This is a genomic window from Pseudomonas sp. NPDC090592, from assembly GCF_044769185.1.
Lineage (GTDB): Bacteria > Pseudomonadota > Gammaproteobacteria > Pseudomonadales > Pseudomonadaceae > Aquipseudomonas.
Genome location: NZ_JBIVXJ010000016.1, coordinates 55,841 through 113,511, shown reverse-complemented (window position 1 = coordinate 113,511; position 57,671 = coordinate 55,841). Strand labels below are relative to the sequence as shown.

At 57.6% G+C, this 57,671-nt stretch carries 51 protein-coding genes and 2 pseudogenes (1 of these 53 cut by a window edge); 39 read left to right on the top strand and 14 right to left on the bottom strand.

Going from position 1 to position 57,671, the window contains the following annotated elements:
• The 3 genes in view from glyS to ACIQUI_RS16425 are tightly spaced (at most 46 nt apart) and all read left to right on the top strand, a layout consistent with a single transcriptional unit that may run on beyond the window.
• On the top strand, positions 1 to 2,018 hold the 3' portion of the coding sequence (gene glyS, locus ACIQUI_RS16435; protein WP_403200405.1) for a glycine--tRNA ligase subunit beta. The gene continues 34 nt to the left of window position 1, outside the view; the window shows 2,018 of its 2,052 coding nt (coding positions 35-2,052); the start codon falls outside the window, past its left edge; the stop codon is at positions 2,016 to 2,018.
• Between the two features lie 3 nt (positions 2,019 to 2,021).
• Positions 2,022 to 2,549 carry a D-glycero-beta-D-manno-heptose 1,7-bisphosphate 7-phosphatase gene (gene gmhB / locus ACIQUI_RS16430; protein ID WP_391131871.1) on the top strand — a complete coding sequence of 176 codons (528 nt, stop codon included), beginning with the start codon at positions 2,022 to 2,024 and terminating at the stop codon, positions 2,547 to 2,549.
• Positions 2,550 to 2,595: 46 nt separating this feature from the next.
• Positions 2,596 to 3,381: a lysophospholipid acyltransferase family protein gene (locus ACIQUI_RS16425; RefSeq protein WP_403200402.1), complete on the top strand. Its 786-nt coding sequence runs from the start codon at positions 2,596 to 2,598 to the stop codon at positions 3,379 to 3,381.
• Between the two features lie 279 nt (positions 3,382 to 3,660).
• On the opposite strand, the gene ACIQUI_RS16420 is transcribed toward ACIQUI_RS16425, so the two are convergent.
• Both ACIQUI_RS16420 and ACIQUI_RS16415 read right to left on the bottom strand, forming a co-directional pair.
• Positions 3,661 to 5,280, bottom strand: coding sequence for an MFS transporter (locus tag ACIQUI_RS16420; RefSeq protein WP_403200400.1), 1,620 nt, complete (start codon positions 5,278 to 5,280; stop codon positions 3,661 to 3,663).
• A gap of 97 nt (positions 5,281 to 5,377) precedes the next feature.
• Positions 5,378 to 7,024: a GMC family oxidoreductase gene (locus tag ACIQUI_RS16415; RefSeq protein WP_403200398.1), complete on the bottom strand. Its 1,647-nt coding sequence runs from the start codon at positions 7,022 to 7,024 to the stop codon at positions 5,378 to 5,380.
• 220 nt (positions 7,025 to 7,244) lie between these two features.
• Between ACIQUI_RS16415 and ACIQUI_RS16410 the strand changes: the two genes are divergently transcribed.
• Complete coding sequence (locus tag ACIQUI_RS16410; protein ID WP_403200396.1) at positions 7,245 to 8,132, top strand: LysR family transcriptional regulator; 888 nt, start codon at positions 7,245 to 7,247, stop codon at positions 8,130 to 8,132.
• Here the strand turns inward: ACIQUI_RS16410 and ACIQUI_RS16405 are convergent.
• The 3 genes from ACIQUI_RS16405 to ACIQUI_RS16395 are packed head-to-tail and all read right to left on the bottom strand — an operon-like array spanning position 8,121 to position 11,131.
• Entirely contained in the window at positions 8,121 to 8,939 is an 819-nt protein-coding gene (locus ACIQUI_RS16405; RefSeq protein WP_403200393.1) for a sulfite exporter TauE/SafE family protein, read from the bottom strand. The genes ACIQUI_RS16410 and ACIQUI_RS16405 overlap by 12 nt on opposite strands.
• Entirely contained in the window at positions 8,936 to 10,207 is a 1,272-nt protein-coding gene (locus ACIQUI_RS16400) for an FAD/NAD(P)-binding oxidoreductase (RefSeq protein WP_403200390.1), read from the bottom strand. Before ACIQUI_RS16400 ends, ACIQUI_RS16405 begins: the two co-directional genes overlap by 4 nt.
• Positions 10,208 to 10,246: 39 nt before the next feature.
• Positions 10,247 to 11,131, bottom strand: coding sequence for an MBL fold metallo-hydrolase (locus tag ACIQUI_RS16395; RefSeq protein WP_391131856.1), 885 nt, complete (start codon positions 11,129 to 11,131; stop codon positions 10,247 to 10,249).
• Positions 11,132 to 11,353: 222 nt separating this feature from the next.
• Here ACIQUI_RS16395 and ACIQUI_RS16390 point away from each other — a divergent pair, with 222 nt between their 5' ends.
• Both ACIQUI_RS16390 and ACIQUI_RS16385 read left to right on the top strand, forming a co-directional pair.
• Complete coding sequence (locus ACIQUI_RS16390) at positions 11,354 to 12,646, top strand: sigma-54 interaction domain-containing protein (RefSeq protein ID WP_403200388.1); 1,293 nt, start codon at positions 11,354 to 11,356, stop codon at positions 12,644 to 12,646.
• A gap of 245 nt (positions 12,647 to 12,891) precedes the next feature.
• The gene (locus ACIQUI_RS16385; protein WP_391131852.1) at positions 12,892 to 13,299 is read left to right on the top strand and encodes an RcnB family protein; all 408 of its coding nucleotides are present in this window, start codon (positions 12,892 to 12,894) and stop codon (positions 13,297 to 13,299) included.
• Between the two features lie 62 nt (positions 13,300 to 13,361).
• On the opposite strand, the gene gyrB is transcribed toward ACIQUI_RS16385, so the two are convergent.
• The 4 genes from gyrB to dnaA are packed head-to-tail and all read right to left on the bottom strand — an operon-like array spanning position 13,362 to position 19,582.
• On the bottom strand, positions 13,362 to 15,782 hold the full coding sequence (gene gyrB, locus ACIQUI_RS16380; protein ID WP_403200386.1) for a DNA topoisomerase (ATP-hydrolyzing) subunit B: 2,421 nt from the start codon (positions 15,780 to 15,782) through the stop codon (positions 13,362 to 13,364).
• Between the two features lie 4 nt (positions 15,783 to 15,786).
• Positions 15,787 to 16,890: a DNA replication/repair protein RecF gene (gene recF, locus ACIQUI_RS16375; protein WP_403200383.1), complete on the bottom strand. Its 1,104-nt coding sequence runs from the start codon at positions 16,888 to 16,890 to the stop codon at positions 15,787 to 15,789.
• Positions 16,891 to 16,905: 15 nt separating this feature from the next.
• A complete protein-coding gene (dnaN, locus tag ACIQUI_RS16370; protein WP_016497344.1) occupies positions 16,906 to 18,009 on the bottom strand; it encodes a DNA polymerase III subunit beta in 1,104 nt (367 codons plus the stop codon).
• 40 nt (positions 18,010 to 18,049) lie between these two features.
• On the bottom strand, positions 18,050 to 19,582 hold the full coding sequence (dnaA, locus tag ACIQUI_RS16365) for a chromosomal replication initiator protein DnaA (RefSeq protein WP_391131841.1): 1,533 nt from the start codon (positions 19,580 to 19,582) through the stop codon (positions 18,050 to 18,052).
• A 595-nt stretch (positions 19,583 to 20,177) separates the two neighbouring features.
• Here dnaA and rpmH point away from each other — a divergent pair.
• The 25 genes from rpmH (at position 20,178) to ACIQUI_RS16240 (ending at position 46,922) form a co-directional block, all read left to right on the top strand.
• Complete coding sequence (gene rpmH / locus ACIQUI_RS16360) at positions 20,178 to 20,312, top strand: 50S ribosomal protein L34 (RefSeq protein WP_003253163.1); 135 nt, start codon at positions 20,178 to 20,180, stop codon at positions 20,310 to 20,312.
• Between the two features lie 13 nt (positions 20,313 to 20,325).
• Positions 20,326 to 20,730 (top strand): ribonuclease P protein component, encoded by a 405-nt coding sequence (gene rnpA, locus ACIQUI_RS16355; protein ID WP_284357050.1) that lies wholly within the window; start codon positions 20,326 to 20,328, stop codon positions 20,728 to 20,730.
• Positions 20,723 to 20,968, top strand: coding sequence for a membrane protein insertion efficiency factor YidD (gene yidD / locus ACIQUI_RS16350; RefSeq protein WP_075046823.1), 246 nt, complete (start codon positions 20,723 to 20,725; stop codon positions 20,966 to 20,968). Before rnpA ends, yidD begins: the two co-directional genes overlap by 8 nt.
• A 2-nt stretch (positions 20,969 to 20,970) precedes the next feature.
• Entirely contained in the window at positions 20,971 to 22,653 is a 1,683-nt protein-coding gene (yidC, locus tag ACIQUI_RS16345; RefSeq protein ID WP_403200378.1) for a membrane protein insertase YidC, read from the top strand.
• Positions 22,654 to 22,741: 88 nt separating this feature from the next.
• Positions 22,742 to 24,112: a tRNA uridine-5-carboxymethylaminomethyl(34) synthesis GTPase MnmE gene (gene mnmE / locus ACIQUI_RS16340; protein ID WP_403200376.1), complete on the top strand. Its 1,371-nt coding sequence runs from the start codon at positions 22,742 to 22,744 to the stop codon at positions 24,110 to 24,112.
• 623 nt (positions 24,113 to 24,735) lie between these two features.
• Positions 24,736 to 26,628: a tRNA uridine-5-carboxymethylaminomethyl(34) synthesis enzyme MnmG gene (mnmG, locus tag ACIQUI_RS16335; protein WP_403200373.1), complete on the top strand. Its 1,893-nt coding sequence runs from the start codon at positions 24,736 to 24,738 to the stop codon at positions 26,626 to 26,628.
• A complete protein-coding gene (gene rsmG, locus ACIQUI_RS16330; protein WP_403200370.1) occupies positions 26,625 to 27,275 on the top strand; it encodes a 16S rRNA (guanine(527)-N(7))-methyltransferase RsmG in 651 nt (216 codons plus the stop codon). The genes mnmG and rsmG overlap by 4 nt, the downstream gene beginning before the upstream one ends.
• An 18-nt stretch (positions 27,276 to 27,293) precedes the next feature.
• Positions 27,294 to 28,085 (top strand): ParA family protein, encoded by a 792-nt coding sequence (locus ACIQUI_RS16325; RefSeq protein WP_012274913.1) that lies wholly within the window; start codon positions 27,294 to 27,296, stop codon positions 28,083 to 28,085.
• 9 nt (positions 28,086 to 28,094) lie between these two features.
• Positions 28,095 to 28,967 (top strand): ParB/RepB/Spo0J family partition protein, encoded by an 873-nt coding sequence (locus tag ACIQUI_RS16320; RefSeq protein ID WP_403200368.1) that lies wholly within the window; start codon positions 28,095 to 28,097, stop codon positions 28,965 to 28,967.
• Positions 28,968 to 29,116: 149 nt separating this feature from the next.
• On the top strand, positions 29,117 to 29,524 hold the full coding sequence (locus ACIQUI_RS16315; protein WP_011536507.1) for a F0F1 ATP synthase subunit I: 408 nt from the start codon (positions 29,117 to 29,119) through the stop codon (positions 29,522 to 29,524).
• 16 nt (positions 29,525 to 29,540) lie between these two features.
• Entirely contained in the window at positions 29,541 to 30,410 is an 870-nt protein-coding gene (gene atpB, locus ACIQUI_RS16310; RefSeq protein WP_403200365.1) for a F0F1 ATP synthase subunit A, read from the top strand.
• 144 nt (positions 30,411 to 30,554) lie between these two features.
• Positions 30,555 to 30,812, top strand: coding sequence for a F0F1 ATP synthase subunit C (atpE, locus tag ACIQUI_RS16305; protein ID WP_003097235.1), 258 nt, complete (start codon positions 30,555 to 30,557; stop codon positions 30,810 to 30,812).
• Between the two features lie 59 nt (positions 30,813 to 30,871).
• Positions 30,872 to 31,342 carry a F0F1 ATP synthase subunit B gene (locus tag ACIQUI_RS16300; RefSeq protein WP_403200362.1) on the top strand — a complete coding sequence of 157 codons (471 nt, stop codon included), beginning with the start codon at positions 30,872 to 30,874 and terminating at the stop codon, positions 31,340 to 31,342.
• Between the two features lie 12 nt (positions 31,343 to 31,354).
• A complete protein-coding gene (locus ACIQUI_RS16295) occupies positions 31,355 to 31,891 on the top strand; it encodes a F0F1 ATP synthase subunit delta (protein ID WP_003253191.1) in 537 nt (178 codons plus the stop codon).
• Positions 31,892 to 31,912: 21 nt separating this feature from the next.
• Positions 31,913 to 33,457, top strand: a complete 1,545-nt coding sequence (atpA, locus tag ACIQUI_RS16290; protein ID WP_016712768.1) for a F0F1 ATP synthase subunit alpha — start codon at positions 31,913 to 31,915, stop codon at positions 33,455 to 33,457.
• Between the two features lie 48 nt (positions 33,458 to 33,505).
• Entirely contained in the window at positions 33,506 to 34,366 is an 861-nt protein-coding gene (atpG, locus tag ACIQUI_RS16285; RefSeq protein WP_003253195.1) for a F0F1 ATP synthase subunit gamma, read from the top strand.
• Between the two features lie 27 nt (positions 34,367 to 34,393).
• Entirely contained in the window at positions 34,394 to 35,770 is a 1,377-nt protein-coding gene (gene atpD, locus ACIQUI_RS16280) for a F0F1 ATP synthase subunit beta (protein ID WP_016489910.1), read from the top strand.
• 43 nt (positions 35,771 to 35,813) lie between these two features.
• The gene (locus ACIQUI_RS16275; RefSeq protein WP_016489909.1) at positions 35,814 to 36,233 is read left to right on the top strand and encodes a F0F1 ATP synthase subunit epsilon; all 420 of its coding nucleotides are present in this window, start codon (positions 35,814 to 35,816) and stop codon (positions 36,231 to 36,233) included.
• A gap of 121 nt (positions 36,234 to 36,354) precedes the next feature.
• Positions 36,355 to 37,722: a bifunctional UDP-N-acetylglucosamine diphosphorylase/glucosamine-1-phosphate N-acetyltransferase GlmU gene (gene glmU / locus ACIQUI_RS16270; RefSeq protein WP_403200358.1), complete on the top strand. Its 1,368-nt coding sequence runs from the start codon at positions 36,355 to 36,357 to the stop codon at positions 37,720 to 37,722.
• Positions 37,723 to 38,028: 306 nt separating this feature from the next.
• On the top strand, positions 38,029 to 38,805 hold the full coding sequence (locus ACIQUI_RS16265) for a DeoR/GlpR family DNA-binding transcription regulator (protein WP_403200355.1): 777 nt from the start codon (positions 38,029 to 38,031) through the stop codon (positions 38,803 to 38,805).
• Positions 38,806 to 38,808: 3 nt separating this feature from the next.
• Positions 38,809 to 40,644 (top strand): glutamine--fructose-6-phosphate transaminase (isomerizing), encoded by a 1,836-nt coding sequence (gene glmS / locus ACIQUI_RS16260; protein ID WP_403200353.1) that lies wholly within the window; start codon positions 38,809 to 38,811, stop codon positions 40,642 to 40,644.
• Positions 40,645 to 40,913: 269 nt separating this feature from the next.
• Positions 40,914 to 41,813: a TnsA endonuclease N-terminal domain-containing protein gene (locus ACIQUI_RS16255; RefSeq protein WP_403200350.1), complete on the top strand. Its 900-nt coding sequence runs from the start codon at positions 40,914 to 40,916 to the stop codon at positions 41,811 to 41,813.
• Positions 41,806 to 43,974, top strand: coding sequence for a transposase (locus ACIQUI_RS16250; RefSeq protein WP_403200348.1), 2,169 nt, complete (start codon positions 41,806 to 41,808; stop codon positions 43,972 to 43,974). Before ACIQUI_RS16255 ends, ACIQUI_RS16250 begins: the two co-directional genes overlap by 8 nt.
• Positions 43,971 to 45,419: an ATP-binding protein gene (locus ACIQUI_RS16245; protein ID WP_403200345.1), complete on the top strand. Its 1,449-nt coding sequence runs from the start codon at positions 43,971 to 43,973 to the stop codon at positions 45,417 to 45,419. The genes ACIQUI_RS16250 and ACIQUI_RS16245 overlap by 4 nt, the downstream gene beginning before the upstream one ends.
• Before the next feature lie 24 nt (positions 45,420 to 45,443).
• Positions 45,444 to 46,922, top strand: a complete 1,479-nt coding sequence (locus ACIQUI_RS16240) for a TnsD family Tn7-like transposition protein (protein ID WP_403200342.1) — start codon at positions 45,444 to 45,446, stop codon at positions 46,920 to 46,922.
• Here the strand turns inward: ACIQUI_RS16240 and ACIQUI_RS16235 are convergent.
• Together ACIQUI_RS16235 and ACIQUI_RS16230 are read right to left on the bottom strand one after the other, a co-directional pair.
• Positions 46,894 to 47,265, bottom strand: coding sequence for a hypothetical protein (locus tag ACIQUI_RS16235; RefSeq protein WP_403200474.1), 372 nt, complete (start codon positions 47,263 to 47,265; stop codon positions 46,894 to 46,896). The genes ACIQUI_RS16240 and ACIQUI_RS16235 overlap by 29 nt on opposite strands.
• Positions 47,266 to 47,400: 135 nt before the next feature.
• Positions 47,401 to 47,817 (bottom strand): annotated as a pseudogene (locus ACIQUI_RS16230) (TniQ family protein); the annotation flags it as partial.
• Positions 47,818 to 48,342: 525 nt separating this feature from the next.
• On the opposite strand from ACIQUI_RS16230, the gene ACIQUI_RS16225 reads away from it, so the two are divergent.
• From ACIQUI_RS16225 to ACIQUI_RS16205, 5 genes are all read left to right on the top strand, one after another.
• Positions 48,343 to 48,858, top strand: coding sequence for an antitoxin Xre/MbcA/ParS toxin-binding domain-containing protein (locus ACIQUI_RS16225; RefSeq protein ID WP_403200340.1), 516 nt, complete (start codon positions 48,343 to 48,345; stop codon positions 48,856 to 48,858).
• A 540-nt stretch (positions 48,859 to 49,398) separates the two neighbouring features.
• On the top strand, positions 49,399 to 51,105 hold the full coding sequence (locus ACIQUI_RS16220; RefSeq protein ID WP_403200337.1) for a reverse transcriptase domain-containing protein: 1,707 nt from the start codon (positions 49,399 to 49,401) through the stop codon (positions 51,103 to 51,105).
• A gap of 146 nt (positions 51,106 to 51,251) precedes the next feature.
• On the top strand, positions 51,252 to 51,635 hold the full coding sequence (locus tag ACIQUI_RS16215; RefSeq protein ID WP_403200334.1) for a hypothetical protein: 384 nt from the start codon (positions 51,252 to 51,254) through the stop codon (positions 51,633 to 51,635).
• A 668-nt stretch (positions 51,636 to 52,303) separates the two neighbouring features.
• Positions 52,304 to 52,558 (top strand): hypothetical protein, encoded by a 255-nt coding sequence (locus ACIQUI_RS16210; RefSeq protein WP_403200331.1) that lies wholly within the window; start codon positions 52,304 to 52,306, stop codon positions 52,556 to 52,558.
• 206 nt (positions 52,559 to 52,764) lie between these two features.
• Positions 52,765 to 53,115, top strand: coding sequence for an abortive infection family protein (locus tag ACIQUI_RS16205; RefSeq protein WP_403200466.1), 351 nt, complete (start codon positions 52,765 to 52,767; stop codon positions 53,113 to 53,115).
• A gap of 9 nt (positions 53,116 to 53,124) precedes the next feature.
• Here ACIQUI_RS16205 and ACIQUI_RS16200 read toward each other — a convergent pair.
• Both ACIQUI_RS16200 and ACIQUI_RS16195 read right to left on the bottom strand, forming a co-directional pair.
• A pseudogene (locus ACIQUI_RS16200) lies at positions 53,125 to 53,382 on the bottom strand (DUF1761 domain-containing protein); the annotation flags it as partial.
• A gap of 370 nt (positions 53,383 to 53,752) precedes the next feature.
• A complete protein-coding gene (locus ACIQUI_RS16195; RefSeq protein WP_403200328.1) occupies positions 53,753 to 54,061 on the bottom strand; it encodes a hypothetical protein in 309 nt (102 codons plus the stop codon).
• A 405-nt stretch (positions 54,062 to 54,466) separates the two neighbouring features.
• Between ACIQUI_RS16195 and ACIQUI_RS16190 the strand changes: the two genes are divergently transcribed.
• The 3 genes from ACIQUI_RS16190 to ACIQUI_RS16180 are packed head-to-tail and all read left to right on the top strand — an operon-like array spanning position 54,467 to position 56,523.
• The gene (locus ACIQUI_RS16190) at positions 54,467 to 55,306 is read left to right on the top strand and encodes a bis-aminopropyl spermidine synthase family protein (protein WP_403200326.1); all 840 of its coding nucleotides are present in this window, start codon (positions 54,467 to 54,469) and stop codon (positions 55,304 to 55,306) included.
• The gene (locus ACIQUI_RS16185; protein WP_403200323.1) at positions 55,299 to 55,871 is read left to right on the top strand and encodes a hypothetical protein; all 573 of its coding nucleotides are present in this window, start codon (positions 55,299 to 55,301) and stop codon (positions 55,869 to 55,871) included. Before ACIQUI_RS16190 ends, ACIQUI_RS16185 begins: the two co-directional genes overlap by 8 nt.
• A gap of 16 nt (positions 55,872 to 55,887) precedes the next feature.
• Positions 55,888 to 56,523, top strand: a complete 636-nt coding sequence (locus ACIQUI_RS16180) for an ATP-binding protein (protein WP_403200319.1) — start codon at positions 55,888 to 55,890, stop codon at positions 56,521 to 56,523.
• On the opposite strand, the gene ACIQUI_RS16175 is transcribed toward ACIQUI_RS16180, so the two are convergent.
• Entirely contained in the window at positions 56,474 to 57,229 is a 756-nt protein-coding gene (locus ACIQUI_RS16175; RefSeq protein ID WP_403200316.1) for a hypothetical protein, read from the bottom strand. The genes ACIQUI_RS16180 and ACIQUI_RS16175 overlap by 50 nt on opposite strands.
• Between the last annotated feature and the right edge of the window lie 442 nt (positions 57,230 to 57,671).

Sequence of the window (57,671 nt, the reverse complement as noted above, 5' to 3'; positions counted from 1 at the left end):
CCGAAGAGCTGCCGCCGAAAGCCCTCGCCAGCCTTGGCGACGCCTTCCTGGCCGGTATCGAGAAAGGCCTGCAAGCCGCTGGCCTGAACTACACCGGCAAGCAGGTGTATGCCGCGCCGCGCCGCCTGGCCGTGCTGATTCGCCAGCTGGACGTGCAGCAGCCTGACCGCAGCATCAACATCGACGGCCCACCCCTGCAGGCTGCTTTCAAAGACGGCGAGCCAACCCAGGCGGCCCTCGGCTTTGCCAAGAAGTGCGGCGTGGAGCTGGCCGAAATCGACCAGAGCGGCCCCAAGCTGCGCTTCTCCCAGCACATTCCGGGCAAGGCCACTGCCGGCCTGCTGCCAACCATCGTCGAAGATTCGCTCAACGACCTGCCGATTCCCAAGCGCATGCGCTGGGCGGCCAGCCGTGAAGAGTTCGTGCGCCCGACCCAATGGCTGGTGATGCTGCTGGGCGACCAGGTGGTCGACTGCACCATCCTGTCGCAACAAGCCGGCCGTGAATCCCGTGGCCACCGCTTCCATCACCCGGAAAATGTCACCATCACCACCCCGGCCAACTATGTCGAAGACTTGCGCAAAGCCTACGTGCTGGCCGACTTCGCCGAGCGCCGCGAGCTGATCAGCAAGCGTACCGCCGAGCTGGCCATGCAGCAGGAAGGCACCGCCATCGTGCCGCCGGCGCTGCTGGACGAAGTGACTGCCCTGGTCGAATGGCCGGTGCCGCTGGTGTGCTCGTTCGAGGAGCGTTTCCTCGAAGTGCCGCAAGAAGCCCTGATTACCACCATGCAGGACAACCAGAAGTACTTCTGCCTGCTGGACAGCGAAGGCAAGCTGCTGCCGCGCTTCATCACCGTGGCCAACGTCGAAAGCCGCGATCCGAAGCAGATCGTGCAAGGCAACGAGAAGGTCGTGCGCCCACGCCTGACCGACGCCGAGTTCTTCTTCAAGCAGGACAAGAAGCAGCCGCTGGAAACCTTCAACGAGCGCCTGAAGAACGTGGTGTTCCAGGCTCAGCTGGGCACTGTGTACGACAAGGCCGAGCGCGTTTCCAAACTGGCCGCCTTCATCGCCCCGCTGATCGGCGGTGACGCCCAGCGCGCCGGCCGTGCCGGCCTGCTGTCCAAGTGCGACCTGGCCACCGAGATGGTCGGCGAGTTCCCTGAAATGCAGGGTGTTGCCGGTTACTACTACGCGCTCAACGACGGTGAGCCGCAAGACGTCGCCCTGGCCCTGAACGAGCAGTACATGCCGCGCGGTGCTGGCGCCGAGCTGCCGCAGACCCTGACGGGTGCTGCCGTGGCCATCGCCGACAAGCTCGATACCCTGGTTGGCATCTTCGGCATCGGCATGCTGCCTACCGGCAGCAAAGACCCGTACGCCCTGCGCCGTGCCGCCCTGGGCGTGCTGCGGATCCTGATCGAGAAGCAGCTGGACCTGAACCTGACCGGTGCGGTCGAGTTCGCGGTCAAGCAGTTCGGTGCCAAGGTCAAGGCTGCCGGTTTGTCCGAGCAGGTACTGGAGTTCATCTTCGACCGCCTGCGTGCGCGTTACGAAGACGAAGGCATCGATGTGGCCACCTACCTGTCGGTGCGTGCCCTGCAGCCGGGCTCTGCCCTGGACTTCGACCAGCGCGTTCAGGCCGTACAGGCGTTCCGCAAGTTGCCGGAAGCCGAAGCCCTGGCTGCGGTGAACAAACGTGTGTCGAACCTGCTGAGCAAAGCCGAAGGCGCCATCGCCGAACAGGTCGAGCCGAAGTACTTCGATAACGCCAACGAGTTCTCCCTGTACTCGGCCATCCAGCAGGCCGACCAGGCCGTGCAACCGATGGCTGCTGCACGCCAGTACAGCGAGTCGCTGGCCCGCCTGGCCGCCTTGCGTGACCCGGTCGATGCCTTCTTCGAGGCAGTGATGGTCAACGCCGAAGACGCCAAGGTACGTGCCAACCGTTATGCCCTGCTCAGCCGCCTGCGCGGCTTGTTCCTGGGTGTGGCTGACATTTCGCTGCTGGGGTAAGCCTTGAAACTGCTGATTCTCGACCGTGACGGGGTGATCAACCATGACTCCGACGCCTACATCAAGACGCTGGAAGAATGGGTACCGATCCCTGGCTCGGTCGAGGCCATCGCGCAGTTGAGCAAAGCGGGCTGGACCGTGGCCGTGGCCACCAACCAGTCCGGCATTGCCCGTGGCTATTACACACTGGCAACCCTCGAGGCCATGCACGCGCGCCTGCGCGCGCTGGTGGCCGAGCAGGGCGGCGAAGTGGGCCATATCGTGTATTGCCCGCATGGGCCGGATGAAGGCTGCGATTGCCGCAAGCCCAAGCCTGGCATGCTGCGGGCGATCGCCGAGCATTACCAGGTTGGCCTTGAGGGCGTCTGGTTCATCGGAGACAGCAAAGGTGACCTGGAGGCCGCTCTGGCCGTCGGTGCACAACCCGTGTTGGTAAAAACCGGCAAGGGCGAGCGGACCCTGGAAAAAGGTGTCCCGGAAACTACACTGATTTTCGACGATCTGGCTGCTATCGCCAGAGAACTAATTTAAACAGTGCGCCTTTTGGCGCATTTTTCTCAGGCGGGCATGCCCCGCAATGGTACAAGCCACTATGTCGATCCTGCAGGCGATCAGAATCTTTCTTTTTTACCTGCTGCTGGGCACCAGTTCGCTGCTGTGGTGCTCGCTGAGCTTCTTCGTCGCGCCATTCCTGTCGTTCCCCAAGCGCTACACGTTCATCAACGTGTACTGGTGCCGCTGCGCGCTGTTCCTGGTGCGTACCATCCTCGGCATCGACTACAAGGTCACTGGCGCCGAGAACGTGCCCAATGAGCCCTGCGTGATCCTGTCCAACCACCAGAGCACCTGGGAAACGTTCTTCCTTTCCCAGTACTTTTCGCCGCTGAGCCAGGTGCTCAAGCGCGAGCTGCTTTACGTGCCGTTCTTTGGTTGGGCCATGGCCATGCTGCGGCCGATCGCGATCAACCGCGACAACCCCAAGGAAGCGCTGCGCCAGGTGGCGAGCAAGGGTGATGAGCTGCTCAAGCAGAAAACCTGGGTACTGATCTTCCCGGAGGGTACCCGCGTGCCGTTCGGCACGGTCGGCAAGTTCTCGCGCGGCGGCACTGCGCTGGCGGTGAATGCGGGGTTGCCGGTGCTGCCGATCGCCCACAACGCCGGCAAATTCTGGCCGAAGACCGGCTGGGGCAAGCGCTCCGGCACCATCGAGGTGGTGATTGGCGAGCCGATGTACGCCAACGGCACCGGGCCACGGGCCATCGCCGAGCTCAACGACCGCGCTCAGGCGTGGAACGAAGCGACCCAGCGGGCCATGGGTTCGCTGCCGCCAGCAGAAGAAAAACCGCAGGAGCAGATGGCCTGAGCATCTGTGGATAACTTGTGAGCAGTTTTTCGATAGAATGCTTGAAGTGATCGCTAAGTAATTGAATTAGCTGTTTATTTCAGCGTGTTACATTTTTCTGAAAAACGTGCATAAGTTTTTTCGGGGCATAAGAAAACCGGCTTTTACAGCCGGTTTTTTTATGGAGTTTTCTGGCCCTATCGCCGGCAAGCCAGCTCCCACAGGTACTGCGCTGGCTTCAGCTTTTGTGGATACCCTGTGGGAGCTGGCTTGCCAGCGATAGGGCCATTGAAGGCAGTATCAGACCTTGTCGAGGTCCACATCCTTGGTTTCTTTCAGGCAGAAGATCCCCACCACCAGGCTGATCCCGGTGACCAGCACCGGATACCACAGCCCGTAGAAGATATCCCCCGTGTAAACCACCAACGCGAACGACACCGTTGGCAGGAAGCCGCCAAACCAGCCATTGCCAATATGGTAGGGCAGGGACATCGAGGTGTAGCGGATGCGGGTCGGGAACAGCTCGACCATCACCGCTGCCAACGGGCCATAGGTCATGGTGGCGATCAGGATCATGGCCACGATCAATACCACCACCATCACCTGGTTGACCTGCGCCGGGTCGGCCTTTGCCGGGTAGCCAGCCTTCTCGATTGCCGTACGCATGGCGGTTTCGTCGAAACCATTGATGGCCTTGTCACCGATGTTCACCACCACATCACTGCCAGCCACGCTCACCGAACTGTACGGCAGGCCCTGCTTGACCAGGAACGTCTTGACCTTGTCACATGGGCTGTCGAAACGTGCCTTGCCCACCGGGTCGAACTGGAAGGTGCAGCCTTGCGGGTCGGCGGTGACCACGATCGGCGCCTGCCGGCTGGCAGCGTCGATCTGCGGGTTGGCGTAATGGCTTAGCGCCTTGAACAGCGGGAAGTACAGCACGGTGGCCAGCAACAGGCCGAGCATCAGGATCGGCTTGCGGCCGATACGGTCAGACAACCAGCCGAAGATCACAAAGAACGGCGCACCGATCACCACACTGATAATCAGCAGTGTGTTGGCCTGGGCCGGGTCCATCTTCAACATCTGGGTCATGAAGAACAACACGTAGAACTGCGCCGTGTAGAAGGTCACGGCTTGCCCGGCGTTGATGCTGAACAGGGCGGTGAGCACCACTTTCAGGTTCGGCCAGGAGGTGAACGACTCACGGATCGGCGACTTGCTGACCTTGCCTTGGGCCTTCATTTTCACGAACGCCGGCGACTCGTGCATGCTCATGCGGATCCAGGTGGAAATGGCCAGCAGTACGATCGACAGCAGGAACGGCAAGCGCCAGCCCCAGGTTTCGAACTGGTCGCCACTGATATAGCGGCTACCCAGCACCACCAGCAGCGACAGCAACAGGCCAAGGGTGGCGGTGGACTGGATGAAACCGGTGTAGAAGCCCCGTTTGCCCTGGGGCGCATGTTCGGCCACATAAGTGGCGGCACCGCCGTACTCACCGCCCAGCGCCAGCCCCTGCAACATGCGCAGGATCACCAGGATGATCGGTGCAGCAATGCCGATACTGGCATAAGTGGGCAACAGCCCCACGGCGAATGTGGACAGGCCCATCAGCACGATGGTGACCAGGAAGGTGTACTTGCGGCCAATCATGTCGCCCAGGCGGCCAAACACCAATGCACCGAACGGCCGCACCAGGAAGCCGGCGGCAAAGGCCATGAGGGCGAAAATGAAGGCGGTGGTGTCGTTCACCCCAGCGAAGAACTGCTTGCTGATGACTGCTGCCAACGCACCATAGAGAAAAAAGTCATACCACTCGAAAACCGTGCCGAGGGATGACGCGAAAATGATCTTGCGTTCTTCACGGCTGCTGGAGCTGCTGGCTGCCGCACCCTGCTCTTGGATGTAATCCGACATCGTTGCTGTCCTCGGCCCGCAGGCCACAGTGATTATTCTTTTTGTTCCACTGTCGGCGGCTTTTGACCGCGAGCCGCCGGTGTTGCACGCACCCGGGTCAGGGGGTCGGTATTGCGTCTTCGTTCAAATAGGTCTGGGTAGCAGCTCCTTTGAGGATCAGTTGCGCCGCCTTCTCGGCGATCATCAGGGTAGGTGAACAGGTATTGCCGGAGGTGATGTTCGGCATGATCGAAGCGTCGGCCACGCGCAGGCCGGGGATACCATGTACGCGCAGCTGGTTATCCACAACGTCCATGGCCCCGTTGCCCATGCGGCAAGTACCGACGGGGTGGAAGATGGTCGTGCCGATCTGGCCGGCTGCTTCAAACAATTGTTCTTCGGTTTGCAGGGCTGGCCCGGGCAGGTACTCCCTGGGCGCGAATGCGGCGAGGGCCGGGGCCTGGACGATACGCCGGGTAAGACGAATGGAATCGGCAGCGACGCGCAGGTCCTGTGGGTCACTGAGGTAATTGGGGTCGATCAGCGGTGTGCTGTTCATGTCGGTACTGCGAATGTCGATACGCCCCCGGCTGGCCGGGCGCAAGTTGCACACCGAGGCGGTGAACGCCGGGAACTGATGCAGCGGCTCGCCGAAACGCTCCAGTGACAGCGGCTGCACGTGGTACTGCACATTGGCGGTGGCATGCTCGGGGCTTGAACGCACGAACGCACCCAGTTGGCTTGGCGCCATTGCCAGCGGGCCGCTGCGGTCATACAGGTAACGCAGGCCCATGCCCATCTTGCCCCACAGGCTGTTGGCCATCTGGTTCAACGTGCGGGTGTTGCGGATCTGGTAGATCAGGCGCAGTTGCAGGTGGTCCTGAAGGTTGCCACCAACCCCCGGCATGTCGTGGCGGACGCCGATACCCAGGCTTTCCAGCAGCTGGCGCGGGCCGATGCCGGAGCGCTGCAGAATACCGGGTGACCCCACGGCGCCAGCGCAAAGGATGATCTCGCGCCGCGCCGCAAACTCATGCCAGGCGCCTTGCCAAAATGCTTTCACGGCCCGCGCCCGGGTGTTGTTGAGCAGTACCTGGTCAACCTGAACGCCGGTCAGCACGGTGAGATTGGGGCGATTCTTTATCGGCCGCAGGAAGGCTTTGGAGGCATTCCAGCGCACGCCACTGCGCTGGTTGACCTGAAAATATCCACAGCCTTGGTTGTCGCCGGTGTTGAAGTCATCCACCTTGCCGATACCGCTTTGCTCGGCAGCATCACGGAACGCATCGAGGATCGGCCAGCTGTAGCGCTGGCGCTCGACCCGCCATTCGCCGTGCCCGCCGTGGTGCTCGCTGGCGCCAGCAAAATGGTTTTCGCTGGCCTTGAACAGCGGCAGTACATCTTTCCATGCCCAACCGTCATTGCCTTGCTCGGCCCAACGGTCATAGTCGGCCGCCTGGCCGCGCATGTAGATCATGCCGTTGATCGAAGAACAGCCACCCAGCACCTTGCCGCGCGGGTAACCCAGTGCGCGACCGCCAAGGCCAGCCTGGGCCTCGGTCTTGAAGCACCAGTCGGTGCGCGGGTTGCCGATGCAGTAGAGATAACCCACGGGAATGTGGATCCAGGGGTAGTTGTCGCGGCCACCCGCTTCCAGCAACAAGACGCGGCAGGACGGATCGGCGGACAAACGATTGGCAAGCAGGCAACCGGCAGGACCGGCACCGACGACCACGTAGTCGAAGACAGAATCGGCTGATGGCATGTGCAACCTCGGGCCTGATTATTATTCTTGTCCCGATCCATCTTAGTGAGTAATTTCGTGGAGGGAACACGAGATTTCGCGCAGCCGCTGTGCGTTTTAGCACAGCGGTAGCCTGTACTGGCCTCTTCGCGGGCACGCCCGCTCCCACAGGGTTTCGCTGTACCTGTGGGAGCGGGCATGCCCGCGAAGAGGCCAGAACGAACTGCCTAAAAGGATCAGCATGTTCGACTGGAACGATCTGCGGTTTTTCCTCGAGTTGCAGCGCAGCGGCCGCCTGCTTACCGCCGCCAAGCGCCTCAATACCACCCACAGCACCGTGGCCCGGCATATCGAGAGCATCGAGCAAAGCCTGGGCACCGCGCTGTTCGTGCAACATGCCCAAGGCTACGAGCTGACCCCCTCGGGCCAGGCCCTGCTCAAACATGCCGAGGCCATGGAGAACGTCGCGCTGCTGGCGCAGGAAGAAATCACCCAGGCCATCACCCCGCTGGGCAAGATTCGCCTGGGGGTGACCGAAGGCATCGGCATCATGTTCTTCACCCCGCGCATGAACGCACTGTTCGAGCGCTACCCCGGCCTTGAAGTGGAACTGGTCGCCGTACCGCGCTTCGTCAGCATCCTCAACCGCGAAGCCGAAATCAGCATCCACCTGGAGCGCCCTAATGCCGACCTGCTGATTACCCGCAAACTCACCGACTATCGCTTGGCCTTGTACGCCAGCCCCGACTACCTGGACCGCGCACCGCCCCTGCGCAACCGCGAGGACCTGGCCCGGCACAGCTGGATCGGCTACGTCGACGACCTGTTGTTCAGCCAGGAGCTGCTGTTTCTCAACAGCTTCTGCCGCGCCCCGAGCGTGGTGTTTCGCAGCACCAGCGTAATTGCCCAACAGGCCGCTGCCCGCGCCGGGCTTGGCATCGCCGTACTGCCCAACTACATGGCCCGCCACGACCCGGCGCTGGTGCGTGTACTGCCTGGCGAAACCATCCAGCGCAGCTACTGGATCTGTACTCGCCGCGAACTGCACAAATCGGTACGCCTACGGGTGGTGTGGGACTACCTGCTGGCGCTTTGCGCGGCGGAACAGGACGAGCTGTTAGCTCAATAGCGCCTTGCCAGCCAATAGCAATGCGGCAACCCAACCAGCCATGGCAAACAGCTGTTGCAAGCGCGGCCCTGCCAGCCTTACTGCCAATGGCCGCGCCAGCAGCAGGCCGATCACTGCGCCGACGGCGAACGGCGCACCGACTTGCCAGTGCATCACACCCGCCAGGCTGGCACTGACCACACTGCCGGTCGACACCAGGGCGATCACTGCCAGCGAGGTGGAAACGATGCTGGCCATGCGCAGGTTGGTATAACGGTTGAGGGCCGGGATGATGACGAATCCTCCACCCACGCCTAACAGGCCAGACAGCAACCCGGACAAAGCACCGGTGAATGCCAGGGCGCGAGCGCAGGGCAGGGTCCAGCGCAAGCGGCCCTGCAAAGGGTTGAGTACACAGGGTTCGATGTAGCGATGAGCGTCATTGGTTTCGCCGCGCAATTCCTTGGCAGCCTTGCGCCAGATGCGCAGGCAGGCATACACCAGCACACCAGCGAACACCAACTGCAAAGGGGTATTCGGCAAGTGGTGAGCCAGCATCAACCCAAAGGGCGAAGCTACTACGCCGATCAACGCAATGAACAGCGCCGCTCGATAACGCACCAGCCCCTGGCGCAAGCCCAGCACCGCACCAACCGCCGCCGCCATGCCTACTGCCAACAGGCCGACCGGTGCAGCCTCGACCATCGACAAGCCCAAACCAAACACCAGCAACGGCACTGCAAGAATGCCACCGCCAGCGCCGGTCAACGCAAGCACCGCACCGATAATCGCGCCCAGCCCGGCGCCCAACAATTGATGTTCGATCACTGCCTACCCTCAGCTACTAGTGGCTGCGGGCGGGCCAGCCACTCGCGGCCCTTCAGCATGCCCTGCCAATACAACGGCGGCAGCGCCTGCGCCTTGAGCAACCAGGCCAGACGCGTCGGCTTGCGACCATCCAGCAACCAATTGGGGAAGCTCGGTGCCAGCTTGCCGCCATAGGTAAATTCGGCCAGCACAATCTTGCCGCGTTCGACTGTCAGCGGGCATGAGCCATAGCCATCGTACTGAGCCAGGGTTGGCAACCTGCCCAGCGCCACCAGCACGTTGTTGGCCACTACCGGTGCCTGCTTGCGAGCAGCCGCAGCGGTCTTGGCATTGCTGGTATTGGCCACGTCACCCAGGGCATGGATATTGGTGTACTTGCGGTGGCGCAGGGTATGCGGGTCGACGTCGACCCAGCCGGTGCTGTCGGCCAATGGGCTTTCGCGAATGAAATCCGGCGCCACCTGTGGCGGTACCACATGCAGCATGTCGAAGGCTTCAGTGCGTGATTCGCTGCTGCCATCAGCCAAGGTGCGCACGAAGGTGGCGCACTTTCCAGGCCCATCCACGGCTACCAGTCGGTGGGAAAAGTTGAGATCCACAGCGTATTTTTCAATGTACTTCATCAGCGCGGGCACGTAGTCCGCCACACCGAACAACACTGCGCCGGCATTGAAAAAGCTGGCTTTCACCGCCCCCAGGTGGCCGTGACGCAGCCAGTGGTCGCACGACAGGTACAGCGCCTTCTGCGGCGCACCCGCACATTTGATCGGCATGGGCGGCTGGCTGAACACGGCTCGGCCTTGCTTGAGCTTCTGCACCAGCTCCCAGGTGTAGGGCGCCAGGTCGTAGCGATAGTTGGAGGTGACGCCGTTACGGCCCAAGGTCTCACTGAGCCCTTCGATGGCAGCCCAGTCCAGTTTGAGCCCAGGGCAGACGACCAGCTGTTCATAGCTGATGGCGGAGCCGTCTTCGAGGACCACCAGTTGGCCCAGCGGGTCGAACACCTGCACCCGCGCCTTGACCCAACGCACACCGCGCGGGATGGTCGAGGCCATGGTGCGGGCAGTACTCGGGGCGTTGAACACGCCGGCGCCGACCATGGTCCAGCCGGGTTGGTAGTAATGCACTTCGGCGGGGTCGATCAAGGCAACGTCGAGTGACGGGTCACGGCTGATCAGGCTGGAAGCAGTGGCGATACCGGCGGCACCGGCACCGACGATGACCACCTTGTGGTGGTCGGTATTGGCAGAGGACAACAAGGCAGGCATGGCGGTAAATCCTGGAAATCTGGTTATGGGGCAGGGCGGTTACAGCTTGTTCAGCGGGATCTTCAAATAGCTCACGCCGTTCTCTTCGGGCGCGGGAAGCTGGCCGCTGCGCATGTTCACCTGTACCGAAGGCAGGATCAGCACGGGCATGTCGAGGGTCTTGTCGCGGGCTTCACGCATGGCGACGAAACTGTCCTCATCGATGCCCTGGCGAATGTGGATGTTGCTGGCGCGCTGCTCGGCCACGGTAGTGACGTACTGCATGTCGCGGCCACCTGGCAGGTAGTCGTGGCACATGAACAGCCGGGTCTGGTCGGGGAACGCCAGCAGACGACGGATCGAACGGTACAGGGTGCGGGCATCGGCACCCGGGAAGTCGCAGCGGGCAGTGCCGTAATCGGGCATGAACAAGGTATCGCCGACGAATACAGCGATCTCACCGGCGTCCTGGATCATGAAGCTCATGCACGCTGGGGTATGCCCTGGGGTGTGCAGTGCACGGGCATGCAGGTTGCCAATATGGAAACCTTCCTCATCTTCAAACAACACGTCGAACTGGCTGCCATCGCGGGCAAAGCCGGGCTCAGCGTTGAACAAGGCCCCGAACACTTTCTGCACCTGGGTGATGTGCGCGCCGATGGCGGTATGGCCGCCCAGCTGTTCTTTCAGGTATGCCGCCGCTGAGAGGTGGTCGGCATGCACATGGGTTTCCAGCACCCACTGCACGTCAGCCCCCAAGGCCTTCACCCGGTCGATCAACTGGTCCGCCGAGGCGGTACAGGTACGCCCTGACTTCGGGTCATAGTCCAGGACGCTGTCGATCAATGCACACTTGCGGGTTTCGCCGTCCATGACCAGATAGCTGATGGTCGAGGTCGCCTTGTCGAAGAAGGCCTCCACGTGAAGGTTGTTGCCGATGATCATCACGTTCTCCAATTTATCTGCCACGCCCTAGTAGAGGCGTAGGCAGTGAATGGAGGTTTATCAAGATGCATGCCAGGCTTTTTCCAAAAGACGGCCCAACAAAGCCTGCCATTTCTGGCGCCTTCCCGGCCGCTTGGCAGAGGTATTGGCAGTCGACTGTCGGCCAATGGCAGTGTTTGGCAGTCCTTGTTACCCTGCGCCGGTCATCCAAACGGTGCCGACATGCCTGAAGCCCAACCCCTCATACTGGCCCTGGTGTCCTACCTTGAGCACGATGCCTTGCCGACCATCGTGCTGGACACCGACTACAACATCCTGGCCGCCAACGCCGCCTACCGCCGCCAGTTCGGTCACCACGAACAAGCGCCGTTGGGCGAGAAGTGCCATAAGGTCTCGCATCACTACGCCGTGCCATGCGACCAGGCCGGTGAGCATTGCCCGATGCGCAAGGCCTGGGACAGCAAGTTGCCGGAGAGGGTCTTGCACATTCATCACACCCCACGCGGCCCCGAGCATGTGGATGTCGAGCTGCGCCCGATCCTGGATGAGCAGGGCAGGGTGGTGGCGTATGTCGAGCGGCTGACCACCATCACCCTCGCTTCGGCGCAGCCTCAGGAACAAGGGCTGGTCGGCCGGGCGCCAGCGTTCAAGGTTGCACTGGCCAGCCTTCAACGTGCGGCACCAGCGCAGATTCCTGTGTTGCTGCAGGGGGAATCGGGAACGGGCAAGGAGCTGTTTGCCCGGGCAGTGCACATGGGTAGCCCGAGGGCCAATGGTCCGCTGGTGGTAGTCGACTGCACCGGCCTGACCGAGTCGTTGTTCGAGAGTGAATTGTTCGGTTACGAGAAGGGCGCGTTCACTGGCGCCAACCAGCGCAAGATCGGCCTGGCTGAGGCCGCGCATGGCGGTACCCTGTTCCTCGATGAAATTGGCGAAGTGCCGCTGGCGATGCAGGTGAAGCTGCTGCGCCTTATCGAGTCTGGTAGCTTCCGCCCGGTGGGCAGCCTGCGCACGGTGCATTCCGATTTTCGCCTGGTATCGGCCACCCACAAACCGCTCAGGCAGATGGTCGCGGAAGGTAGCTTCCGCGAAGACCTCTACTACCGCATCAGCGGTTTCCCGATTCGTCTGCCGGCGTTGCGCGAGCGAGTCGAAGACCTGCCGTTGCTGGCGCAGAGCCTGCTGCAACGCATGACCGGCAAATCAACGACCAGCTTGAGCGACGATGCCTTGCAGCAGCTTGGGTTACATCCGTTTCCGGGGAACATCCGCGAGCTGCGCAATATTCTGGAGCGGGCGCGATTGTTTGCTGATGACGGGGTGATTCGACCGGAGCATTTGCCGGAAGACATTGGGCCAGCGTCAGTAGTGAAGTCGGGCCTACGGCGCAATGACCTAGGGGATTTGGCGCAGGCCCTTGAACAGTTCAAGGGCTCGCGCAGTGAGCTTGCGCTTCATTTAGGCATGAGCGAACGCACGCTATATCGCCGCTTGAAGGCGCTCGGCCTGAACTAGGTACTGCCGACTGGCGCAGTCTTTGTGGGAGCGGGCATGCCCGCGAACACCGGCAAAGCCGGTGCCATCCACCGTGTCGCCTGTTTCGCGGCGGTTCGACGCCTCGACACGCCCGCTCCCACAGTGACCGCGCCAACTTTTAGAACTGAGCAAGGGCCCACCTTTACCCGACCTTTACCTCTGTCCTGACATTAAACCGCCAAATCAGTGGTCTGATTGGTTAACCGTACAGAGGACCGCATCAAATGAAGAAAACCCTAACCGTGATCTGCGCCGCGCTCATGCTCAGCGCACCGCTGGCCAGCTTCGCGCAGCCGGGCCCACCCGACCGGCATGATGGTGGCCCTTCGCACCAAGGCAACCCGCCGCATGGTCAACCGCAACAACAAGGCCGACATGACAACGGCCGCGGTCCCGCTTACCGTGACCCGAACTTCCGCCCACAACAAGGCATGCCGGTACCCCACCAGCAGTGGCAGCGTGGGCATGCTGTTGACCCGCACTACCGTGGTGACCGCTACTGGGTGACCGACTGGAAAGCGCGCCACCTTTACGCGCCACCACGGGATCATCGTTGGTTGTACGTGAATGGCGACTATGTGCTGGTGGCAATTGCCAGTGGTGTGATCGTGAACATTCTCACTGGCTATTAATTTTTCAGGCACTAAAAAGCCCGCATCAGCGGGCTTTTTAGTATCTGTCGATTTATACCTGATCAGAAGTCCAGGTTCGACACCGACAGCGCGTTGCTTTCAATGAACTCACGACGCGGCTCGACTGCATCACCCATCAGGGTGTTGAAAATCTGGTCAGCCGCAATCGCATCCTCGATGGTGACCTTGAGCATACGGCGGACGGTCGGGTCCATGGTGGTTTCCCACAACTGGTCCGGGTTCATCTCACCCAGCCCTTTGTATCGCTGGATGGTATGACGCTTGGTGGTCTCGTTCATCAGCCAGTCCAGGCCTTCCTTGAACTCGGCGATTGCCTTGCGACGCTCACCGCGCTGCACGTAGGCACCTTCACCCAACAGGCTCGACAGCTTGGCACCAATGTTCACCACCGTGCGGTAGTCATTGCTGCCGAAGAAGTCGCGGTTGAAGGTGACGTAGCTGGCCAGGCCGTGAGAGGTGACTTCCACTTCCGGCAGCCATACGTTGCGTTCTTTGTCTTCCCGCAGGCTGGCGTTGTAAACCAGGCCAGACTTCTGGCTGTTGTTCAGGCGTGCCTGGAACTGGGCAAGCCAGGCTTGCATCACAGCGTGGTCACCCAACTGCTCCAGCGTCACCTCTGGCAGGTAGATGAAGTGCTCGGTGATGTCTTCCGGGTACAGGCGCGAAAGGCGCTTGAGGGTTTTCATCACGCTGCGGAACTCGTTCACCAGGCTTTCCAGTTGCACACCGGAAACTGCTGGCGCCGATTCGTCCAGGTGCAGGCTGGCATCCTCCAGGGCCGACTGAGTCATGTACTCTTCCATGGCCTCGTCGTCCTTGATGTACTGCTCCTGCTTGCCTTTCTTCACCTTGTACAGTGGAGGCTGGGCGATGTAGATGTAGCCACGCTCGACCAGCTCTGGCAGCTGACGGAAGAAGAAAGTCAGCAGCAGGGTACGGATGTGCGAACCGTCGACGTCAGCATCGGTCATGATGATGATGTTGTGATAACGCAGCTTGTCGATGTTGTACTCTTCGCGGCCGATACCACAGCCCAGCGCGGTGATCAGCGTGCCGACTTCCTGGGACGAGATCATCTTGTCGAAGCGTGCTTTCTCGACGTTGAGGATTTTACCCTTCAGCGGCAGGATCGCCTGGGTACGGCGGTTACGGCCTTGCTTGGCCGAACCACCGGCGGAGTCACCCTCCACCAGGTACAGTTCGGAAAGGGCAGGGTCCTTCTCCTGGCAGTCAGCCAACTTGCCCGGCAGGCCGGCGATATCCAGCGCACCTTTGCGGCGAGTCATCTCACGGGCTTTACGCGCCGCTTCACGGGCACGGGCTGCGTCGATCATCTTGCCAACGACGGCCTTGGCTTCGTTCGGGTTTTCCAGCAGGAAGTCGGCGAAGTACTTGTTCATCTCCTGTTCCACGGCGGTTTTCACCTCCGAGGAAACCAGCTTGTCCTTGGTCTGCGAGCTGAACTTCGGGTCCGGTACTTTCACCGAGATGATCGCGGTCAGGCCTTCACGGGCGTCGTCACCCGTGGTTGCCACCTTGTTCTTCTTGGCCAGGCCTTCCTGCTCGATGTAGCTGTTCAGGCTACGGGTCAACGAGGAACGGAAGCCAACAAGGTGCGTACCGCCGTCACGCTGCGGAATGTTGTTGGTGAAGCACAGCAGGTTTTCGTTGAAGCTGTCGTTCCATTGCAGGGCGACTTCAACACCCACGCCGTCGTCACGCTGTACGTTGAAGTGGAAGACCTGGGAGTTGACCGGGGTCTTGTTGGTGTTCAGGTACTCGACGAACGCACGCAGGCCGCCTTCGTACTTGAAGAACTCTTCCTTACCGCTGCGCTCATCCTTCAACAGAATGCCAACGCCCGAGTTCAGGAACGACAACTCGCGAATACGCTTGGCCAGGATGTCCCAGCTGAAGTGGATATTCTTGAAGGTCTCAGCCGACGGTTTGAAGTGGATGTGAGTACCGGTGGTTTCGCTCTCACCCACAACTGCCATCGGCGCTTGTGGTACGCCGTGAACGTAGGTCTGTTCCCAGATCTTGCCGCTGCGGCGAACGGTCAGCACCAACTTCTCGGACAGGGCGTTCACAACTGAAACACCCACGCCGTGCAGGCCGCCGGATACCTTATAGGAGTTATCGTCGAACTTACCGCCGGCGTGCAGTACGGTCATGATGACCTCGGCTGCGGAAACGCCTTCTTCTTTATGCACGTCAACTGGAATGCCGCGACCGTTGTCGCGCACACTGATGGATTCGTCAGGGTGGATGATGACGGTGATGTCATCGCAGTGACCGGCGAGGGCTTCGTCGATCGAGTTGTCGACCACCTCGAAGACCATGTGGTGCAGGCCGCTACCATCATCGGTGTCGCCAATGTACATGCCGGGACGCTTGCGTACGGCATCCAAACCTTTCAGCACCTTGATGCTGGAGGAGTCGTACGTTTGATTTTCGCTCATGCCTTCACTCCCGATGGTCGTGGGTCTGGGTGATACGGCCTTGTTCCACGTGGAACAAAGCAACTGGCGTTTCCGTCTGCCAGCCTTCCCTCAGTAATTCGTGGTCTACACAGGTGATGAACACCTGGCAGCGTAATTCTTCAAGCAAGCGGCACAGCGCGCGGCGATGCTTATCGTCCAGTTCGGACGGCAAGTCATCCACGAGATAAATACAGTGACCGCGGCGAGCCTGGCTAACGAGGTGGCCTTGGGCAATACGCAATGCGCATACCACCAGCTTTTGCTGACCACGCGACAGGATGTCGGCTGCGTTATTGGCAGCCAGACGAAGACGCAGATCAGCACGCTGCGGACCGGCCTGGGTATGGCCCATCTGCTGATCGCGAAGGAGAGAGGAGGCGAGTACTTCTTGCAGTTCCCGGTCCTTGTCCCAGCCTCGATAGTAGCTCAGGGTCAACCCGTCCAGCTCGACCAGTTCGCTCAGGGTTCGCTCGAAGACGGGCTTCAAGGCCTTGATGTAATTGCGACGGTATTCATCTATTTCCGCGCTGGCCAGGCACAACTCCCGGTCCCAGGCGGCTTGCGAAGCTGGGTCAAGTGTACCATGACGCAACCATGAGTTCCGCTGCCGCAGCGCCTTCTGCAGCCGTTGCCAGGCCGGCAGAAAACGAGGTTCCACGTGGAACACCCCCCAATCCAGGAACTGGCGGCGGATTTTCGGGGCGCCTTCCAACAGCCGGAAGCTGTCCGGGTTGATGAGCTGAAGCGGTAGCAACTCCGCCAGTTGCGCAGCGCTGCGCGCATTTTGCCCATCAATGCGAATCGAGAACTCCCCCTGACGCTCCCGAGATACACCCAGTTTGCTGGTGCCACCCTCGGTCAACTCCACCTCGCCGAACACGGTACAGGCAGGCTGTTCGTACTGAATGACCGGGTTCAAACGGGTGCTACGGAAAGACCGAGCCAGACCAAGCAGGTGCACGGCCTCAAGCACGCTGGTCTTGCCACTGCCGTTGGCGCCGTAAAGGATGTTGATGCGGGGGGAGGGTGAGAGTGTCACCGGGTGCAAGTTGCGCACCGCGGTGACCATGATACGTCGAAGGGACATTTCGCCTGCTACAGGTTACAGGCGCATCGGCATGACAACGTAGGAAGAATCGTCATTGCCAGCTTCCTGCAGCAGGGCACTGCTGTTGGAATCAGACAGAATCAGACGAACTTGCTCAGTAGTCATAACGCCCAGCACGTCCAGCAGGTAGCTGACGTTGAAGCCGATTTCCAGGGAGCTACCTTCGTAGTCCACGCTGATTTCTTCTTCCGCTTCTTCCTGCTCGGGGTTGTTGGCCTGGATCTTCAACTGGCCAGCAGCCAGTTGCAGGCGGATACCACGGTATTTCTCGTTGGAGAGAATCGCAGTGCGGCTGAAGGCTTCACGCAGGGCCTGACGGTCACCGACCACCAATTTATCGCCGCCCTTGGGCAATACGCGCTCGTAGTCCGGGAACTTGCCGTCCACCAGCTTGGAGGTGAAGGTGAATTCACCGGTAGTGGCACGAATGTGGTGTTGGCCCAGAACAATGCTGACCATGCCTTCCGGATCGGTCAGCAGGCGCGCCAGCTCCAGGATGCCTTTGCGCGGCACGATGACCTGGTGGCGATCTTCCTGCTCGATCGGCGCGGTCATGGAGCACAGCGCCAGACGGTGGCCATCAGTGGACACTGCGCGCAGGGTGTTACGGGAAACCTCCAGCAGCATGCCGTTGAGGTAGTAACGCACATCCTGCTGAGCCATGGCGAAGCTGGTGCGCTCGATCAGACGGCGCAGCTTGCTCTGTTCCAGATTGCAGGTCAGCGACCCCGGGCCTTCTTCCACAGTCGGGAAGTCATTGGCTGGCAGGGTCGACAGGGTAAAGCGGCTGCGGCCGGCCTTTACCAACAGTTTCTGCTCGTCGACCTTTATATCGATCAGGGCGTCGTTCGGCAGGCTTTTGCAAATGTCCATCAGCTTGCGCGCCGGCACAGTGATTTCGCCAGGCTCCGCCGGCTCTTCCAGTTGTACGCGGCCTACCAGTTCGACTTCCAGGTCGGTACCGGTCAACGACAGTTGCTGGCCTTGCACGACCAGCAGTACGTTGGACAGGACCGGCAAGGTCTGACGGCGCTCGACGACACCGGCGACCAGTTGCAGGGGTTTCAACAGGGCTTCGCGTTGAATGGTGAAATGCATGGTCTAGTCCCTTGCCTTCAATTAGCTGCGCAGACGGCCATCAGGTCGTCAGCGTCCGCAGCAGGTTCTTGTAGTCCTCGCGGATGTCCGCGTCGGATTCCTTCAATTCGTTGATCTTGCGGCAGGCATGCAGCACGGTCGTGTGGTCACGGCCACCAAACATGTCGCCGATTTCCGGCAGACTGTGGTTGGTCAGCTCCTTGGAAAGGGCCATGGCCACCTGGCGTGGGCGTGCGACAGAGCGCGAACGACGCTTGGACAACAGATCAGAGATCTTGATCTTGTAGTACTCGGCGACGGTACGCTGAATGTTATCCACACTGACCAGTTTGTCTTGCAGCGCCAACAGGTCTTTAAGCGACTCGCGGATCAGCTCGATAGTGATATCGCGGCCCATGAAGTGCGAGTGGGCAATGACCCGTTTCAGGGCACCTTCCAGCTCACGTACGTTGGAACGGATACGTTGAGCAATGAAGAAGGCCGCATCATGAGGTAGCTCGACCTTGGCCTGGTCAGCCTTCTTCATCAGGATGGCCACGCGGGTTTCCAGCTCGGGTGGCTCGACAGCCACCGTCAGCCCCCAACCAAAGCGCGACTTCAAGCGCTCTTCCAGGCCTTCGATCTCCTTGGGATAACGATCAGAGGTAAGGATTACCTGCTGGCCGCCCTCGAGCAGGGCGTTGAAGGTGTGGAAAAACTCTTCCTGAGAGCGCTCTTTGCGGGCAAAGAACTGGATATCGTCGATCAGCAACGCATCCACCGAGCGGTAGAAGCGCTTGAATTCGTTGATGGCGTTGAGCTGCAGGGCCTTGACCATGTCTGCGACGAAACGCTCCGAATGCAGGTACACGACCTTGGCGTTCGGGTTCTTCTTCAACAAGTGGTTACCCACAGCATGCATGAGGTGGGTCTTACCCAAGCCCACGCCGCCGTAAAGGAACAGTGGGTTGTAACCATGCTTGGGGTTATCGGCCACCTGCCAGGCAGCTGCACGCGCCAGCTGGTTCGACTTACCTTCGACGAAGGTGTCGAAGGTGAAGGTGCGGTTCAGGTAGCTGGTGTGCTTGAGCGCACCTTCAACCTGCACGGTGCGCTGTTCGGTCCGGGCACTGCTGGCGGGTGCCGTTGCCGGCTCGGCCATGGCATCGAAGCTGTCACGCGAGGACTGCTCGGCCAGCTCATTGACCAGCACAGGCTCAACGGCCGCAACAGTAACCGGCTCGACCGCCGCCACCGCCGGCACAGCCTTTGGCGCCTGGCTTTGCGCCAGCGATGCCGCCACAGCGGCACTGACCGGCGCGTTGGGCGCAGCGCGTGGGGCCGAACTGCGGCGGCTGCCTATTAACAAGGAAAGGGCAGGCGCGATACCGCTACCGTTTTCGCCCAACAGCTCGAGCAAACGGCCCAGGTACTTTTCATTGACCCAATCGAGAACGAAACGGTTAGGCGCATAGACGCGCAACTCGTCGCCTTCGGCTTCGACCTGTAGCGGACGGATCCAGGTGTTGAATTGCTGGGCAGGCAGTTCATCGCGCAGAAGCTCTACGCACTGCTGCCAAAGTTCCACTGACACGGATATCCCCTGAGTTTGAAAGCCGGATGAGGCAAAAGCAAACCGCCATTGTACCGCTCGATCGATCAGTTATCCACATGTGGACACGTTAGGATCCATGACAAAACAGCCATTTATCGACCAAAACGACCTCGCCGGACTGTGAATAAGCTCTGTGGATAACCCGGCATGAGGGCTATGCACAACCCTGAGACCCAGCCTGTTGATAACTCACCTGTGGGTAAGTATCCTTTTAATCCACAGGTTTCGACCACGATCAAAACAAGCGCAGCACCGTTTGAGAACAAGGTTATGAAACGCTGTACAGCACGTGATTCATGGCCTGTATACGGTTATCCACAGAAGGTTATCCACTTAAGATTTATAAGTTCTTCAGAAAAGCTTTTTATATGTCTCTTCTTTTTTTTCATGTTGTCCCTTCCTCGTGTGTCCGATCAAGCACCCTTTGCCGATGACCGAACGTGCACCGTCCATCCCGTGCTCTATATGGAAAGGTTGGTTGGAAATTGACCTATGGGCTTGCTTTCTCTAGAATCGCCGGTCTCTTAAAAAGGGGGCCATCCCGGCCCGTCGTCGACAAACCAGGTAACACGCCATGAAACGTACTTTCCAACCAAGCACCATCAAGCGCGCCCGCACCCACGGTTTCCGTGCCCGTATGGCTACCAAGAACGGCCGCGCTGTTCTGTCGCGTCGTCGTGCCAAAGGCCGTAAGCGTCTGGCCATTTGATTTTTCGGCACAGGTGGTGAGTCAGGACTTCAGTCGGGAAAAGCGACTGCTTACACCCCGACATTTCAAAGCGGTCTTCGACTCCCCAACCGGCAAGGTTCCAGGGAAAAACCTGCTGATCCTTGCTCGCGAGAACGGTCTCGATCACCCACGGCTTGGCCTGGTGATCGGCAAGAAGAGCGTCAAGCTCGCTGTTCAACGCAACCGCCTCAAGCGCTTGATGCGCGATTCCTTTCGTCTGAACCAGCAATTGCTTGCCGGCCTGGACATTGTGATCGTCGCGCGCAAGGGATTGGGTGAAGTAGAAAACCCGGAATTGCACCAACACTTTGGCAAGCTCTGGAAACGCCTGGCTCGCAGCCGGCCAACCCCAGCAGTCACCGCCAATTCCGCAGGGGTAGACAGCCAAGATGCGTAAACTGGCACTCGTTCCGATCCAGTTTTACCGTTACGCCATTAGTCCTCTGATGGCCAGTCACTGTCGTTTTTTCCCCAGTTGCTCCTGTTACGCTTATGAAGCCATCGAAAACCATGGCCTCTGGCGTGGTGGGTGGCTGGCCGTTCGTCGCCTGGGGCGTTGTCATCCGTGGAATGACGGCGGTTTCGACCCCGTTCCACCCGCTCCTTCCTCCCGAACTTCTTCGATAGCCGAGTAATCATGGATATTAAACGCACGATCCTGATCGCCGCGCTGGCAGTCGTGTCCTACGTCATGGTCCTGAAGTGGAACGATGACTACGGCCAGGCTGCCCTGCCGACTCAGAATACTGCTGCCAGCACTGTTGCTCCGGGCTTGCCCGATGGCGTGCCGGCCGGTAACAACGGCGCCAGTGCCGATGTACCGAGCGCCAACGCCGAATCGAGCCCTGCCGAACTGGCACCGGTCGCACTCAGCAAGGACCTGATCCGGGTCAAGACCGACGTCCTGGAACTGGCTATCGATCCAGTTGGTGGTGACATCGTCCAGCTGAACCTGCCGAAATACCCACGCCGTCAGGACCACCCGAACATCCCGTTCCAGTTGTTCGACAACGGTGGCGAGCGTGTTTACCTGGCACAAAGCGGCCTGACCGGTGCCAACGGCCCGGATGCCCGCGCCAGCGGCCGTCCGCTGTATGCTGCCGAACAGAAGAGCTACCAGCTGGCCGATGGCCAGGAACAACTGGTGGTCGACCTGAAGTTCAGCGACAACGGTGTCAACTACATCAAGCGCTTCAGCTTCAAGCGCGGTGAGTACGACCTGAATGTCAGCTACCTGATCGACAACCAGAGCGGCCAGGCCTGGAGCGGCAACATGTTTGCCCAGCTCAAGCGTGACGCCAGTGGCGATCCGTCCTCCAGCACTGCCACCGGCACTGCAACCTACCTGGGTGCAGCCCTGTGGACAGCTTCCGAGCCTTACAAAAAGGTCTCGATGAAGGACATCGACAAAGGTAGTTTGAAAGAAAATGTGTCTGGCGGCTGGGTTGCCTGGCTGCAGCACTACTTCGTGACCGCCTGGATTCCGGCAAAATCGGACAACAACGTTGTCCAGACCCGCAAGGACAGCCAGGGCAACTACATCATCGGCTACACCGGCCCGGCCCTCAGCGTGCCTGCAGGTGGCAAGGCCGAAACCACCGCCATGCTGTATGCCGGTCCGAAGATCCAGTCCAAGCTGAAAGAGTTGTCCCCAGGCCTGGAACTGACCGTCGACTACGGCTTCCTGTGGTTCATCGCCCAGCCGATCTTCTGGCTGCTGCAACATATCCACAGCCTGCTGGGTAACTGGGGCTGGTCGATCATCGTGCTGACCATGCTGATCAAAGGCCTGTTCTTCCCGCTGTCGGCTGCCAGCTACCGCTCCATGGCGCGCATGCGTGCCGTAGCGCCGAAGCTCGCTGCGCTGAAGGAACGCTTCGGTGACGATCGCCAGAAGATGTCCCAGGCGATGATGGAGCTGTACAAGAAAGAGAAGATCAACCCGCTGGGCGGCTGCCTGCCGATCCTGGTGCAGATGCCAGTGTTCCTGGCCCTGTACTGGGTACTGCTGGAAAGCGTGGAAATGCGCCAGGCCCCGTGGATGCTGTGGATTACCGACCTGTCGATCAAGGATCCGTTCTTCATCCTGCCGATCATCATGGGCGCCACCATGTTCATCCAGCAGCGCCTGAACCCGACGCCGCCGGATCCGATGCAGGCCAAGGTGATGAAAATGATGCCGATCATCTTCACCTTCTTCTTCCTGTGGTTCCCGGCTGGTCTGGTGCTGTACTGGGTTGTGAACAACTGCCTGTCGATTTCGCAGCAGTGGTACATCACCCGTCGTATCGAAGCAGCCACCAAAAAAGCTGCTGCTTGACGGGCTAGTACGCTAGCCTGTGAATAAAAAACGCCCCCTAGTGGGGCGTTTTTGCTATCTGTCGTTTTTGTCGTAGAGGCTTTCGAGCATGAACACTGTGCGTGAAACCATCGCCGCCATCGCTACCGCCCAAGGCCGTGGCGGTGTGGGTATTGTCAGGTTGTCCGGGCCCTTGGCTGGCAAGGCCGGGCAGTTGATCACCGGCCGTACCTTGACCCCTCGCCATGCCCACTACGGCCCGTTTCGCGATGATGAAGGGCTGGTATTGGACGAGGGCATTGCGTTGTTCTTCCCCGGGCCGAACTCGTTCACCGGTGAAGATGTGCTTGAACTCCAAGGCCACGGTGGCCCGGTAGTCCTGGACATGCTGCTGCAGCGCTGTGTACAAGTGGGTTGCCGCCTGGCCCGCCCGGGTGAGTTCAGCGAACGCGCGTTCCTCAACGACAAGCTCGACCTGGCCCAGGCAGAAGCGATCGCTGACCTGATCGAGGCCAGCTCCAGCCAGGCCGCGCGCAACGCCCTGCGCTCGCTGCAAGGTGAGTTCTCCAAACGTGTGCACAGCCTGACCGAGGCGCTGATTGCCCTGCGCATCTACGTCGAGGCGGCTATCGACTTTCCTGAGGAAGAGATCGACTTCCTCGCCGATGGCCACGTGCTGTCGATGCTCGATGCGGTGCGCGGCGAGTTATCCACCGTGCAGCGTGAGGCCGGGCAGGGTGCCTTGCTGCGTGACGGCATGACCGTGGTCATCGCCGGCCGGCCGAATGCCGGCAAGTCGAGCCTGCTGAACCAGTTGGCCGGCCGGGAAGCGGCAATCGTCACCGATATCGCCGGCACCACCCGGGACATCCTGCGCGAACATATCCACATAGACGGGATGCCGCTGCACGTGGTCGATACTGCTGGTTTGCGTGATACCGACGATCATGTGGAAAAGATCGGCGTGGAACGCGCCCTGAAGGCCATTGGCGAGGCTGACCGTGTGTTGCTGGTAGTCGACTCCACTGCACCTGAAGCCAGCGACCCGTTCGCGCTGTGGCCTGAGTTTCTCGACCAGCGGCCTGACCCGGCCAAGGTTACGCTGATTCGCAACAAGGCCGACCTGAGTGGCGAGCAGGTGGGGCTGGAACAGTGCGATGACGGGCATGTGACCATTACCCTCAGCGCCAAAGGCGACGATACCGGGCTGCAACTGCTGCGCGACCATCTGAAAGCCTGCATGGGTTACGAACAGACTGCCGAGAGTGGTTTCAGTGCCCGCAGGCGCCATCTGGATGCCTTGCGCCAGGCCAGCGAGCACCTGGAGCACGGCCGTGCCCAATTGACCCTGGCGGGCGCAGGAGAGTTGCTGGCAGAGGATTTGCGCCAGGCACAACATGCGCTTGGGGAAATCACCGGTGCATTCAGCTCGGATGACCTGCTGGGGCGGATTTTCTCCAGCTTCTGCATCGGCAAGTAATCCACAACCAGGCAAAACCAATAGCCGCTCCTTCGGGAGCGGTTTTTTTTTGCCTGAAATTCTTACTCAGCAAGGCGAACTGAGCACTTGTGGGAGCGGGCGCGCCCGCGAAGAGGCCCTTACAACCTGCAAAACCCTATGGCTGGACCGACGCTTTCGCGGGCATGCCCGCTCCCACCTTGTCTGCGCCAGCCTGCTGCTACGAAGATTTTTTTCACCCAGCAGTGAAATCTGCTTTCAGGAGCCCTGTGGAAAACCCTCCTTCAGCTCCGTTGATAAGCAGGCTTTTTTTCTGAGGACAAACCCGCCTGTGGGTAAACGGGTATTTAATCCACAGGCTAAATCGCGTTATCCATAGCCCTCATGCTACTCCAGCCACAGGGTTTAATTTCTCTCTACATAGCGTGAATCCTGAGCTACAGAGGTTTATCCACAGACAACGGTGTGCATAAGAATAAACATAAAAACAAAGCTTTTATAAATTTCTTCTTGTTGATTTCTGTTGTCTGCCACTCATCCACAGACTGGTCAAAATTTGCTCAGACGGTTTCTTTAAAGGGGGTGAAGTCCCTATACTTGTCCGCTTACCTTCTCTATTCGCAAAAACAGGCACGAGGTGCGTGGTGGATTTCCCTTCCCGTTTTGAAGTGATCGTCATCGGCGGCGGCCATGCCGGTACCGAGGCTGCGCTTGCGTCTGCACGCATGGGTGTGAAAACCCTGCTGTTGACCCATAACGTGGAAACCCTCGGTCACATGAGCTGCAACCCCGCCATCGGCGGTATTGGCAAAAGCCATCTGGTCAAAGAGATCGATGCCCTCGGCGGCGCCATGGCGCTGGCCACCGACAAGAGCGGCATCCAGTTCCGCGTTTTGAACAACCGCAAGGGCCCGGCCGTACGCGCCACCCGTGCACAGGCTGACCGCGCCATCTACAAGGCAGTGGTGCGTGAGATCCTGGAAAACCAGCCGAACCTGTGGATATTCCAGCAGTCCTGCGACGACCTGATCGTCGAACAGGACCAGGTCAAAGGCGTGGTGACCCAGATGGGCCTGCGTTTCTTCGCCGAATCGGTGGTACTGACCACCGGTACCTTCCTCGGCGGCCTTATCCACATTGGTCTGCAAAACCATTCCGGCGGTCGCGCCGGTGATCCGCCTTCGATTGCCCTGGCCCACCGCATGCGTGAACTGCCGCTGCGCGTCGGCCGCCTGAAAACCGGCACCCCGCCACGCATCGATGGCCGCTCGGTGGACTTCTCGGTGATGACCGAGCAGCCAGGCGACACGCCGATCCCGGTGATGTCGTTCATGGGCAATGCCGAAATGCACCCGCGTCAGGTGAGCTGCTGGATTACCCACACCAATTCACGCACCCACGAGATCATCGCCTCGAACCTCGACCGCTCGCCGATGTACTCGGGTGTGATCGAAGGCGTCGGCCCGCGCTACTGCCCGTCCATCGAAGACAAGATCCACCGCTTCGCCGACAAGGACAGCCACCAGGTGTTCATCGAGCCGGAAGGCCTGACCACCCACGAGCTGTACCCCAACGGTATTTCCACTTCGCTGCCGTTCGACGTGCAGTTGGAGCTGGTGCGTTCGATCCGCGGCATGGAAAACGCCCACATCGTTCGCCCGGGCTACGCCATCGAGTACGACTACTTCGACCCGCGCGACCTCAAGTACAGCCTCGAGACCAAAGTGATCGGTGGCCTGTTCTTTGCCGGCCAGATCAACGGCACTACCGGTTACGAAGAAGCCGGCGCCCAGGGTTTGCTGGCCGGGACCAACGCTGCCCTGCGGGCGCAGGGCCGTGACAGCTGGTGCCCGCGCCGCGACGAGGCATACATCGGCGTACTGGTCGACGACCTGATTACCCTGGGTACCCAGGAGCCGTACCGTATGTTTACCTCGCGTGCCGAGTACCGGCTGATCCTGCGCGAAGACAACGCCGACCTGCGACTGACCGAAAAGGGCCGTGAACTGGGCCTGATCGATGACCAGCGCTGGGCCGCCTTCTGCGCCAAGCGCGATGGCATCGAGCGTGAGGAACAGCGCCTGAAGTCGACCTGGGTACGGCCGAACACCGAGCAAGGCCAGGCGATTGTGGATAAGTTCGGCACCCCGCTGAGCCATGAGTACAGCCTGCTCAACCTGCTGGCGCGCCCGGAAATCGACTACGCTGGGCTGATCGAGGCGACCGGCGGTGAGGCGATTGATCCACAGGTAGCCGAGCAGGTCGAGATCCGCACCAAGTACGCCGGTTACATCGACCGCCAGCAGGATGAAATCGCCCGCCTGCGCGCCAGCGAAGACACCCGCCTGCCTGTGGATATCGACTACACGACGATTTCCGGCCTGTCCAAGGAGATCCAGGGCAAACTCGGCCAGACCCGTCCCGAGACGCTGGGCCAGGCTTCGCGCATCCCGGGCGTGACCCCGGCGGCGATTTCCCTGTTGCTGATTCACTTGAAAAAACGCGGCGCTGGCCGCGAATTGGAGCAAAGCGCTTGAGTTCCCTGGTCACCCCGCAACACGCTGAAGAGTTGTCCACAGGTGCGCGCCAGCTTGGTATCGAGCTGACTGCGCAGCAGCACGAAAAGCTGCTTGGCTACCTGGGCCTGTTGATCAAATGGAACAAAGCCTACAACCTGACTGCCGTGCGCGACCCGGACGAGATGGTCTCGCGTCACCTGCTCGACAGCCTCAGTGTCATGTCGTTTATCCACAGCGAGCGTGACAGCTGGCTGGATGTCGGTAGCGGCGGTGGCATGCCCGGCATCCCGTTGGCTATCCTGCACCCGCACAAGCGGGTGACGGTGCTGGACGCCAATGGCAAGAAGACCCGCTTCCTGACCCAGGTGAAAATGGAGCTGAAACTGGACAACCTCACGGTTATCCACAGCCGGGTCGAAGCCTTCCAGCCGGCACAACCGTTCGACGGAATCATCTCCCGCGCCTTCAGCAGCATGGAGAACTTCACCAACTGGACCCGCCATCTGGGCGACACCGGGACGCAATGGCTTGCAATGAAGGGGCTGCATCCTGCCGATGAACTGGTAGCATTGCCCGCAGACTTCACAGTGGAAAGCGAACAGGCCCTGACCGTTCCGGGTTGCCAGGGCCAGCGCCATCTGCTGATACTGCGCCGCAAGGCATGACTGGGAACACGCGCATCAATGGCTAAGGTATTCGCAATCGCGAACCAGAAAGGTGGTGTAGGCAAGACCACCACCTGTATCAATCTCGCCGCCTCGCTGGCTGCGACCAAGCGTCGTGTGCTGCTGATCGACCTCGATCCGCAGGGCAACGCCACCATGGGCAGTGGTGTGGACAAGCACGAGCTCGAGCACTCGGTCTACGACCTGTTGATCGGGGAATGCGACCTGGCCCAGGCCATGCATTACTCCGAGCACGGTGGCTTCCAGTTGCTGCCGGCCAACCGGGACCTGACCGCCGCCGAAGTGGTGCTGCTGGAAATGCAGGTCAAGGAAAGCCGTCTGCGCAACGCCCTGGCACCCATCCGCGAGAACTACGACTACATCCTCATCGACTGCCCGCCGTCGTTGTCGATGCTTACGCTCAACGCGCTGGTCGCTTCCGATGGCGTGATCATCCCCATGCAGTGCGAGTACTACGCACTGGAAGGTCTCAGCGATCTTGTGGATAACATCAAGCGCATCGCTGCCCGGTTGAACCCGGAGCTGAAGATCGAGGGCTTGCTGCGGACCATGTACGATCCGCGCCTGAGCCTGAACAACGATGTTTCGGCGCAGCTGAAGGAGCACTTTGGTCCGCAGCTGTACGACACGGTCATTCCGCGCAACATTCGCCTGGCCGAGGCCCCGAGTTTCGGCATGCCGGCCCTGGCCTACGACAAGCAATCGCGCGGCGCGCTGGCTTACCTGGCCCTGGCTGGGGAACTGGTTCGCCGTCAACGCCGTCAATCACGCACTGCACAAACAACTTAAGGAATCCGTATGGCCGTCAAGAAACGAGGTCTCGGACGTGGGTTGGATGCACTGCTCAGTGGTCCTTCCGTCAGCGCGCTCGAAGAGCAGGCTGTAAAGATCGACCACAAAGAACTGCAACACCTGCCGGTCGAACTGATCCAGCGCGGCAAATACCAGCCGCGCCGGGACATGGACCCGCAGGCGCTGGAAGAACTCGCGCACTCCATCCGCACCCATGGCGTCATGCAACCGATCGTGGTGCGCCCGATTGGCGACAACCGTTACGAGATCATCGCCGGTGAGCGCCGCTGGCGGGCAACCCAGCAGGCCGGCCTGGATACGATCCCGGCCATGGTCCGTGAAGTGGCCGACGAAGCCGCCATTGCCATGGCGTTGATCGAGAACATCCAGCGTGAAGACCTCAACCCGCTGGAGGAAGCCCTGGCGCTGCAGCGTCTGCAGCAGGAATTCGAACTCACCCAGCAACAGGTGGCTGACGCCGTAGGCAAGTCGCGGGTAACCGTGGCCAACCTGCTGCGCCTGATCACCCTGCCCGAGGCGATCAAGACCATGCTCGCCCACGGCGACCTGGAGATGGGCCACGCCCGTGCATTGCTCGGTCTGGAAGAAAACCGCCAGGAAGAAGGGGCGCGTCATGTTGTCGCACGTGGCCTCACCGTGCGCCAAACCGAGGCGCTGGTGCGCCAGTGGCTCAGCGACAAGCCTGATCCGGTCGAACCGAGCAAACCTGATCCGGATATCGCACGCCTTGAACAGCGGCTCGCAGAGCGCCTGGGCTCGGCTGTTCAGATCCGTCATGGCAACAAGGGCAAAGGCCAGTTGGTTATTCGTTACAACTCGCTTGACGAGTTGCAAGGCGTGCTTGCTCACATCCGCTGAAACAATTCCTGTTGTAGCGCGCAGTCGGAAATCACTACCGAAGAGTTGAATAGGGGTTAAACCACCCCTATACTCTGCGCGCATTTTGTCGGCACAAATTATGCCAAGTCATTACTGACTTGTTGGTCGACTTCCGAGGAGCAGTTGTGATGGAAATCCGCACGCCAAACCGCCTGCCTTTCCATCGCTGGGCGGTTTTTCCGGTACTGCTGGCTCAATTTGTCGTACTGCTGCTGGCAACCTTGGTGTTGTGGCAGTGGAAAGGGGTAGTCAGTGGATACTCAGGCCTTTGCGGAGGTTTGATTGCTTGGCTGCCCAATGTGTATTTCGCCTGGAAGGCTTTTCGCTTCAGCGGAGCTCGGGCGGCACAAGCCATCGTCAAGTCGTTTTACGCGGGCGAGGCAGGCAAGATGATTTTGACGGCAGTGCTTTTTGCACTGACCTTCGCAGGAGTGAAGCCACTGGCGCCGTTAGCAGTATTCGGCGTCTTCGTGCTGACCCTTTTGGTCAGCTGGTTCGCGCCCCTGCTGATGAATAAAAGACTTTCGAGACCTTAGGGCGTTTGAGGCAACCATGGCAGAAGAAACCGCTTCGGGTTATATCCAGCACCACTTGCAGAACCTGACCTATGGTCAATTACCAGACGGCAGCTGGGGCTTCGCCCATTCGGCTGCAGAAGCCAAGGCAATGGGCTTCTGGGCGTTCCACGTGGACACCCTGGGTTGGTCCGTCGCGCTGGGTCTGATCTTCCTGTTCATCTTCCGCATGGCGGCCAAGAAGGCGACTTCCGGCCAACCTGGCGGTCTGCAGAACTTCGTTGAAGTGATGGTGGACTTCGTCAACGGTAGCGTGAAGGACTCCTTCCACGGCCGTAGCCCGGTAATCGCCCCGCTGGCGCTGACCATTTTCGTCTGGGTGTTCCTGATGAACGCCGTCGACCTGGTACCGGTCGACTGGATTCCTCAGCTGGCCATCCTGATTTCCGGTGACCCGCACATTCCGTTCCGCGCCGTGTCGACCACCGACCCGAACGCGACACTGGCCATGGCCTTCTGCGTGTTTGCCCTGATCATCTTCTACAGCATCAAGGTCAAGGGCCTGGGCGGCTTCATCGGCGAGCTGACCCTGCACCCGTTCGGCAGCAAGAACATCTTCGTTCAGATCCTGCTGATTCCGGTCAACTTCCTGCTGGAATTCGTCACCCTGATCGCCAAGCCGATCTCGCTGGCACTGCGTCTGTTCGGCAACATGTACGCCGGCGAACTGGTGTTCATCCTGATCGCGGTCATGTTCGGCTCCGGCCTGCTGTGGCTCAGCGGCCTGGGTGTGGTGCTGCAATGGGCGTGGGCTGTGTTCCACATCCTGATCATCACTCTGCAAGCTTTCATCTTCATGATGCTGACCATCGTCTACCTGTCGATGGCCCACGAAGATAACCATTAAGACCGCCTGGCGTGTCTGATAGCCTTCCCCGCCTGTTTGGGGGGAGGGCTTAAAAAGTCCGCAAGGGCATGCTGTACCAAACGATTTGTTTTACCGCTTCAACTTAAAAACCTAACCAATACGACGTAAAAGTCGGGAGGAAAGATGGAAACTGTAGTTGGTCTGACCGCTATCGCTGTTGCTCTGCTGATCGGCCTGGGTGCTCTGGGTACCGCCATTGGTTTCGGCCTGCTGGGCGGCAAATTCCTGGAAGGCGCTGCTCGCCAGCCAGAAATGGTTCCAATGCTGCAGGTTAAAATGTTCATCGTTGCCGGTCTGCTCGACGCCGTAACCATGATCGGTGTTGGTATCGCTCTGTTCTTCACCTTCGCGAATCCGTTCGTTGGTCAAATCGCCGGCTAATCACTCGTTAACCACGAGTTGATAGCTGTGATGAACCAAAGACCGAGCGAGGTGTTGGCGTGAACATTAATGCAACCCTGATTGGCCAATCCGTTGCCTTCCTGATTTTTGTACTCTTCTGCATGAAGTACGTATGGCCTCCGGTCATCACTGCCCTGCAAGAGCGCCAAAAGAAGATTGCCGACGGCTTGGACGCTGCCAACCGCGCAGCTCGCGACCTGGAGCTGGCCCAAGAGAAAGCGGGTCAGCAACTGCGTGAAGCTAAAGCACAGGCAGCCGAAATCATTGAGCAAAGCAAGAAACGCGCTGCTCAGCTTGTCGAGGAAGCCCGTGACCAGGCCCGCGTCGAAGCTGACCGTGTGAAGGCTCAGGCTCTGGCCGAGATCGAACAGGAACTGAACAGCGTTAAAGACGCCCTGCGTGCCCAAGTGGGTGCCCTGGCCGTTGGCGGTGCTGAAAAGATCCTTGGCGCCACAATCGATCAAAACGCGCATGCGGAGCTGGTTAACAAACTGGCCGCTGAAATTTAAGCGAGGGCGATCATGGCAGAACTGACCACGTTGGCCCGACCTTACGCTAAGGCTGCCTTTGAGCATGCCCAGGCCCATCAGCAACTGGCCAATTGGTCAGCCATGCTCGGCCTGGCTGCTGCGGTGTCGCAAGACGACACCATGCAGCGCCTGCTCAAGGCCCCGCGACTGACGAGCGCAGAAAAGGCCGCCACGTTCATTGACGTGTGCGGTGACAAGTTCAATGCACAGGCACAGAATTTCATTCATGTTGCCGCGGAAAACGACCGTCTCCTGCTTCTGCCGGAGATTGCCGCTCTGTTCGACCTGTACAAGGCCGAGCAAGAGAAATCCGTGGACGTGGAAGTCACCAGTGCCTTCGCGTTGAACCAAGAACAGCAAGACAAACTCGCCAAGGTTCTCAGTGCACGGCTAGGCCAGGAAGTTCGCCTGCACGCGTCGGAGGATGCCAGCCTGATTGGCGGCGTCGTCATCCGCGCTGGTGACCTGGTAATCGATGGCTCTGTTCGCGGCAAAATCGCGAAACTGGCCGAAGCATTGAAATCTTGAGTTTGAAGGGGCAGCAGAGCAATGCAGCAACTCAATCCTTCCGAAATTAGTGAAATCATCAAGGGCCGCATCGACAACCTCGATGTGAGCTCCCAAGCCCGTAACGAAGGTACCGTTGTTTCGGTATCCGACGGTATCGTGCGGATCCACGGTCTGGCCGACGTCATGTACGGCGAAATGATCGAGTTCCCTGGCAGCGTATTCGGCATGGCCCTGAACCTGGAGCAAGACTCCGTAGGTGCAGTGATCCTGGGTGCATACGACACCCTCGCCGAAGGCATGAGCGCCAAGTGCACCGGCCGCATCCTGGAAGTTCCGGTTGGTAAGGAACTGCTGGGTCGCGTCGTTGACGCACTGGGCAACCCGATCGACGGCAAAGGTCCTCTGGGCAATACCCAGACCGACGCAGTCGAGAAAGTAGCTCCAGGCGTGATCTGGCGTAAGTCGGTAGACCAGCCTGTACAGACTGGCTACAAGTCCGTCGACGCCATGATTCCTGTCGGCCGTGGCCAGCGCGAGCTGATCATCGGTGACCGTCAGATCGGCAAGACCGCCATGGCCATCGACGCCATCATCAACCAGAAAGACTCCGGTATTTTCTGTGTTTATGTTGCTGTCGGCCAGAAGCGCTCCACCGTTGCCAACATCGTTCGCAAGCTGGAAGAAGCCGGCGCCCTGGCCAACACCATCGTGGTCGTTGCCAGTGCTTCGGAGTCCGCCGCACTGCAGTTCCTGGCGCCATACGCCGGCTGCACCATGGGCGAGTTCTTCCGTGACCGCGGTGAAGATGCCCTGATCGTTTACGATGACCTGTCCAAGCAGGCCGTTGCCTACCGTCAGATCTCCCTGCTGCTGCGCCGTCCACCAGGACGTGAAGCGTACCCAGGCGACGTGTTCTACCTCCACTCCCGTCTGCTGGAGCGTGCATCGCGCGTTTCGGAAGAGTACGTCGAGAAGTTCACCAACGGCGCTGTGACTGGCAAAACCGGTTCCCTGACCGCCCTGCCGATCATCGAAACCCAGGCTGGCGACGTTTCCGCGTTCGTTCCGACCAACGTGATTTCCATCACCGACGGTCAGATCTTCCTGGAATCGGCCATGTTCAACTCGGGCATCCGCCCTGCAGTGAACGCCGGTGTTTCGGTATCCCGCGTAGGTGGTGCCGCTCAGACCAAGATCATCAAGAAGCTGTCCGGCGGTATCCGTACCGCTCTGGCTCAGTACCGTGAACTGGCTGCATTCGCCCAGTTCGCGTCCGATCTGGACGAAGCGACCCGCAAACAGCTGGAGCATGGTCAGCGCGTAACCGAGCTGATGAAGCAGAAGCAGTACGCGCCAATGTCCATCGCGGACATGGCCCTGTCGCTGTACGCCGCTGAGCGTGGCTTCCTGACTGACGTAGAAGTCTCCAAGATCGGTAGCTTCGAGCAAGCTCTGATCGCCTTCTTCAACCGTGATCACGCTGAACTGATGGCGAAGATCAACGTGAAGGGTGACTTCAACGACGAAATCGACGCTGGCCTGAAAGCCGGTATCGAGAAGTTCAAGGCCACCCAGACCTGGTAAGCCGCAGCGGGGGCCCAGGCCCCCGCTTGCTAACCTGATAGGTGATACATGGCAGGCGCAAAAGAGATTCGCAGTAAGATTGCGAGCATCAAAAGCACGCAAAAAATTACCAGCGCCATGGAGAAAGTGGCGGTCAGCAAGATGCGCAAGGCACAAATGCGCATGGCTGCTAGCCGTCCTTACGCGGAGCGTATCCGCCAGGTGATCGGTCATCTGGCCAACGCCAACCCGGAATACCGCCACCCGTTCATGATCGAGCGCCCTGTAAAGCGCGCCGGTTATATCGTGGTGAGCAGTGACCGTGGTCTGTGCGGTGGCTTGAACACCAACCTGTTCAAGGCCCTGGTCAAGGACATGAGCGCAAACCGCGAACAGGGCGTGGAAATCGACCTGTGCGTGATCGGCAGCAAGGGTGCGACTTTCTTCCGCATCTTTGGCGGCAACGTTGTAGCCGCGATCAGCCACTTGGGCGAAGAGCCATCGATCAACGACTTGATCGGCTCCGTCAAAGTGATGCTGGACGCCTACCTGGACGGCCGTATCGATCGCCTCTCCGTGGTTTCGAACAAGTTCATCAACACCATGACCCAGAAGCCAACGGTCGAGCAATTGGTACCGTTGGTGGCAACCCCGGATCAGGATCTCAAGCATCACTGGGATTACCTGTACGAACCCGACGCAAAAGAGCTGCTGGACGGCTTGATGGTGCGTTACGTGGAGTCGCAGGTATACCAGGCGGTGGTCGAGAACAACGCTGCTGAACAAGCGGCCCGGATGATCGCCATGAAGAACGCCACAGACAACGCCGGTGATTTGATCAAAGAGCTTCAATTGATCTACAACAAGGCGCGTCAGGCTGCGATCACCCAGGAGATCTCGGAAATCGTCGGCGGCGCTGCCGCGGTTTAACGGTTCAAATATTCAGAGGATCCAGCTATGAGTAGCGGACGTATCGTTCAAATCATCGGCGCCGTCATCGACGTGGAATTCCCACGTGACGTCGTGCCGAGTGTTTACAACGCGCTGAAAGTACAAGGCGCGGAAACCACCCTGGAAGTTCAGCAGCAGCTGGGCGACGGCGTGGTTCGTACCATTGCGATGGGCTCGACCGAAGGCCTGAAGCGTGGTCTGGATGTCGTTGACACCGGTGCTGCCATTTCCGTTCCTGTTGGTAAGGCCACCCTGGGCCGTATCATGGACGTACTGGGCAACCCGATCGACGAAGCCGGCCCGATCGGCGAAGAAGAGCGTCGCGGTATCCACCAGCCAGCGCCTTCGTTCGCTGACCAGGCAGGCGGCAACGACCTGCTGGAAACCGGCATCAAGGTTATTGACCTGGTTTGCCCGTTCGCCAAGGGTGGTAAAGTTGGTCTGTTCGGTGGTGCCGGTGTCGGCAAGACCGTAAACATGATGGAACTGATCCGTAACATCGCCATGGAACACAGCGGTTATTCCGTGTTCGCTGGTGTGGGTGAGCGTACTCGTGAGGGTAACGACTTCTACCACGAGATGAAGGACTCCAACGTTCTCGACAAAGTAGCGCTGGTCTACGGTCAGATGAACGAGCCACCAGGAAACCGTCTGCGCGTAGCGCTGACCGGCCTGACCATGGCTGAGAAGTTCCGTGACGAAGGTAACGACGTTCTGCTGTTCGTCGATAACATCTATCGTTACACCCTGGCCGGTACCGAAGTATCCGCACTGCTGGGCCGTATGCCTTCGGCAGTAGGTTACCAGCCGACCCTGGCTGAAGAGATGGGCGTTCTGCAAGAGCGCATCACCTCCACCAAGGAAGGTTCGATCACCTCCGTTCAGGCCGTATACGTACCTGCGGACGACTTGACCGACCCGTCGCCAGCGACCACCTTCGCCCACTTGGACGCCACCGTCGTTCTGTCCCGTGACATCGCCTCCCTGGGTATCTACCCAGCGGTCGACCCACTGGACTCGACTTCGCGCCAGCTGGACCCGAACGTGATCGGCAACGAGCACTACGACACCGCGCGTGGCGTTCAGTATGTTCTGCAGCGCTACAAAGAGCTGAAGGACATCATTGCGATCCTGGGTATGGACGAACTGTCCGAGACCGACAAGCAACTGGTAGCCCGCGCTCGTAAGATCCAGCGCTTCCTGTCGCAGCCGTTCTTCGTGGCCGAAGTCTTCACCGGTTCGCCAGGCAAGTACGTTTCCCTGAAGGACACCATCGCTGGCTTCAGCGGCATTCTCAAAGGTGACTACGACCACCTGCCAGAACAAGCGTTCTACATGGTCGGCAGCATCGACGAAGCGATCGAGAAAGCCAAGAAACTGTAATTCCTGCGCCCCGCAAGGGGCGCTATCAGGTTGAGGCAAGCAGATGGCTATGACAGTCCATTGCGATATCGTCAGCGCGGAAGGAGAAATTTTCTCCGGTCTGGTCGAGATGGTGGTTGCGCACGGTAACCTGGGTGATCTTGGTATCGCTCCGGGTCACGCGCCGCTGATCACCAATCTGAAGCCAGGTCCGATCACGCTGACCAAGCAGGGTGGCGCCCAAGAGGTGTTCTACATCTCTGGTGGCTTCCTCGAGGTTCAGCCGAACATGGTCAAGGTGCTTGCCGATACCGTGCAACGTGCTGCAGACCTGGATGAAGCTCAGGCTCAGGAGGCCCTCAAGGCTGCTGAGAACGCCCTGAATCTGAAAGGCGCGGATTTCGACTACGGTGCCGCCGCCGCACGTCTGGCCGAGGCCGCAGCTCAGCTGCGTACCGTCCAGCAAATGCGCAAAGGCAAGTAATTGGCCCTTGGCTGATAACTTCTGTTGCGATTGAGTAAAAGGGTAGCCTCGGCTACCCTTTTTCTTTTTCTGATTTATCCCCCCGGTCATTTCACTGACCGCCCAGGATTGGTAGCCAGTAATGTCACTCGATATCGTTATTCTCGCCGCCGGCCAAGGCACCCGCATGCGCTCGGCGCTGCCCAAGGTGCTGCACCCGGTTGCCGGCAACTCCATGCTCGGCCATGTTATCCACAGTGCGCGCCAGCTGCAGCCGCAAGGTATTCACGTGGTCATTGGCCACGGTGCCGAGCTGGTTCGCGAGCGCCTGGCCGCTGACGACCTGAACTTCGTCATGCAGGAAAAACAGTTGGGTACCGGCCATGCGGTAGCCCAGGCACTGCCGGCCGTGAGCGCCGACACCGTGCTGGTGCTGTACGGCGATGTACCGTTGATTGAAGTGGAGACCCTGCAGCGTCTGTTGGCCAAGGCCAATGACCAGCAGTTGGGCCTGCTGACTGTCACCCTGGATGACCCGACCGGCTATGGTCGTATCGTTCGTGACGAGCAGGGCAAGGTAACTGCCATCGTTGAGCACAAGGACGCCAACGACGCGCAGAAAGCGATCAAGGAAGGCAACACCGGTATTCTGGCCCTGCCAGCCGCGCGTCTGGCCGACTGGATGGGCCGCCTGTCGAACAACAACGCCCAAGGCGAGTATTACCTGACCGACGTCATCGCCATGGCGGTGGCTGATGGCCTGGTCGTGGCCACTGAACAGCCGCACGATCCGATGGAAGTGCAGGGCGCCAACGACCGCCGCCAGCTGTCCGAGCTGGAGCGTCACTACCAGCTGCGTGAAGGCCGCCGCCTGATGGCCCAGGGTGTGACCCTGCGCGACCCGGCGCGCTTCGATGTACGGGGTGAAGTGACCGTAGGCCGTGATGTGCTGATCGACATCAACGTGATTCTCGAAGGCAAGGTGGTCATCGAGGATGATGTACAGATTGGCCCGAATTGCGTAATCAAGAACACCACCCTGCGTAAAGGCGCGGTGGTCAAGGCCAACAGCCACCTCGAAGGTGCCGTGATGGGCGAGGGCAGCGATGCTGGGCCGTTTGCTCGCCTGCGTCCGGGCAGCGTGCTGGAGGCCAAGGCCCATGTGGGTAACTTCGTGGAGCTGAAAAACGCCCACCTGGGTGAAGGTGCCAAAGCCGGCCACCTGACCTACCTGGGCGATGCCGAGATCGGTGCGCGCACCAACATCGGTGCGGGCACCATCACCTGCAACTACGATGGCGCCAACAAGTTCAAGACGGTGATGGGCGAAGACGTGTTCATCGGCTCGAACAATTCGCTGGTAGCGCCTGTGGAAATCCAGGCCGGTGCGACCACGGCTGCCGGTTCGACCATTACCCAGACCGTGGAGGCTGGTGACCTGGCCGTGGCGCGTGCGCGCCAGCGCAACATCGCGGGCTGGAAGCGGCCGGAGAAGATCAAGAAGAGCTGAGTTATTCACAGCTGTTTCGATCGAAAGCCGACTTATGTGAATAAGTCGGCTTTTTTATGGGCTGGACACATACCCTGGGATTAACTGCCTTGCTCAATTTCCAGACACTGCCGCGATCCCCTGTGGGAGCGGGCGTGCCCGCGAACACCGGCGCAGCCGGTGCCATTCATCGAGCTGGATTCTTCGCGGGCTCGCCCGCTCCCACAGGGGGCCAGGTTGTCGCAAAGGTTTATCCACAGCTTGACGAATCTTCCATCTTAGGTTTTGATTGGCGTCATTATCTTTCGAATCGAAACTTAAGGTCCCATGTCGAAACGAAACACCCCACAACGCCGCCACAACATCCTGGCCATGCTCAGCGAGCAGGGCGAGGTGAGTGTGGACGCCTTGGCCAAGCGTTTCGAAACCTCGGAAGTGACCATTCGCAAAGACCTCGCCGCCCTGGAAACCAACGGCCTGTTGCTGCGCCGTTATGGTGGTGCGGTGCCGGTGCCGCAAGAGCTGCTCGGTGAGCCCGCCCAGCCGGTGTCTTCCTACAAGAAGGCCATCGCCCGCGCCGCCGTTGGCCGGATCCGCGAACATGCGCGCATCATCATCGACAGTGGCAGCACCACGGCGGCGATGATCCCCGAACTGGGGCGCCAGCCCGGCCTGGTGGTGATGACCAATTCGCTGAATGTGGCCCGTGCCATCAGCGATCTCGAACACGAACCGGTGCTGCTGATGACCGGTGGTACCTGGGACCCGCATTCCGAGTCGTTCCAGGGCCAGGTCGCAGAGCAGGTACTACGCTCCTACGATTTCGACCAGCTGTTTATCGGTGCCGATGGCATCGACCTTGGCCGGGGCACCACTACCTTCAACGAGTTGCTCGGGCTTAGCCGGGTCATGGCCGAAGTTGCCCGCGAAGTGATCGTGATGGTCGAGTCGGACAAGGTAGGGCGCAAGATCCCCAACCTTGAGCTGCCCTGGAGCAGCGTGCACACCCTTATTACAGACGAACGCCTGCCCGTTGCGGCACGCGAACAAATTGAAGCTCGCGGCATCAACCTGATCTGCGCCGCGATCAGCCAGGAGCAATAAAACATGTGTGGAATCGTTGGTGCTGTCGCCGAGCGTAATATCACAGCCATCCTGATCGAGGGCCTCAAGCGTCTTGAGTACCGCGGCTACGACAGCGCCGGTCTGGCCGTTCTCACCCAAAGTGGTGAACTGCAGCGTCGCCGCCGTATTGGCAAGGTCAGTGAGCTAGAAGCCGCTGTTGCCGCCGACCCACTGGCTGGCCAGCTGGGCATCGCCCACACCCGTTGGGCTACCCACGGTGCACCGACCGAAGGCAACGCTCACCCGCACTTCTCTGGCAATGAAGTGGCTGTGGTGCACAACGGCATCATCGAGAACCACGAAGAACTGCGCGAAGAGCTGAAAGGCCTGGGCTACGTGTTCACTTCGCAGACCGATACCGAAGTCATCGTCCACCTGATCCACCACACCCTGAAGAGCATCCCGGATCTGGCCGATGCGCTGAAAGCCGCGGTGAAGCGCCTGCATGGCGCCTATGGCCTGGCACTGATCAGCGCCAAACAGCCTGACCGCCTGGTGGCTGCTCGCAGCGGCAGCCCGCTGGTAATCGGCCTGGGCCTGGGCGAAAACTTCCTGGCCTCCGACCAGTTGGCGCTGCGCCAGGTCACCGACCGCTTCATGTACCTGGAAGAAGGCGATATCGCTGAAATCCGCCGTGACCAGATCACCATCTGGGACCAGCAGGGCAACAAGGTCCAGCGCGAAACCGTGCAGTACCACGAAGGCGCCGAAGCTGCCGACAAGGGCAACTACCGCCACTTCATGCTCAAGGAAATCCATGAGCAACCAAGCGTCGTGCAGCGCACGCTGGAAGGCCGCCTGGGCAAAGACAACGTGATGGTCCAGGCCTTTGGCCCGAACGCTGCCGAATTGTTCGCCAAGGTGCGCAACGTGCAGATCGTTGCCTGTGGCACCAGCTACCACGCCGGTATGGTCGCCCGTTACTGGCTGGAAAGCCTGGCTGGCATTCCGTGCCAGGTGGAAGTGGCCAGTGAGTTCCGTTACCGCAAAGTAGTGGTGCAGCCGGATACCCTGTTCGTCTCCATTTCGCAGTCCGGCGAAACTGCCGACACACTGGCTGCGCTGCGTAACGCCAAGGAACTGGGCTTCCTCGGCAGCCTGGCAATTTGCAACGTGGGCATCAGCTCGCTGGTGCGTGAATCGGACCTGACCCTGCTGACCCTGGCCGGCCCGGAAATCGGCGTGGCCTCGACCAAAGCCTTCACCACCCAGCTGGTGTCGCTGATGCTGCTGACCCTGGCCCTTGGCCAAGTGCGCGGTACCCTGGAAGCCGGTGTCGAGGCCGAGCTGGTGGAAGAGCTGCGTCGTCTGCCGACCCGCTTGGGCGAAGCCTTGGCCATGGACGCGACTGTCGAGAAGATCGCCGAGCTGTTCGCTGACAAGCACCACACCCTGTTCCTCGGCCGTGGTGCGCAGTACCCGGTGGCGATGGAAGGTGCTTTGAAGCTCAAGGAGATTTCCTACATCCACGCCGAAGCTTACCCGGCAGGCGAGCTGAAGCACGGCCCACTGGCACTGGTGGACAACGACATGCCGGTGGTTACCGTTGCGCCTAACAACGAACTGCTGGAGAAATTGAAGTCCAACCTGCAGGAAGTGCGTGCCCGTGGTGGCGAGTTGGTGGTGTTCGCCGACGAGCAGGCCGGCATGAGCAACGGCGAGGGCACCCACGTGATCAAGGTACCGCACATCGCCGATGCCCTGGCGCCGATCCTCTACACCATTCCGCTGCAGCTGCTGTCGTACTACGTGGCCGTGCTCAAGGGCACCGATGTGGACCAGCCGCGTAACCTGGCGAAGTCGGTGACAGTCGAGTAAGCGATTCGCACCCATCACGAGCGGCTGTTTTTGAATAATAAAGGTTGTCACAAAACAATAAAGGTTGTCACAACGTAATAAAGGTTGTCACAAGGCAGGCTCTGACCGCACATCGGACCGGAGCCAGGCCTTGGAGATTCGGGTGACAATCCATTACCCACCGCTGTGACTGTTGTCCTGGCCTAGCCCGCTCTCTGGGGTGTCCTGTGTGAACGACACCTGTCCTCGTCCTGGTCGAGCGGGTCGCCCAATCATGAGCGACTCGAACAATGGCATCCATGCCCATAGCTCCGGTCAAGGCTGCGCATCGCAAGCTGATGACCCAGGCAAAAATAGATAAGAAAATTCAATCGGGTTGTGGGTGTGGAGTCAGAGACTCCTATAAGCCATGGATCAAAGTTTGGGAGATCAAATCAAAGGGTGTCTCTCATATGATGGCGGGGGTTAAAATTCACCGCACACACCACCTGCTATCCAATGCAGAGCGAGATTACCTAACTGTACTTGAGCACGATGCCTCGATCATCGATATCCGAGAGCAGTATCCTCTGCTGACACAGGCTGAGACCCAAGCAATAGCCTCAAGTATTAACTGTCGCCACCCTGTATATCCTGGTACGCAAATACCTGTCGTTATGACGACGGACTTTCTCGTTACCTTCTTGAATTCCTCGGGGGAGACTAGGATAGCTGCTCGATCAGTGAAATATCGAAAAGAGTTTGAGCAGGCTGATCTTCATGCGCGTAATCGAATAGCAGAAAAGCTAGCCATCGAAGAAAAATACTGGGCAATGAGGGGGGTGGACTGGAAGCTGGTCCTGCATGAAAACCTCTCGAAGATAAAATTAGCGAACCTCAAGATTCTCAGGACATACGCCAGTATTCATCCCTCGTTACCGACGGAGAAGAACATCGGCAATTTGCTTGGATACATTGAGGAGGCAAAGACGGAACAAATACCGTTAAAAATTCTTTTGGATAAAGCGTCTCGTGACCTTTACATTGAATATATGGGCGTGAAGCGCCTCTTCCATCACCTGCTATGGAACGGTCGTTTAGAGTCAGATCTTACCTCGAAAGTAATAAGCATGTCGCAGCCGTTGCACGTATGGCCGAACAAAAGGTCAGCTGCTTTGTCTCTGCCAAACGAGGTTTCACATCATGCTTGATCTTAAAGTCAACAGCATTGTCACTCCAGGCGAAGAACCTAGCCTACTCAAAAAATCGGTTCGGATCTTGGGCATAGATAATGATTCTGTCATTGTGATTGAGCTGAGTACGAATCCCAGCAAGCCGTGGCAGATCGAGCGGTCCGTTTTGATTGAGGATATTGACGCAGGGCGCGCAATCTTAAGTCGAGAAATGGTGCCCTTACATCTGCTCAGACGCGACGATGAAATTAGTGAAAATGAAAAATCGAGCCGAAATCGAAACTGGGGCCTTATTAGAGGCTTAGTAGAAAATCGCTCCGCCGTGGAAATTCTTGGACCGGGTTTTGGGAAGCTGGTTGCTAGGCATGCCCTAGAGGCAGGAGTAGAGCGGAAACAGATATACCGGCTTCTATACCGCTACTGGAGCATGGGGCAGACACCTAACGCGTTCCTTTGGAACACTAGCGCTTGCGGTGGACGGGGAAAGAAAAAGGACCGATCCTCAGGCATTATCCCCGGTAGGCCGCGTAAGTATCGTGGCGTCGTTGTCAATGATGGAGGTGCCATCACGCTCGAACAGCGCCATCTTTCCCATATCCGTTTGGCTTACGGGCGGGTTGCTAGCGGTAAATGCGGCACCCTTAAAGATGCACATAAGTGGATGTTGAACAAGTTTTATAGAGAGACTCTGCCAGACGGCTCGAAAGGGAATATTGTACGCGGAAGTTACCCGACTACTACGCAGCTTAGATATCATGGTAAATTGTTTTTCGATGATCTTTATAAACTCAAGGTGCGTGGCGGTTCGATTCGATACAACAAAGATCATCGTGCAATCGTTGGGTCAGCATCCCATGGCCTGATGGGGGCTACCCAGCGATATGAGATAGACTCTACTATTGCTGATGTCTATTTAGTGCATCGGGTTAACAGGCTATGGCTCATTGGGCGCCCCATACTTTATGTGGTCGTCGATACCTTTACTAGAATGATTGTAGGTATTCACGTGGGCCTTGAGGGTCCCAGTTGGAATGGGGCTCGACACGCGATATACAATGCTTGCACCCCAAAGGTCGATTTTTGCAAGCGATACAATGTTGAAATAGATGAGGCTGACTGGCCATGCTCGCACTTGCCAGTCGAAATTGTGGCTGACCGGGCTGAGCTTCTAAGTGAGGCTGGGGCAACGCTGTCGCAAAGCTTGGGACTAGCGGTGCAAATTTTGCCTCCCTTCCGGCCTGATTGGAAAGGGATTATCGAAAGCCGCTTCCGTTTGATCAATGAACACCTGGACTTGAAATTTGTTCCAGGCGGAGTAGATGCTCGTAAAATGGAGCGTGGTGATAGGGACTACCAACTCGATGCGATTCTGGATATCGACGAATTCACCGAAATGGTTATTGTAGGAGTCTTGGCGCACAATAAAAGCCTACGGATACCACACCTTTTAAGTCGCGAGATGATTGCTAGCAATGTGGAAGCAACGCCTCTAGCGGTTTGGAATTGGTCGAAGGCTAATAGTCCTATCAACTCAAAAGTGGTATCGCCAGCTGAGTTGAAAATTGCTTTGTTGCCCTCACAGGAGTGTCGTATTAGTCGAGGCGGTATAGTTTTCCAAGGTGTGCAGTATACATGTCAAACAGCCTTGCGTGAGGAGTGGTTGGAGCGCTCGCACAACCTGCGGACGAAGTATGTTCGAGTATTCTACGATCCTAACTCTGTTGAGAATTGTTGGATCAAGTCCGAAGCAGGTTTTGAGGCTTTAACTATTGTACCGCAGCAACGGCAGAAATATGGTGGACTCCGTATGGAGGAGGTTCTGGACATGGTCCATGTCCTGAACCAAGTTTCGCCGGATGCCCGCTATGACAGCGATAATACTGCGGCGTTGGTAAGGGGGCGGCAGGAGGAAATCCTTGACCGGGCCAAATCCAAACGTGCCGCACAGGGTGACCCGAAATCGAATGCAGATTTCAGGCGGGACAAACGTGCCAAGCGTGCTACCGAAGCTCAGACCGAGCGCGATTCCCATACCGCTGATCTGAATCAGCTACGCATTGTGGATCACACGCCTCTTGCGGGAGAAAATTCTAGGCCAGTCACCGGCAGGCCCAGTTCCACAAGAAGCGCGGCGTTTCTAAAACTGGTAGTCAGCGAGGGTAGCGAGACAAAGATATGAACGATTTGACCTTCTCCCCCGCAGAATACATTCCTACAGGCATGCCTCAATATGATGGCAACCCGCTGATTGAATGCTTGCCTAGAATTCTTTCGGATGTTGATGTGGTCAGGCGCGTGGGGAATCTTCCGCCGAAGCCCGACGAGGCCGAACGAGCGTTGCCCCCGAAGCTTCGCGGCCATGGGATCAACCGGCTCAAAGATGTTGTGGTTCCATTCGAAATCCATCTGCGCCTCGAAGACCTATTCAGTCAGCTGATCCGCTACGGATATTCGGGCCGCAATCCGCTGTTGGCCTCATCTGTTAGGCATCGGTTGCCTTCCTCAGCAGCGGCCAAGCGCCATGGATTCATGTCGACCGCTGAGACGATGACCCTCATCGGCCTGAGTGGTATGGGCAAGACCACTGCGCTTAATTCCATAGCAAGGCTTTATCCGCAGGTGATCAGTCACAGCAGATATCAAGACGCGATTCTCATCGAAACCCAGGTTGTGTGGCTAAAGATTGAGTGCCCTCACGACGGCTCGTTGCGCGGATTTTGCGCAGCATTCTTCTCAGCACTGGACACTGCGTTAGGCGTCGAAAAATACTCTCGCAGGGGCGGTGCCGCCAACAGCATCAGCGTAATGCTCCAGCACATCAGTCAGCTGTGCAAAACCTTTTTTATCGGTGCTTTGATAATTGATGAAATGCAGCATCTTTGCTCATCGCGAGGGGGGCAGGATCGGGAAAAGTTGCTGAATTTCTTTGTAACTTTATCCAATGATGCGGGTGTTCCGCTCGTCTATGTAGGGACCAACGCAATGCTTCCGCTGTTTTCTGGGGTGTTGCGTAATGCCCGAAGAGCGGCGGGATTGGGGCCAATCGCCTTTGACCGTTTCAGCGAAGACGATCCGTTTTGGGAACACTTGGTGTCCCAACTCTGGGCCTATGACTGGACGGAATCTTGCGCGCCCCTGACGAGTGACCTCCTGTCCAAGATCTATGATCTCACCCAGGGCAATACAGATTTCCTAGCGAAACTGCTTATGCTTGCGCAGCGTCATGTTATCTGGGAAGGAATCGACGCCATTACGCCAGCGGTGCTTCAGCAGGTATATGACAATCAAATGAGGCTTTTGCACAAGCCCATCGAGGCCCTTCGAAGCGGTGATCCTCTTCAAATTGCTGATTTCGAGGACATGATGCCTACAAAAGACCAAATCGCCCAGATGATGAGCTACGACTTGGCTCGCCGGGCGGACAGGGCTCATCTTGCGCTACTTACACAGGCCGCGATAACCCCTCCACCTCTAGCGAAGGATAAATCGGTGCCGAAGGCTCCGAGTCGTACGGTCGTACCGGTTGCTGACGGCGCGTTAACTAACGTGCATTTTTCGAAGGACGAAGACCTTCAGGCTCAGCTCGAACAGCGCGGCTGGGTCGATAGGGATTCTTCTTGGTGATTTGACGCAGGGGAGCTCAGGGCAGTGGCTAACCTTCTGTTCTTTCCCCGGCCGTTTCCGGATGAGTCGCTCTATAGCCTGGCCGTGCGCTACCACAAGCTAGCGGCGAATCAGGGATACCGAGTGACTAGCCAAGAGCTCTTCGGCAGCTACTCGCGTACCTGCGGTTCCATCCTGCCGTGCTGCTTAGGGGCTCTGTCCGAAGGTCTCAGAGGCGCCTTCTCCGTTGGAGAGCTGATCGAGCGCTTCACGCTTTTACCGCTTTTTCTGCCTTTTTTGGATGAAGAGAAGGGTCGCGATGCTGCCGTTCTAATGGGAGGTAATCGAGGTACAGGCCTCAAGATGGCATTGGGCATTACAGCATCGCGTTTCCTCCAACACGCCTCGTTTAGGTATTGCGAGAGCTGCGTCAGAGATGACACTCTGGAGTGCGGCTTAGCCTATTGGCATCGTATTCACCAAGCTTCGGGCACTTGCATTTGTCCACGCCACAGCGAAGTACTACAGGCGATGACATTTCCCGGAGGGTCAGATTGGCGTTGTATGTTGCTTCCGGGGGAATCTGCTGGAACGCCGGTTATGGACTCTGGTGACCACAGCGGGGCCATTGCCATTGCCCGCATGCAGCTATGGGGGCTCGACCATCCCGATGAGATGAAAACGATTCAAGCTGGAAATTTGCTCAGGAACCGTTTGGACGAGATGGGTTTTATCAGGTCTGGACGAATTAGAGAGCAGTTGCTGAGAGATTTTTTAACCAGGCGACTTCGGTGCAGTCCTAGCGCCGCCGAATTTGACGAAATGGTTCGATCCGCTGACTGGGTCTTTCAGATATTGCGGCGACAAGGTCGAACCGTGCAGCCCTTCAAGTTCTATTTCCTCTGCTGGCTTCTTGATCTAGAGCTGGAGCACCTGAAGACCTACCGTCTAGAGGCCGATAATCGCACTGGTGTTATGGTCCTGCCTGATAAACCGAATAACCTCATCCCTGACGATGACCTTCACGCCCGGCGAATAGCCTTTGCAAAAAGTACTATTCTCAAATGTCATGATAAGCCGGGTTATCAGTGGTTGTACCGCTACGACAGGGAATGGCTGACCCGTTATGTTGCTGCGAACCCCTACCACAGAGACCGAAGAATTTTGATCGATTGGCAATCTCGGGACTCGGCCCTTGCGTTGGAGCTGGCTAAAGCGAAGACGATCATTCTTTCTGTAGACGGAAAGCCTCAGCAGGTCACCCGCGCTGCTTTATGTAGGCGTGTCTCAAACGCTCATGCTTTCCTCAAGATGCCGGATCACTTTCCGATGAGCACCAGGTTGATGGCAGATCTACTTGAGTCTACTCATGACCACCAGCTACGTAAAATCCGGTGGGCGATCCGAGAATACTCGCTGACTGAAAATTGTGCGATAAGTGTTCTCTACCGTTATGCAGGAATAAGAATATCGCGCGTTCCCGAAGATGAAGTCTTCACGCAGATACGTGGCAATATGGATTAGTTTTCATGGCTTCGTGCAAAAGTTTTGTGTGTATTACTCTTTTCTTATCTCGCAGCACATCTTGCTCACCCTTATTATTTAACAAGTTGAAATAATTTTCAGCTGTGTGGCATCCGAGAAACACATAGATAGGATATTTGTCGCTGGTAGAGATACTGGCATGGGTAAGTCTCGAAGTTATCCCCATTTCTTCGTAGATCAGTTTGGAAATATTCAGCTCATTTTTTTCGAACGCGCCAGTTCGATTTATCATGAGGCTTGCGTATGCGACAAAGTCCGCCATTCCATCCTTGATCATCGGGCCGCGATAGTCCAAAAGGTCCGCGACAAATTTGGCGTACATATGACGGTTTGATCCAAATTCTCGCCTTTGACGTCTTGACCATTTGTTAAGCTTGCTGCACTTGGCTAGGTGATTAATCGCGTGCTTTTTCATTGGTATAGAGCAAGTCGGACACGTCTCGATTAGAGCGCAGGCATGAGTACTGCACACCTGTACGGAACCCAACACGTGCCTGCGATGAATAAAGGGGCTTCCGCAATTATCCAAGTCTTCGCGAACACAATCTGGACAAACTTTTTCCCAAGTTTTCGGTGTGACGATTGCGGTCGCTCGATGACGCCCGAGAGCAGCTATCATAGGATACAAAGTGTGATTGCTTAGGGCTAGGTCCGAAATTTTGTGTTCGTCTAGCAGCTTTGGGTAATAGAATTCTTGATGCGGTCGCCACTCTGCTTTCAAAGTGCTGAGCGTCCTGTTAATTCCGAAGCCAATACGAGGCTTCGCCTTTATATGAAAATCTTTAGTTTTCAGGGATTTAATGCCCAGGAGCTCGTTGCCGCGTTTAAGCGCAGATGCTATATACTCCCCGGGCAATGGTGCGAAAATCTTCATAGTTTCATGTTATTTCACGCATCGCTAGGCGCGTGGTATTTAGTTTGATTAGAAGAGAGCGGTCTTCGCCAAAAGGTACAATTTTATTGAGTAGGTGTGAAAAGAAAAAAGGGCGCTGGAAAGTCAAGGCTGACAAATGGTCTATCATTCAGGAGTACACTAGTGTCCTGTTCGCGAAATAATTTACCTACCGCATGCAGCTTCAAATACCTCACGCGCCCGTTGGATTTTGCTCAAAATCTCCTCTCCTTTAGCGTTCCAAACGTACCGGGTCGGCTGAGCCTTCCTCATCTCAAGTGTGGCAGATCCGACGAATTTCATGGGGTGAAATCTTCTGTCAGGCTCTGGCCAACCGCCCCCTGATGGGGCCGTTGGCCAGAGCCTCGCCTCTTAAAATAGCTATGGCAACTCTTATTTGGGCTCCTTTTTCTGGCGGATTATTTTCCATTGGAGGCTTCATCGGTAGCCAAATCGTGGCCTTTATGGTGCTGCTCCTTGGGAAGACGAACGTGCCTTGGAGGCAAAATGGATCTAATCTGGCAGCTCACGGCACTGGAGGAGGTCGATGCAGTGAGCCCGACAAGCATGCGCCTACCTATTCAATCGCGAGCGTTTCCACCGACGTTCCACTTGATTCATGCCCACCCTGACGAATTAGGTCAGCTGGAGCTCCTGCGTCTAGTCCAAGCAGGATTTTTTTTCAGCGACGTGAAGTGCATGGTCGAGTCATCGAGCTTGTTCAAGGCTCGTAACCTAGTCGGGCGAATCACAGGAAGATCGACCCGAAGCATTCACCGTCTGAGCCATCCCAACCAGGCCCATCGACTGAGTGCCAAGCAGAGCGCGGTGGCGTTCCAATATGCGAAAGGACTGGAGCTTGCGTCGAAGGTGTTTGGCTCTCAGTTGCTCGCGGAGCAGTGGCTTTGTCGGCCGTGCGGCGCTCTGATGGGGTTTGAACCCTTCGGGATGCTCGACACGTCGCTCGGGTTTAGCGTGGTAGCGGACTATCTTGAGCGTCTTCGCGTGGGTGTCTACCAATAGTTTGCCCGAGGGGGAACTGGTATGCGGTGAAGCCTTGCTGACAAACGTGGCCGTGGCGTGTAGCCTATGGTGGTTGGCTCCGAGACTTAGTTGGCAGTTTGCCTCCCCTTGGAGACGCGTGAAAGCCCGCCCCAAAAGCGGGTTTTTTCGTATCTGACGCCGGTAGCATCGATCTGTCGTGGTCTAATGATTCCGGACACCCGCTTAGGCGAGAATGGTCGCTAGATTGAGGTGTCTGCTTACCAAGCAGCGTCGTTCCTTTTCCGCTGGTTTCAAACGCGAGGCCGCTAGCCTCGCGCTCGATCAAGGTTAAAGCAATATCGAAGCCTGCCGCTCTGTCGCAGGTTATGCCTCGGAACGAGCAGCTTGCCCTATCAATCCTCTCTCGATAGTATTTAGCCGGGGCTCAGGACTCGCATTTCTGAGATGTATACGTCTCAGCTTGTAGCGCTTTTACCATTGACGCTTCGCGTCGCGCCGCCGTGCACTTTGGCGGATGTTGGAGTCCTGAGTAACCCACCCCCTATTCAGGTTTTTGCAATGGACGCATCGCTACCTTTCGGTCAGATTCCTAAGATCAGTATTTCTTCGAATAAAGAATTAGCGGCCGTATTGGGCATTTCGGTGAATAAACTCACTTATTATGCTTATTATCTTGCTGAAGAAAGCAAATATAAAACCTTCAATATCTCTAAGCGGAATGGCGGAGTAAGGGTGATTGAGGCTCCTGTGAAGGGCCTCAAAGATATCCAAAAAAGTATTGTAAAGCTTATCGAGCCTAATTATAAGGCGCGCAGTTGCGTTTTTGCCTATGTAAAAGGCAGGGGTATCGTTGAGCACGCCGCAGTTCACACCAACCAGCGATGGTTATTGCGATTTGATCTCAAAGATTTTTTTCATACTATCTCCGCAGTACGGGTAGCCGGCCTTTTTCGTCATCCTCCTTTCAATTTTTCCAAACCTGTAGCGGAGACAATCGCTCGGCTTTGTACCAATGCCGGCAGGTTAACCCAAGGCGCCCCGACTAGTCCGATAATCAGTAATATTTTGTGTCGCGGCCTTGATTATAAACTTAAAGAGCTTGCGTCGCAGAATAAATGCTATTACACACGTTATGCCGACGATGTTTTCATCTCAAATAATGGTAGCTTATTTCCATTAGCCATCGCTGAGCGCGGTTCCAATGGAGTGGTGAAACTCAGCGATGAGGTCCTTGAGATAATTGGGGGCGCTGGGTTTCAGCTAAACCACGGTAAGACGATTTTACGCAACCGAGCTGAAAGGCAATTGGCTACTGGCGTGATTGTAAATCGTAAGCTCAATGTACCCAAGGAGTATATTAAGTCAGTCCGAGCAGCCCTTTATGCGTGGGATAAATACGATTTAAAGCAAGCTGAAGAATATTGGCGTGAACACATAGATGATCGCAACAGGTGGGGTGATTCCTTGCCGAGGCTAAGCTGGGTAATTAGAGGAAAAATCAATCACATTGGCCACGTCAAGGGTTACAACGATCCGGTATTCTTAACCTTGGCGAAGAAGCTTCAGTCTCTGGACCCCACTTATCGTCTTGATGAAAGAAAGATTCTCCGGTCGCTCACTGATGAAATTCACGTATACACGGAAGGTATAACGGACTGTAAGCATCTTGAAACAGCGCTAAAATTTTTTAAGGCACGTGGCGAGTTCACTAATCTTAATCTTACTTTTAGGAATACTCGTAAGCCTGGGAGCTCTGTGCTTAAAGCGCTCTGCGAGCATTTAAGTGAGGCTCCTCAAAAGCATCTGACAATCTGTATATTCGACCGCGACGAGCGCCCAATCATAACCGAAATGGGTGGGTCTCCTGGAAATTATCGCGATCACACCAACAACGTTTTTAGCCTAATCATCCCGGTGCCAGATTTCAGGGACTCTGATATTATTTGCATCGAGCACCTCTATAATGACTCACAGCTATATATTCCCGACGCTCAAGGTCGGCGTTTATATTCGAAGGATGAGTTCGACTCGCTCGGCTGCTTCAAAGGAGAGGCACATCTCTTTTGCCGAATTAATAAGCAGTCGCTTATATATGATGATAACGTGATTGACATGGTCGAGCGACGAAACGTTGCTCTTCCAAAAAATAAGTTTGCCGATTACATCGTGAGTGGTGCCCCGCCGTACTCAAACATTGATTTTTCAGGGTTTCGTGGTGTTTTTTCCCAGATTGTTGAGATCGCAGGGTTCTATGGTAGGCGTTAACTGTGAGTCTCTGGCATCCGGTCCTGCCTCGTCTTCCTGTATCGGTCGAGCATTGTGAAGTTCATCCAATTCGTTTGACGGCAGTCACCCCCCATGGGAATGTCGGTGCACAGCTTATATAAGCAGACCAATCACGGAGGCAGACAATGGACGAAACGTATGAAATACCCGACGGAAGTTCACTGCGAGGCTGGAGTTACAAAGGTGCGCTAGAAGCGGGTTTTGAGCTTAAATCCTATTCTTGGGAAGATGTTCCCACAGGCACATGGCTTGCTCGGTTGGACTTCAAAGTCTGGTCAAATAAGACATCTGCTGGAAGTCTTGGGTGTTATTTCACATCACTGGTCGATGGCCGACAATACTTGCTTTCCGCATTCCGTCCGTACCGCTCGACAGCAAGAATCTACACCCCGACAGATGGCTCTATAGACTTCTCATCGCGTGGACTCGATGGTCAGATTTTTTTGTTGGAGATCGGCAAAGGTGCAAAGGGGCAGCCTAAATGGCTCTCGGCAAAGCTCAAGGAGTAACGCTGTTTGGTTCGGATGGGTAACGGCCAAGTTATCAACGTCAGCTTCCCCGGCGCTCATCATCTCCATTGGGTCGGAAGCGGTCAGTGGTGACCGGTCACTTTCAACCCATAGCGGAAACCCAGGCCCCAGCCCTGGCGTCGGAAGGATCTAACACAGTAGAGGCATAATGGTGCAGCATTCAGACCAGTTCGCTGACCGACTCGCTGTTCTCTTATGCCCGGTAGACCACCCGGCAATTTGGAGGGTAGGGCTGAAACGCGTTTGCTTCTAATCCGTGAGCATGAGCGACGCATAAGCCGCTTAGCCTGATTTCATCACGCTTGGGCACCTGGCTGGCTTAACTGTGTTGTCTGCCCTGACACAGCAAGGCCGCTGCCGTCGAAGGTAGCGGTCTCCGCCCCTCGCCAACCCCCGCCTAACGAACGAACAGACTGGCCAACGCGATTTGCCGCTGCGTCTGAACCTCAATCAAAGCCGTCTGATTAGCGAAGTCGCTGCGCTGTGCCGTGATAGCAATGAGACACTCGGCAAGCCTATGATAGCCTTTTGGACGTAGCCAGGGTGGCGTGGTGATAGGGAATATTTTCAACGTTTTTTCGCGGCGCAAAGAAAATCAGGGGCCGCAGCGAAATCCGCTGACGGAGCAATTCCGACAGAGGACGTTCATGCTGATTCGGGACATGGGCCCCGGCATGGTGGAAACTCTGGAGTTTTTGCACGACAAGCTCTCCTATCTGACTGGCCGCCACGTCCTGTCCGCGAAGCAGCACTTGTCCTACGCGGATGACGCTTTTGAGTTTTTGCACACGTGCAGCGACCCTCATTTCCTGGACGCCATTGAGTACCTTGTCCATCAAGAGGGTTGGCGTTACATCGGCGGTTACCACGAACCGGTGATTGATCGCCTCAACGAGTTTTGAGCATCGACGATCTCCCGTACTACGTCACGAAGCCGGTATGGCAAACCACTGAAGAGACGTATCGGGGACAACTCACCCAATTCACCGGCATTCGTGAGCATGCGAAGGTCATCCCCAAAGAAAGCCAAGCTATCCACGATACGGCAATAGAGCCTGCTTTGAAGCTGTTACGTCAGCCCGCATTCCTCAATGCCAACTCGGAATTCATGGCAGCCCTTGAGGACTATCGGCATGGAAAATTCGGCGACTGCGTCACTAAGTGCAACAGCAGCTACGAAAGCGTGATGAAGGTGATCTGTGGTCAGAAAGGCTTCGGATATTCCCAGGGGGATACCACCGCCAAGCTCATTCGAACCATCATGCAAAAAACCGAATTGGACAGCTTTTGGGAACAGCCGCTGATGACAGTCGGTACGCTCCGCAACAAGCTCAGCACCTCGCATGGTGCCGGCGAGGTACAAAAGGTTGTCCCAGAGCACGTGGCGAAGTACACACTGAACATGACCGCCTCGGCCATCATCTTTTTGCACGATCAGTCTTACCGGGCCATGCCCTAATAGGCCCAGCAACACAGCATCCTGCATGCGGCTGATGCCCAGCGCATTCAGCAACCATGCGCTGGTCAGAATGGTAACCAGGCTGTAAAAGAACGGCCCGACGATGAACAGAGCCGAGGGTTTCTTCATCGCGTCCGCCGCCAGTTTCAGCGAGGCGGCATAGGGCTTGCCAAAAAGCAGGCCGAACCAGATACCGCCCAACACGGTGTGAGCGATGCCGGCGACAACGACGGCCAAAGGGTAAATACGGGTGAAGGCTTCGAGCATGGTGTCCTCTGAGAGTGTGAGCAAAAAGAAGCGCGACTCTACAAAGGGGCTGCTGACAGCGTGGTGGCAACAGCGAATACAAGCACGCAATAGTTTGCCGATCAGAGACAGCTCTCACGGGACGTATTGATGATAAGCGGCTATCAACGGTCAGAGCTTGTCAGGGCGGCGTTTCAAGCACCCTTCAATCGCCTTCCGGCTACCTGCAAGTATCCCAACAGGTTCTTCAGGAGTTGTCTGTACCGCGAGACGTAGAAAGCGCCCGGCGGTCTCAGATCGGGAAAAGAGGATGGCTCGCGCTTCCCGGATCAGTTGATCCCGAATCAGCCACTTGTCAGTTTTGACCTTCCGACGCCCCTTCATTTGCACCTCAGCGACCGGACTCCTTGAAAAAGTCGTTATTGGCAACGAAGCCAAGATCGCTGGAGTGTTCCGGTGGATGATCGCTAAACAGGTGTTCCGCTCGACGTTGCTCCTTGAGATTTGCCAACGTTCGGAAGAAGCACGGTTCACAGAGATGGACCTCATATCGCTCCCCGTCATGCAGGGTGCCATATCCCCAGTGCGCTTTTAGCGTCCCGAATTGGTAGCCGCTTTCCTCGACGCGCGTCGAGGTGCCACATACGTCGCACATGACATCGACCACGCTTTCCACTTGTACTGGCCCAGTGATTTTCATTGCCAGCATCTCCACAAGCGATTGGCTCAAAAAACGCGCTGCCGGCAATGCCGGTTAGGCGCAGTCAGCAGCCCACTGGTCAATCAGATTTGGGCTAAGACCTGCATTCATCAAGACTCGAACTGCACAAATACGTGTATCCACAGATAGCCGATTCATGCCGTGGAACACCACGCTCTGTCGAGTGAATGACTCATCCAGCTCAAATGCATTCACCGGTACAAGGATGCGCCCCTTCGTTAGGAACAGCCCCTTTGCCGACCAGTGGCTGGCCAAGCCGGAAAATAACCGCAGCGCCGGCCTTCCATGACAATGGACCCAATACTATTCTTGGGCTAGCCCTTGGCCAGCACTTGGTGCTCGCCGGTTGCCAAGGAGGCATAGCAGTGACTCAAGGAGACGAAGGTGAAATTCGATTTGCGGCGTGCCATCAACAGCATCTCAGACGTAGTAATGAATCGCCCCGCACCGCTGCGGGAATTTGATCAGATCTACATGAAAGTGGCCGACATGGTCATTCAGGCTGAGTACGTGGCCAGGGTATTCAATGGTAAGAAGGTAGTCTTCGTCGGAGACGGAGATGGCATCGCTCTCTCGGCAGCTCATTTGAAGGCTCAAGAGGTCGTAGACTACGGCCCGTCATCGATCACTTTGCTCGACTTCGATGAGCGCATTGTCAATTCTGTTCGGCGTTTCGGGGAGAAGCTGGCCGACAAAGTCCATATCACTGCGGAACTGTATAACGTCGCCGACCCACTACCGAGCGAGCACTTTGGAGCATATGACGGGTTCCATATCAACCCGCCATGGGGTGCAAGTAATGATGGTCAGAGCGTCACCGCCTTCTTGGAGCGCGGCAGCCAGGCCACCAATGCGAAAGGTCTGGGGATCGTAGTCATTGCAGACGATCCGGAGCTTGCTTGGACGCAGGAGGTGCTTCGAGACACCCAGAAAAGAGCCATCGAGCTGGGCTACGTCGTAGCGGAAATGCTCCCGCAGTTACACCTATACCACCTGGATGACGCGCCCGACCTGCGTTCATGTTCCTGCCTTTTTCGACGGGTTGAACCGGGGCTAATGGAGAAGTCGTCCGAGAAGCTCTCCTCAGCGCGCCTTCGGAACTTCTACGGCAAGAACAACCCTCTCACCTATCAATACGTGCGCGAGACGCCGACTCTCAACGTGGCGAAAGAAGCGGACCAGAGATACACCCTCGAACAGTACAAGGAGGTACCAGATGCCTAATCCACTTGAGAATGGCCAAGGCGTGATCTTCATGAAGGTTGGCCTTCACGCCTCCGAGACATTGGAAGACATCGTGCGCCGGAAAAAAAGAGAGTACGAAGAAGCCGGATCGATTTTTTGGGGCTATGGCGGTAGCTCATGCCATCCACGGACGATGGTTCAGCCCTTCGGTAGGTCCATGGCCCAAGCCGGCAGACACCTGCTCATCATCATGAACGAAATGAACTCCAAACACTCCGCTCCGCCAGTCGCCGCGTCTCAATACTCGGAGGATGGAGTTGACTGGCAGGCCGTCCCTAAAGGTATCGAAGTGCGCGGCTCACGGTTCGCCTTGGTGCTGGATGATCTGGAGGTGGATGAGTTCGAGGTCAATCTAAAGGAATTCGAGGTTGGCTTGGGGCAATCCCGAGGTAAGCTGGCTTCGGAATACATCAAAGGTCAGAACGACAAGGGCTGCCTGATTTACAACGAGCTGGATATTCCACCACCGCCGGAACAGCGCATCATCAAGCAAATCGGGCTGATAGCTCGGGTAAAGGATCCGTTTGCCGTATTCCTTCGGTAATGCAGGGAGCACCGAGATGGGGAAGATCATCTACCTGACAGGCGCTCCGGCGACTGGAAAATCAACACTAACTGCCCGTGTGGCCGCTTATGCAAAGGACGTAGAGGTGTTCACCTACAGTCTGGAGCTTGCTCGTGTGACCTCAGCGCGAGTAGGGCAATTGACCCAGAACGACATGCGAGAGCAGTCCGCCAAGATCATCACTAGAGAGGATGTCGCGCTTGTCGACGAGCAACTGATCGAAAAGGCTACGTCGTTCAGACAGCGCGATGGATTCCTCGTCGTTGACTCGCACCCAGTGACTATCGAGGAGTTCGGCTTTAGGGTTACGCCGTTCACTAAAGAGATGCTGTCTCGGTTATCCCCAGACGTTATCACCTGCTTGTACGCAGACGCTGCCACTCTTGAAGCTCGTATCAAAGCGGATGCCGCCGGACGACCGCTGCCATCGCGCTTCGACCTAAATCGCCATGTCGACCTGCAATGCCAAGTGGCATGGACCTATGCGTTTGAATCTGGTGCTTCGCTTTACTTCCTGGACGCTGCGCTGCCTGGGCACGATGTGATGACTAACTTCATGAAGGTCGCCAAAATTCCAGATATCACGCTGTCGCAGGCAACCCCTGATCCATACCGAACAAATCGAGCGTGAAAGGCGCGCGGCTTTCTGGCTTGCGCTTGCTGCGCAAGCGAGAGACCAGACGTCCCCAATCACTGAGGTTTCCCGAAGCTGAAACCTCGCCAATGTCCTGGACATCCGAGCGAGACAGAAGCTCTGGATTCGAGAGCTGGACTGAGTACGGCGCTTCCATATCCGCAACGAAACTTACCGCATACTTCTTGGCCACATTTCCAGTGAGGGCATATTCCGCGTTGCGAACGACAGCAGTTACTTGAGAAGCACCCAACGACTTGTCGCTTGAGAAGTTACGCAGAAATGCCGCAGTCACTTCAAGCTCAGTCGTCCCCGCCAAAGGAGTGGCTGACTTGCACACCAGAGCATAATGGCTGGTCTTGCGCCGACCAGATGGCAGGTCAGCGCGGCTCGTGACCAACACATGCGCTGGTAGGGGATGGTGCTTGCCGGCGCCGTCGACCCAGCTGTTCCATACGAAGACATCGCCTGGCGTGACATCAATGTCCTTGGCCTTACTGGCCATCGGCGAAAACACGACCTTCATGTCGCCATTAACCGACGCGGCAGCATCCCGAGCATTCTCACCGAGAGACTGCCCAATTCCCCAGAAGAACAGCCCATCCCCCAACTGACGCTCCCAATCCTTGCGGCGAATAATGAGATCGAGGCCCTCGCCTGACTCAACGCCCATTTTGGTCCAGCAGAAAGTTGAAGGGAGCATGCGGGTGATTCCTAGGGTGGTTACACCATGAGTGTACCAAATCATCTATTCACTTTCAATTTGAATACGCATATAGTGAATAACATGAATAACTCACCCATGAAAATTGCTTACGATGAGCTGCTCACTGTTCTCAGGAAGGACACGCGGAGTGATGGTCAAATTGCTCGGGATAGCGGTGTTTCTCAACCAACGATCTGGAGGCTTCGCAACAAGCCTACAGTTCGTCGGCGAGCAAGCGATCAATTCAATAAGCTGTGCCGATTTTACGGCCTAAATGAATTGCCCAAGCCGGGTCCTTCGGAGTCATTGGAGACAGAGCTCAAGGGTGCGATAATGGCACTATGGGATGGCTCAGATGAGCATGCCCGGGCGCTGATTAAGGTACTCCGGAGCCTCAAGGCACTTGATGTACATAATCACTCGACGCCTGAGGGCTAAG

Bases quoted from the DNA above. Each gene is read 5' to 3' on its own strand.
- ACIQUI_RS16175 (WP_403200316.1), bottom strand. From the start codon at position 57,229: ATGCTCCCTTCAACTTTCTGCTGGACCAAAATGGGCGTTGAGTCAGGC.
- glmU (WP_403200358.1), top strand. From the start codon at position 36,355: ATGTCACTCGATATCGTTATTCTCGCCGCCGGCCAAGGCACCCGCATG.
- yidC (WP_403200378.1), top strand. From the start codon at position 20,971: ATGGATATTAAACGCACGATCCTGATCGCCGCGCTGGCAGTCGTGTCC.
- glmS (WP_403200353.1), top strand. From the start codon at position 38,809: ATGTGTGGAATCGTTGGTGCTGTCGCCGAGCGTAATATCACAGCCATC.
- ACIQUI_RS16415 (WP_403200398.1), bottom strand. From the start codon at position 7,024: ATGCCATCAGCCGATTCTGTCTTCGACTACGTGGTCGTCGGTGCCGGT.
- ACIQUI_RS16195 (WP_403200328.1), bottom strand. From the start codon at position 54,061: ATGAAAATCACTGGGCCAGTACAAGTGGAAAGCGTGGTCGATGTCATG.
- ACIQUI_RS16275 (WP_016489909.1), top strand. From the start codon at position 35,814: ATGGCTATGACAGTCCATTGCGATATCGTCAGCGCGGAAGGAGAAATT.
- atpE (WP_003097235.1), top strand. From the start codon at position 30,555: ATGGAAACTGTAGTTGGTCTGACCGCTATCGCTGTTGCTCTGCTGATC.
- ACIQUI_RS16390 (WP_403200388.1), top strand. From the start codon at position 11,354: ATGCCTGAAGCCCAACCCCTCATACTGGCCCTGGTGTCCTACCTTGAG.
- dnaN (WP_016497344.1), bottom strand. From the start codon at position 18,009: ATGCATTTCACCATTCAACGCGAAGCCCTGTTGAAACCCCTGCAACTG.
- ACIQUI_RS16235 (WP_403200474.1), bottom strand. From the start codon at position 47,265: ATGTACGCCAAATTTGTCGCGGACCTTTTGGACTATCGCGGCCCGATG.
- ACIQUI_RS16425 (WP_403200402.1), top strand. From the start codon at position 2,596: ATGGTACAAGCCACTATGTCGATCCTGCAGGCGATCAGAATCTTTCTT.
- ACIQUI_RS16225 (WP_403200340.1), top strand. From the start codon at position 48,343: ATGGATCTAATCTGGCAGCTCACGGCACTGGAGGAGGTCGATGCAGTG.
- ACIQUI_RS16265 (WP_403200355.1), top strand. From the start codon at position 38,029: ATGTCGAAACGAAACACCCCACAACGCCGCCACAACATCCTGGCCATG.
- ACIQUI_RS16180 (WP_403200319.1), top strand. From the start codon at position 55,888: ATGGGGAAGATCATCTACCTGACAGGCGCTCCGGCGACTGGAAAATCA.
- ACIQUI_RS16395 (WP_391131856.1), bottom strand. From the start codon at position 11,131: ATGATCATCGGCAACAACCTTCACGTGGAGGCCTTCTTCGACAAGGCG.
- ACIQUI_RS16295 (WP_003253191.1), top strand. From the start codon at position 31,355: ATGGCAGAACTGACCACGTTGGCCCGACCTTACGCTAAGGCTGCCTTT.
- ACIQUI_RS16420 (WP_403200400.1), bottom strand. From the start codon at position 5,280: ATGTCGGATTACATCCAAGAGCAGGGTGCGGCAGCCAGCAGCTCCAGC.
- gyrB (WP_403200386.1), bottom strand. From the start codon at position 15,782: ATGAGCGAAAATCAAACGTACGACTCCTCCAGCATCAAGGTGCTGAAA.
- atpG (WP_003253195.1), top strand. From the start codon at position 33,506: ATGGCAGGCGCAAAAGAGATTCGCAGTAAGATTGCGAGCATCAAAAGC.
- ACIQUI_RS16410 (WP_403200396.1), top strand. From the start codon at position 7,245: ATGTTCGACTGGAACGATCTGCGGTTTTTCCTCGAGTTGCAGCGCAGC.
- ACIQUI_RS16385 (WP_391131852.1), top strand. From the start codon at position 12,892: ATGAAGAAAACCCTAACCGTGATCTGCGCCGCGCTCATGCTCAGCGCA.
- mnmE (WP_403200376.1), top strand. From the start codon at position 22,742: ATGAACACTGTGCGTGAAACCATCGCCGCCATCGCTACCGCCCAAGGC.
- ACIQUI_RS16215 (WP_403200334.1), top strand. From the start codon at position 51,252: ATGGACGAAACGTATGAAATACCCGACGGAAGTTCACTGCGAGGCTGG.
- yidD (WP_075046823.1), top strand. From the start codon at position 20,723: ATGCGTAAACTGGCACTCGTTCCGATCCAGTTTTACCGTTACGCCATT.
- ACIQUI_RS16185 (WP_403200323.1), top strand. From the start codon at position 55,299: ATGCCTAATCCACTTGAGAATGGCCAAGGCGTGATCTTCATGAAGGTT.
- ACIQUI_RS16245 (WP_403200345.1), top strand. From the start codon at position 43,971: ATGAACGATTTGACCTTCTCCCCCGCAGAATACATTCCTACAGGCATG.
- ACIQUI_RS16205 (WP_403200466.1), top strand. From the start codon at position 52,765: ATGGCAGCCCTTGAGGACTATCGGCATGGAAAATTCGGCGACTGCGTC.
- ACIQUI_RS16210 (WP_403200331.1), top strand. From the start codon at position 52,304: ATGCTGATTCGGGACATGGGCCCCGGCATGGTGGAAACTCTGGAGTTT.
- ACIQUI_RS16315 (WP_011536507.1), top strand. From the start codon at position 29,117: ATGGAAATCCGCACGCCAAACCGCCTGCCTTTCCATCGCTGGGCGGTT.
- ACIQUI_RS16325 (WP_012274913.1), top strand. From the start codon at position 27,294: ATGGCTAAGGTATTCGCAATCGCGAACCAGAAAGGTGGTGTAGGCAAG.
- ACIQUI_RS16400 (WP_403200390.1), bottom strand. From the start codon at position 10,207: ATGCCTGCCTTGTTGTCCTCTGCCAATACCGACCACCACAAGGTGGTC.
- ACIQUI_RS16250 (WP_403200348.1), top strand. From the start codon at position 41,806: ATGCTTGATCTTAAAGTCAACAGCATTGTCACTCCAGGCGAAGAACCT.
- ACIQUI_RS16220 (WP_403200337.1), top strand. From the start codon at position 49,399: ATGGACGCATCGCTACCTTTCGGTCAGATTCCTAAGATCAGTATTTCT.
- ACIQUI_RS16255 (WP_403200350.1), top strand. From the start codon at position 40,914: ATGGCATCCATGCCCATAGCTCCGGTCAAGGCTGCGCATCGCAAGCTG.
- atpD (WP_016489910.1), top strand. From the start codon at position 34,394: ATGAGTAGCGGACGTATCGTTCAAATCATCGGCGCCGTCATCGACGTG.
- atpB (WP_403200365.1), top strand. From the start codon at position 29,541: ATGGCAGAAGAAACCGCTTCGGGTTATATCCAGCACCACTTGCAGAAC.
- atpA (WP_016712768.1), top strand. From the start codon at position 31,913: ATGCAGCAACTCAATCCTTCCGAAATTAGTGAAATCATCAAGGGCCGC.
- recF (WP_403200383.1), bottom strand. From the start codon at position 16,890: ATGTCCCTTCGACGTATCATGGTCACCGCGGTGCGCAACTTGCACCCG.
- rpmH (WP_003253163.1), top strand. From the start codon at position 20,178: ATGAAACGTACTTTCCAACCAAGCACCATCAAGCGCGCCCGCACCCAC.
- ACIQUI_RS16320 (WP_403200368.1), top strand. From the start codon at position 28,095: ATGGCCGTCAAGAAACGAGGTCTCGGACGTGGGTTGGATGCACTGCTC.